This is a genomic window from Pseudoalteromonas rubra (assembly GCF_001482385.1).
Classification (GTDB): domain Bacteria; phylum Pseudomonadota; class Gammaproteobacteria; order Enterobacterales; family Alteromonadaceae; genus Pseudoalteromonas; species Pseudoalteromonas ardens.
The window spans coordinates 57672-115342 of the sequence record NZ_CP013612.1; the positions used below are offsets into that span (position 1 = coordinate 57672).

49 protein-coding genes (1 of these 49 only partly in view) are annotated in these 57671 nt (G+C 46.2%); 30 read left to right on the forward strand and 19 right to left on the reverse strand.

Translation table 11 applies throughout. The features are described from left to right. Both AT705_RS19750 and AT705_RS19755 read left to right on the forward strand, forming a co-directional pair. On the forward strand, window positions 1-925 hold the 3' portion of the coding sequence (locus tag AT705_RS19750) for a tetratricopeptide repeat protein (RefSeq protein WP_058798096.1). 155 nt of this gene lie to the left of the window's left edge; only the last 925 of its 1080 coding nucleotides appear in the window; its start codon lies beyond the left edge, outside the window; it ends in the stop codon at window positions 923-925. A 16-nt stretch (window positions 926-941) separates the two neighbouring features. After that, on the forward strand, window positions 942-1526 hold the full coding sequence (locus AT705_RS19755; protein ID WP_058798097.1) for a GNAT family N-acetyltransferase: 585 nt from the start codon (window positions 942-944) through the stop codon (window positions 1524-1526). Here the strand turns inward: AT705_RS19755 and AT705_RS19760 are convergent. After that, window positions 1523-3226: a DUF4153 domain-containing protein gene (locus AT705_RS19760; RefSeq protein ID WP_058798098.1), complete on the reverse strand. Its 1704-nt coding sequence runs from the start codon at window positions 3224-3226 to the stop codon at window positions 1523-1525. The two genes, AT705_RS19755 and AT705_RS19760, sit on opposite strands and share 4 nt — an antisense overlap. A 419-nt stretch (window positions 3227-3645) precedes the next feature. On the opposite strand from AT705_RS19760, the gene AT705_RS19765 reads away from it, so the two are divergent. The 4 genes from AT705_RS19765 to AT705_RS19775 all read left to right on the forward strand — a co-directional run bounded on the left by AT705_RS19765 (window position 3646) and on the right by AT705_RS19775 (window position 12297). Then, window positions 3646-4260 carry an OB-fold-containig protein gene (locus tag AT705_RS19765; protein WP_058798099.1) on the forward strand — a complete coding sequence of 205 codons (615 nt, stop codon included), beginning with the start codon at window positions 3646-3648 and terminating at the stop codon, window positions 4258-4260. Window positions 4261-4329: 69 nt separating this feature from the next. After that, the gene (locus AT705_RS25760; protein ID WP_237113860.1) at window positions 4330-5529 is read left to right on the forward strand and encodes a flotillin family protein; all 1200 of its coding nucleotides are present in this window, start codon (window positions 4330-4332) and stop codon (window positions 5527-5529) included. Window positions 5530-5535: 6 nt separating this feature from the next. Then, the gene (locus AT705_RS25765; RefSeq protein ID WP_237113861.1) at window positions 5536-6423 is read left to right on the forward strand and encodes a hypothetical protein; all 888 of its coding nucleotides are present in this window, start codon (window positions 5536-5538) and stop codon (window positions 6421-6423) included. Window positions 6424-6513: 90 nt separating this feature from the next. Continuing rightward, complete coding sequence (locus AT705_RS19775; protein ID WP_058798100.1) at window positions 6514-12297, forward strand: DNA repair ATPase; 5784 nt, start codon at window positions 6514-6516, stop codon at window positions 12295-12297. A 30-nt stretch (window positions 12298-12327) separates the two neighbouring features. On the opposite strand, the gene yiaA is transcribed toward AT705_RS19775, so the two are convergent. The 3 genes from yiaA to AT705_RS19790 are packed head-to-tail and all read right to left on the reverse strand — an operon-like array spanning window position 12328 to window position 13948. Then, a complete protein-coding gene (yiaA, locus tag AT705_RS19780) occupies window positions 12328-12774 on the reverse strand; it encodes an inner membrane protein YiaA (RefSeq protein WP_058798101.1) in 447 nt (148 codons plus the stop codon). Between the two features lie 11 nt (window positions 12775-12785). After that, window positions 12786-13595 carry a DUF2145 domain-containing protein gene (locus AT705_RS19785; RefSeq protein ID WP_058798102.1) on the reverse strand — a complete coding sequence of 270 codons (810 nt, stop codon included), beginning with the start codon at window positions 13593-13595 and terminating at the stop codon, window positions 12786-12788. Window positions 13596-13597: 2 nt separating this feature from the next. Further along, entirely contained in the window at window positions 13598-13948 is a 351-nt protein-coding gene (locus tag AT705_RS19790; protein WP_157576924.1) for a hypothetical protein, read from the reverse strand. Between the two features lie 133 nt (window positions 13949-14081). On the opposite strand from AT705_RS19790, the gene AT705_RS19795 reads away from it, so the two are divergent. The 9 genes from AT705_RS19795 to AT705_RS19835 all read left to right on the forward strand — a co-directional run bounded on the left by AT705_RS19795 (window position 14082) and on the right by AT705_RS19835 (window position 23746). Then, entirely contained in the window at window positions 14082-14825 is a 744-nt protein-coding gene (locus AT705_RS19795; protein ID WP_058798104.1) for a helix-turn-helix domain-containing protein, read from the forward strand. 111 nt (window positions 14826-14936) lie between these two features. Next, window positions 14937-15593 (forward strand): LysE family translocator, encoded by a 657-nt coding sequence (locus tag AT705_RS19800; RefSeq protein WP_058798105.1) that lies wholly within the window; start codon window positions 14937-14939, stop codon window positions 15591-15593. 281 nt (window positions 15594-15874) lie between these two features. Then, window positions 15875-16918 (forward strand): GGDEF domain-containing protein, encoded by a 1044-nt coding sequence (locus AT705_RS19805; RefSeq protein WP_058798106.1) that lies wholly within the window; start codon window positions 15875-15877, stop codon window positions 16916-16918. A 307-nt stretch (window positions 16919-17225) separates the two neighbouring features. Then, window positions 17226-18287 carry a hypothetical protein gene (locus AT705_RS19810; protein ID WP_058798107.1) on the forward strand — a complete coding sequence of 354 codons (1062 nt, stop codon included), beginning with the start codon at window positions 17226-17228 and terminating at the stop codon, window positions 18285-18287. A gap of 11 nt (window positions 18288-18298) precedes the next feature. Further along, a complete protein-coding gene (locus AT705_RS19815; RefSeq protein WP_157576926.1) occupies window positions 18299-19348 on the forward strand; it encodes a hypothetical protein in 1050 nt (349 codons plus the stop codon). Window positions 19349-19656: 308 nt separating this feature from the next. Continuing rightward, a complete protein-coding gene (locus tag AT705_RS19820) occupies window positions 19657-20127 on the forward strand; it encodes a GNAT family N-acetyltransferase (RefSeq protein WP_058798109.1) in 471 nt (156 codons plus the stop codon). A gap of 245 nt (window positions 20128-20372) precedes the next feature. Then, window positions 20373-21401, forward strand: coding sequence for a cytochrome-c peroxidase (locus tag AT705_RS19825; RefSeq protein ID WP_058798110.1), 1029 nt, complete (start codon window positions 20373-20375; stop codon window positions 21399-21401). Continuing rightward, entirely contained in the window at window positions 21398-23002 is a 1605-nt protein-coding gene (locus tag AT705_RS19830; protein ID WP_058798111.1) for a hybrid sensor histidine kinase/response regulator, read from the forward strand. Before AT705_RS19825 ends, AT705_RS19830 begins: the two co-directional genes overlap by 4 nt. A gap of 12 nt (window positions 23003-23014) precedes the next feature. Then, window positions 23015-23746 (forward strand): response regulator, encoded by a 732-nt coding sequence (locus AT705_RS19835; RefSeq protein WP_167552013.1) that lies wholly within the window; start codon window positions 23015-23017, stop codon window positions 23744-23746. 43 nt (window positions 23747-23789) lie between these two features. Here AT705_RS19835 and AT705_RS19840 read toward each other — a convergent pair whose 3' ends face one another. The 3 genes from AT705_RS19840 to AT705_RS19850 form a co-directional block, all read right to left on the reverse strand. After that, window positions 23790-24098, reverse strand: coding sequence for a hypothetical protein (locus AT705_RS19840; protein ID WP_058798113.1), 309 nt, complete (start codon window positions 24096-24098; stop codon window positions 23790-23792). A 391-nt stretch (window positions 24099-24489) separates the two neighbouring features. After that, window positions 24490-27420, reverse strand: coding sequence for a M14 family metallopeptidase (locus AT705_RS19845; RefSeq protein ID WP_058798114.1), 2931 nt, complete (start codon window positions 27418-27420; stop codon window positions 24490-24492). A 205-nt stretch (window positions 27421-27625) separates the two neighbouring features. Then, complete coding sequence (locus AT705_RS19850) at window positions 27626-27982, reverse strand: DUF2237 family protein (protein WP_058798115.1); 357 nt, start codon at window positions 27980-27982, stop codon at window positions 27626-27628. Window positions 27983-28231: 249 nt separating this feature from the next. On the opposite strand from AT705_RS19850, the gene AT705_RS19855 reads away from it, so the two are divergent. Together AT705_RS19855 and AT705_RS19860 are read left to right on the forward strand one after the other, a co-directional pair. Further along, window positions 28232-28444 (forward strand): hypothetical protein, encoded by a 213-nt coding sequence (locus tag AT705_RS19855; protein WP_058798116.1) that lies wholly within the window; start codon window positions 28232-28234, stop codon window positions 28442-28444. A 12-nt stretch (window positions 28445-28456) separates the two neighbouring features. Next, the gene (locus tag AT705_RS19860; protein WP_157576928.1) at window positions 28457-28849 is read left to right on the forward strand and encodes a hypothetical protein; all 393 of its coding nucleotides are present in this window, start codon (window positions 28457-28459) and stop codon (window positions 28847-28849) included. 122 nt (window positions 28850-28971) lie between these two features. Here the strand turns inward: AT705_RS19860 and AT705_RS19865 are convergent, their stop codons facing one another. After that, on the reverse strand, window positions 28972-29862 hold the full coding sequence (locus tag AT705_RS19865; protein WP_058798118.1) for a DMT family transporter: 891 nt from the start codon (window positions 29860-29862) through the stop codon (window positions 28972-28974). 279 nt (window positions 29863-30141) lie between these two features. Between AT705_RS19865 and AT705_RS19870 the strand changes: the two genes are divergently transcribed. Further along, window positions 30142-32205, forward strand: coding sequence for a hypothetical protein (locus AT705_RS19870; protein ID WP_058798119.1), 2064 nt, complete (start codon window positions 30142-30144; stop codon window positions 32203-32205). 68 nt (window positions 32206-32273) lie between these two features. Here the strand turns inward: AT705_RS19870 and AT705_RS19875 are convergent, their stop codons facing one another. Beyond that, entirely contained in the window at window positions 32274-32888 is a 615-nt protein-coding gene (locus AT705_RS19875) for a flavin reductase family protein (RefSeq protein WP_058798120.1), read from the reverse strand. A gap of 104 nt (window positions 32889-32992) precedes the next feature. Between AT705_RS19875 and AT705_RS19880 the strand changes: the two genes are divergently transcribed. From AT705_RS19880 to AT705_RS19890, 4 genes are all read left to right on the forward strand, one after another. Then, window positions 32993-33916, forward strand: a complete 924-nt coding sequence (locus tag AT705_RS19880; protein ID WP_058798121.1) for a histone deacetylase family protein — start codon at window positions 32993-32995, stop codon at window positions 33914-33916. Between the two features lie 203 nt (window positions 33917-34119). Then, window positions 34120-34404 carry a helix-turn-helix transcriptional regulator gene (locus AT705_RS19885; RefSeq protein WP_237113862.1) on the forward strand — a complete coding sequence of 95 codons (285 nt, stop codon included), beginning with the start codon at window positions 34120-34122 and terminating at the stop codon, window positions 34402-34404. A gap of 106 nt (window positions 34405-34510) precedes the next feature. After that, window positions 34511-34657 (forward strand): hypothetical protein, encoded by a 147-nt coding sequence (locus tag AT705_RS25370; RefSeq protein ID WP_155946252.1) that lies wholly within the window; start codon window positions 34511-34513, stop codon window positions 34655-34657. Between the two features lie 461 nt (window positions 34658-35118). Next, window positions 35119-35349 (forward strand): DUF6429 family protein, encoded by a 231-nt coding sequence (locus tag AT705_RS19890; protein WP_058798123.1) that lies wholly within the window; start codon window positions 35119-35121, stop codon window positions 35347-35349. 340 nt (window positions 35350-35689) lie between these two features. Here the strand turns inward: AT705_RS19890 and AT705_RS19895 are convergent, their stop codons facing one another. From AT705_RS19895 to AT705_RS19905, 3 genes are all read right to left on the reverse strand, one after another. Beyond that, a complete protein-coding gene (locus AT705_RS19895) occupies window positions 35690-36097 on the reverse strand; it encodes a VOC family protein (protein ID WP_058798124.1) in 408 nt (135 codons plus the stop codon). Between the two features lie 72 nt (window positions 36098-36169). Further along, window positions 36170-36580, reverse strand: a complete 411-nt coding sequence (locus AT705_RS19900) for a helix-turn-helix domain-containing protein (protein ID WP_058798901.1) — start codon at window positions 36578-36580, stop codon at window positions 36170-36172. 414 nt (window positions 36581-36994) lie between these two features. After that, entirely contained in the window at window positions 36995-37714 is a 720-nt protein-coding gene (locus tag AT705_RS19905) for an SDR family oxidoreductase (protein WP_058798125.1), read from the reverse strand. A gap of 269 nt (window positions 37715-37983) precedes the next feature. On the opposite strand from AT705_RS19905, the gene AT705_RS19910 reads away from it, so the two are divergent. After that, window positions 37984-38883 (forward strand): LysR family transcriptional regulator, encoded by a 900-nt coding sequence (locus AT705_RS19910; protein WP_058798126.1) that lies wholly within the window; start codon window positions 37984-37986, stop codon window positions 38881-38883. A 388-nt stretch (window positions 38884-39271) separates the two neighbouring features. On the opposite strand, the gene AT705_RS19915 is transcribed toward AT705_RS19910, so the two are convergent. Then, complete coding sequence (locus tag AT705_RS19915) at window positions 39272-40405, reverse strand: fibronectin type III domain-containing protein (RefSeq protein ID WP_058798127.1); 1134 nt, start codon at window positions 40403-40405, stop codon at window positions 39272-39274. A gap of 273 nt (window positions 40406-40678) precedes the next feature. On the opposite strand from AT705_RS19915, the gene AT705_RS19920 reads away from it, so the two are divergent. Then, complete coding sequence (locus tag AT705_RS19920; protein WP_335339076.1) at window positions 40679-41152, forward strand: GNAT family N-acetyltransferase; 474 nt, start codon at window positions 40679-40681, stop codon at window positions 41150-41152. Between the two features lie 110 nt (window positions 41153-41262). Here the strand turns inward: AT705_RS19920 and AT705_RS19925 are convergent, their stop codons facing one another. Next, window positions 41263-42384 (reverse strand): response regulator, encoded by a 1122-nt coding sequence (locus AT705_RS19925; RefSeq protein ID WP_058798128.1) that lies wholly within the window; start codon window positions 42382-42384, stop codon window positions 41263-41265. A 17-nt stretch (window positions 42385-42401) separates the two neighbouring features. Next, window positions 42402-43481: an HD-GYP domain-containing protein gene (locus AT705_RS19930; RefSeq protein ID WP_058798129.1), complete on the reverse strand. Its 1080-nt coding sequence runs from the start codon at window positions 43479-43481 to the stop codon at window positions 42402-42404. A 91-nt stretch (window positions 43482-43572) separates the two neighbouring features. Here AT705_RS19930 and AT705_RS19935 point away from each other — a divergent pair, with 91 nt between their 5' ends. The 5 genes from AT705_RS19935 (at window position 43573) to AT705_RS19955 (ending at window position 52439) form a co-directional block, all read left to right on the forward strand. Continuing rightward, on the forward strand, window positions 43573-47574 hold the full coding sequence (locus AT705_RS19935) for a hybrid sensor histidine kinase/response regulator (RefSeq protein WP_058798130.1): 4002 nt from the start codon (window positions 43573-43575) through the stop codon (window positions 47572-47574). Between the two features lie 219 nt (window positions 47575-47793). Further along, window positions 47794-49827: a S9 family peptidase gene (locus tag AT705_RS19940; protein ID WP_058798131.1), complete on the forward strand. Its 2034-nt coding sequence runs from the start codon at window positions 47794-47796 to the stop codon at window positions 49825-49827. Between the two features lie 192 nt (window positions 49828-50019). Continuing rightward, window positions 50020-51018, forward strand: coding sequence for a S41 family peptidase (locus AT705_RS19945; protein WP_058798132.1), 999 nt, complete (start codon window positions 50020-50022; stop codon window positions 51016-51018). A 289-nt stretch (window positions 51019-51307) separates the two neighbouring features. Beyond that, window positions 51308-52066: an alpha/beta hydrolase gene (locus AT705_RS19950; protein WP_058798133.1), complete on the forward strand. Its 759-nt coding sequence runs from the start codon at window positions 51308-51310 to the stop codon at window positions 52064-52066. An 82-nt stretch (window positions 52067-52148) separates the two neighbouring features. Then, window positions 52149-52439, forward strand: a complete 291-nt coding sequence (locus AT705_RS19955; RefSeq protein ID WP_058798134.1) for an energy transducer TonB — start codon at window positions 52149-52151, stop codon at window positions 52437-52439. A 430-nt stretch (window positions 52440-52869) separates the two neighbouring features. Here AT705_RS19955 and AT705_RS19965 read toward each other — a convergent pair whose 3' ends face one another. Continuing rightward, a complete protein-coding gene (locus tag AT705_RS19965) occupies window positions 52870-53223 on the reverse strand; it encodes a MerR family transcriptional regulator (protein WP_058798136.1) in 354 nt (117 codons plus the stop codon). Window positions 53224-53304: 81 nt separating this feature from the next. On the opposite strand from AT705_RS19965, the gene AT705_RS19970 reads away from it, so the two are divergent. After that, window positions 53305-54120, forward strand: a complete 816-nt coding sequence (locus AT705_RS19970) for an aminotransferase class IV family protein (protein ID WP_058798137.1) — start codon at window positions 53305-53307, stop codon at window positions 54118-54120. Between the two features lie 59 nt (window positions 54121-54179). Here the strand turns inward: AT705_RS19970 and AT705_RS19975 are convergent, their stop codons facing one another. The 3 genes from AT705_RS19975 to AT705_RS19985 all read right to left on the reverse strand — a co-directional run bounded on the left by AT705_RS19975 (window position 54180) and on the right by AT705_RS19985 (window position 57613). Continuing rightward, entirely contained in the window at window positions 54180-54782 is a 603-nt protein-coding gene (locus AT705_RS19975) for a hypothetical protein (RefSeq protein WP_058798138.1), read from the reverse strand. Beyond that, window positions 54779-55267: an RNA polymerase sigma factor gene (locus tag AT705_RS19980; protein ID WP_058798139.1), complete on the reverse strand. Its 489-nt coding sequence runs from the start codon at window positions 55265-55267 to the stop codon at window positions 54779-54781. Before AT705_RS19980 ends, AT705_RS19975 begins: the two co-directional genes overlap by 4 nt. A 183-nt stretch (window positions 55268-55450) precedes the next feature. After that, entirely contained in the window at window positions 55451-57613 is a 2163-nt protein-coding gene (locus tag AT705_RS19985) for a S9 family peptidase (protein WP_058798140.1), read from the reverse strand. Window positions 57614-57671 lie beyond the last annotated feature (58 nt).

The following is a 57671-nucleotide window of genomic DNA, read 5'->3' on the forward strand; positions in this document are numbered from 1 at the left end:
AAACCTCATCGACCGACATGCCAGTGAAACGTATGTGAAAAATGAACTGGGAATAGACGACCCCAAGTTTGCGTTGAAAAGTGCGTTTGTCTCAGCCGGGGCGATGATGGGCTTGTCTTCATTCGACCACATTTTCTATACCCATAGCCGTGAGCAAGGTGACTACTGGCTTAGTCAGTATATTTTTTCATATGACAACGGTACCTTTGCGCTGGTGGATATTACCCTTACAAAACAAGGTTATAAACTGGTTGATGTGAACAACCGAAGCTATCGCTCCAGCATAGTGCGCTTTTTTGCGCAATACGATCAGCAGATTGAAGCGGCCGGACACGAAGAGGCGGTAACGGCGATCACGGATCTTATGGAGAAAAAAGAGTCGCAGTTGGCGCTGGAAAAGTACCAACAATTGCCCTCAGAGCTAAAATCATTGCCCATTGTCCATGAAACCTTATTCCGCTCTATTGAAACCTGTGATGGTAAGCAACACCAGGCTTTATGCGAAACCTTGCTTCAGGGGAGTGAGCAGGCGTATCAGGGCTTACTTGAAGCAAACCTGTATCGCACTATGGGGCAATATGAGCAGGCACTAACTCAATTTGAACAGCTGCCTGATGATATTCGTTTTAGCCCGCCAATTTTGATGGAAAAAGCCATGGTGCTGGCTCACCTTGGACAGAAACGCGAAGCGTTTGGTATCGCTTTAGATGCTTTGTATCGCAATGCTTCAGGCGCCTATGGTTATCTGATCATGTTACAGGTTGCGTTTATTACTGGTGAATACGATGCTGCAGTTGAGCTACTGACTTTTATGAAAGACATCTTTGAGATTCAGTTTTCTGAACAAGAGCTGGCCGATATCAGTAACAGTGAGAATTTCCTAAGCTCAACGCAGTATGCGCAGTTTAAACACTCTTATCTATAACACCAGGATGTAAACTATGTGGATAAAAAATACCGTGCTGGAAGGGCTGTATATCCGGTTAGAGCCGTTGTCTATTGAGCATGTTGAGGAGTTGCAGGAAGCTGTGCAAGATGGAGAAAGCTGGAAACTCTGGTATGCCAGCGTGCCCGCTCCGGATCAAATGCAAGGGTATGTCGAAAAGGCACTGAGTAAGGTGGGTGAAGATCAGATAACTTTTGTTGTCAGGTCTATTGCCAGCGGTCATATTGTGGGAACCACACGCTACTACGACATTAAACCTGAGCATAAACGCGCTTCTATCGGGTACACCTGGTATAGCGCTGCGGTGCGTCGTACGCCGGTTAATACCGAGGCAAAACTGCTGCTAATGGAAAATTTGTTTGAGCAGTGTGGGGCGCTCTCTTTGGAATTCAAAACACACTTTTTCAATCATGCTTCAAGGCAGGCCATTGAGCGTCTTGGCGCTAAACTGGATGGGGTGCTTAGAAGCCATCAGGTTCTGCCTGATGGCTCCATCCGTGACACGGTAGTGTATTCCATTTTAGCCAGCGAATGGCCAGCAGTGCGCAATCACCTCAAAGCAAAACTCACAGCCCGTTAAAACGGGCTGTGCAGCTCCAACCTGTGCTCACCAATCTTAATGTCTTTGAACCTGGGTTCAACAATCTCAAAGTTGTCCGTTTTAAGCGCTTCCAGCAGGTCTTTTGATTGCGGTCCATAGACTTTCTGGTCCATGTAGCCAGATTGCCAGCCCTGCACGCCATCAATAACACCCAGATAAAACACCCGTAATTCCACCCGATGCTGAGTATTAGCAATAAACAGATATTCTGCCTCAGGTGTATTGTCCAGCTGAATGGGTCGTAACATAAGCTCAGTCGCGTCATCGAACAAATGCGTGTTGTGTCTGGCGAATACCTCCAGTGCAGTCACCAGCTCCTGGGGCAATGCCTGTTTTTGCGCATCTGACATGTCAATCAGGTCTAATAAGGTTTGTGTCGTCAGGGGTTTGGTTTCCAGGGTCAACGCGGTGTGGATCCGACGCTTTAGTTGCTCGTCATCGATGCTATGTTGCAGTGATTCCAGTGCCGCTAGTCCTTTTCGGCCAAGCTCGTTTACCAGGTAACGCGGGTCAAAATCAGCTGGCTGAGTGATACCTGCAGTGAGGCGATCTATCTGAGAATTAACACTCATGCCACGAAAGTCCAGTAAGGGCGTTTGGGTGGCAATTAATAGCCCAAGTAAACCTAAAGTCACCGGTCGGTTTACTGTGCTCAATCGGGTATACCAGGTGGCTTTGTGCGTGACCAACTGCCACACATAACCCGCGCAGACTGTCATGCTGACTGAGGCAATGAGTACGGCCCACAAGCGGGCCAGGCTGAGGCCATATTGCTCTATTCTGAGGTATAACCCCCAGCCGCTAAGGGCAAGATAGCAGGGGAGCAGGAGTAGCCCGAGTGCAATGAAATGGCGATACCAGGGACGCTGAGTCAATGCCTCATCCGACAGGTTCAGACACAAGACGATGGCACCAACTAACACAAAGATCAGGCTGCTGCCGCCATTTTGCCAAAGTGTATCCAGCTCGCTGAACAAAACAGCCACGAAAAACAGCATGGCCACAGCGACCAGCACGGGTAACAACAGGGTGGCAAAGTTACGGCATATGGCGAACAACTGATTTGCCAGGTTACTGCGGCTGCGAGCCTGGATCACACCAATAGCCTGGCTTAATGTGATGGCCGGGTAATAGAACCAGGGCTCAGAAAATAGGTCGGTGAAGAAACTGATTTCGATGACTTCAAACAAACTGGCCCACAGCATCAACAGCATGAGTACAGATAAAGCGAACAGCTGAGCCGCAGCAAACACCAACAGCAAACGACCCATGGCCTGGCTTAGCGCCCCATAGCTGGGTAGCCAACGTTCCCGGCTATTCTGGGTAAGCCATGGAATAAGCAGTACTGAAGCCAGGAATATGATCAGTGGATACGGCCACGCCTGTGATGGTATGGGCGCGCGCTCGGGGAGCAGCTGGCTACCCAAATAAAAGCCACACAACGTGAATAGCAGTGCATATATTCCCAGTTGAATATAAAAAGCGCTGTTGAGCTGGGTAAAGCTCGAAAAAATGAGTGTGGAAGGCAGAAAGATCACTAACGAGTAGGCGGCAAGCAGCCAGGGGGGGGATTGGCCCGGCCAAAACGCGAAGTCAACAGATTGATGCAAGATGATCAGAAAAAAGCTCTGCAGCAGAGCAACCAGTAGCAGTTTACGGCTTGTCAGTAATGGCTCCATATATATATCATAATATCAATTCCTTGTTCCTGTCATTAAAACTTAACAGTGCTGAAAAGCAAGTAAATAATGGTAAGAGTGGCGCTAAAGTCTAGTAAAGCGCAACAAAGAATTGACATAATATGTCGAGGTGTGGCAGATTGATTGTGTGGTAAAGAGGGTATAAAGCCCTTTTATAGCGTGGTTTTTGACCGCGCAATATTAACTTAAAGGGGGTGAAGAAATCTTCCCATTTTACATCGTACCCATCTCGTAATAACTCGGGCTGGGGTAAATTCAATCTCACTCGTCAGGTCCGCTGTAGGTTGTATTTACGTTTATTTACCATGCAGGCGCTCAACTTGGTGTTTGTTCATAAATACCACGCTATGCTCCTTTTGTTATTTAAAATGCAACAATCCCCCGTGTAAGGAGGAAATATGGACTTTTTAAACACGGCTTTCACTTTTCCTACGGTGATCTACTCTACACTACTGCTGATTGTGTTGCTGTTCTGGCTGATTTCTTTGGCAGGCTTTGCCGACCCCGATATGCTCGACGGCGATGCCGATATCGAAGCTGAAGGAGGCGCGGACGGCGGCTCTCTGTGGCAAATGGGCTTTGGTGGTGTGCCTTTGACTGTTTCAATCAGCTTAATCGTCGCATTGAGCTGGGTAGTCAGTTACTACGCACAAAAATTATTTGCCTACCTGCTTGGTGATGGGGTCATGTTTTACCTGATTGGCAGTGCATTTATGCTGGGTAGTCTGGTTGTGGCATTGCCTCTGGCGGCAGCGTTAGTCAGGCCGCTACGTGGGGTGTTCGATAGCCAGCAGACCAGCAGTAAAGACGCGTTAGTCGGACTGGAGTGCGTGATTGCCACCGGAAAAGTCACCACCACATTTGGCCAGGCACGCGTTTCCCATGAAGGCAGCGAGCAGTTGATCGAAGTCAGATGTGATGAAGAAAATTCGTTTACTCAGGGTGATAAAGCACTGCTGATTGAACACAACGCAACAACTCACAGTTACACAATCGTCACCAACCCCTGGTGATGGCTCAACTTTATAAATGGCGCCGGATAAGCGCCCGGGAATAACTTATAAAACTTATCAGGAAGAGATATGGAATTTTTAAATAACCTTGGACCTGTTTTGACTATCGTCGGTACAGCGATTGTCGTCATTTTTGCCGTCATTTTATTGATTGGCAAATTCTATCGTAAAGTGGAGCAAGGCCACGCGCTGATCATCAATAAAATGAAAAACGAACCTGATGTCACCACCACAGGCGGCATTGTTTACCCGGTGATCCACAAGATGGAAGTTATGGACATTTCCACCAAGCGCATGGTGCTGGAACGCCGTGACAGCAGTGGCCTGATCTGTAAAGACAACATCCGTGCCGACATTGCCATTACTTTTTATATCCGCGTGAACGAAAACAAAGAAGACATACTGCGGGTAGCGAAGCAAGTAGGGTGCGCGCGTGCGTCTGAGCCTGAAACGCTGCAAGAGCTGTTTGAAGCAAAGTTCTCTGAAGCACTGAAAACTGTGGGTAAACAGATGCACTTCGAGGAGCTGTTCACGCATCGCAATGAATTCAGGGATAAGATCAAAGAAGTGATTGGCCAGGACCTGTCGGGCTATACCTTAGAAGATGTCGCCATCGACTACCTGGAGCAAACCTCGATTCATAAGTTGGATCCTAGCAATATCCTGGACGCGGAAGGTATTCGTCGTATCACTGAAAAAACAGCAGAGCAGAATGTTGAAACCAATCAGTTAAAGTGTGACGAGCAAGCAAAAATCGAGATCCAGAATCAGGCGGCGCTGGAAAAAACGCTGGAAATAGAGCGTCAGAAAGAAGACGCCATGGCAAAGCAAAAGCGTGAGATTGAAACCGTTCAGGCACGCGAAGAAGCCGAAGCTGAGCGCGTTAAGCAAGAAGAGCGTCTGAAGTCTGAAGAAGCGCGGCTTAAAGCCGATGAGGCTATTCAGATTGCAGAGCAAAACAGGCAGCGCGAAGTCGATATCGCTGAGCAAAACCGCCTGCGCGTGTTGGCGATTGAAGAAGAAAAAGTGGCCCGTTCACGCGAAATCGAGGTGATTGAGCGCGAAAAAGAAACCGAAATTCTGCGTATTAACAAAGAAAAAGCGCTGGAAGTGGAACGCAAAGAGATTGCGGATGTGCAACGCGACCGTGTGGCAGTTGAGAAAACTGTGGCGGAAGAGCAGGAGCGTATCAAAGACGTGCAAACGCTGGCTGCCGCCGAACGTGATAAGCAGGCTATTGTGATCCGCGCCCAGGCCGAAGCTGAGTAGGCCTTAGTGAAAGACATTGAAGCCGCTAAAGCACAGGAGCAGGCCGCTGACTTTAAAGCCCGTGAAATGGAAAAAATGGCCGAAGCTGAGCTGCGCATTGCCAATCAACAGGCTGAATCGAAGAAGATCCTGGCAGAAGCAACGCAGGTTGAAGCGGCTGCCTCAGGCTTGGCAGAAGCTGACGTGATCAAGGCCAAAGCACAAGCCAATGCATTACAGGGTGAAACAGACGCTAAGGTACTACAGCAGAAGATGGAAGCAGAAGCGCACGGTAAGCGCGATATTGGCCTGGCAGATGCCGAAGTACAAACTGCCATGGCAGATGCGATGGAGAAACAGGGTGAAGCGGAAGCGATTAACCTGGAGCGCAGAATGTCAGCGGAAGCCAAAGGTCTGGAAGAGAAACTACAGGCTCTGAACGCCATGGATAAAGACGCCCGCGACTACGAAGGCTTCACACTGCAACTGAACCAGCAAAAAGAGCTGACACTGGCACAGCTGGAAGCAAACAAAGACATTGCTGCTCATCAGGCACAGGTGCTGGCTAAAGCACTGAGCGATGCGGATATCAACTTCATGGGTGGTGACGGCCAGTTCTTCAACCAGTTTATGAACGCCATCACACTGGGCAAATCCATCGATGGCCTGGTCAACGAAAGCCAGACTATGCAGACTGTGTTTAAAGATCACCTCAACGGTGAGCGCAACCTGATGGACGACCTGAAAGGTGTACTGGCGGGGGCTAATGCTTCATCGGAGACACTTAAGAACATCAATATGAGCAAGTTTTTCCAGCAGCTGAGCAACACGTCTGATGCTGAAAAACAGCAACTGCTTAGCCTGTTGGGCAATTCACTGAACGGTAATTCAGCCAAAAACACAACACAGGAATAAATCCCTGAAAAGGGGCACAGCCCCAATGTTTTTTGAGGTGCGTGACGGCAATTCGGGATCACGCACCCGATATGATTACAGGAAAGTGATATGATGGAACCAACAAGTCAGGATACTGAGTCACACAGTGCACTGGAGCAGGGCTCCTATCAGCTAATAAAGCGTCGCTTGAGCAATTTCGGCAGCGAGCTGCGCACTCAGGTTGATGCACTCAATGGTCAACGCGTTGACGCCTTTGGCAGCACTGAGCTGAAAGTACAAGGTCGAGCCCGGGTTAGAACGGAGCACAATTGCATTCCCAGAGACATAGTACTGATCGGTGATAAGCTGATCTTTGCGTACAACGTCTTTATGGGTCTGAAGCAAAGTACGCACGTCAGTGATGTATTCAGCGTACAAAAACTGGTGTTACAGGATGACCATTATGAAGTGGAGCCGTATCCGTCAGAGACCAAGTTTCTGACCGATGCCCGCTTTTTACGAGATTTTGACGAGCTTTATACTTATTACAAAGAAACTCGTTTGCAGCATCTGTTTGTGCAGGGTGGCAAGCTGTTTGCACTGTTCCAGATTGGTGACCGGCTGAGTGATGTCAGGGTATTCCGCTGGCAAATTGCCGCGGATAACACGCTGGACTACATAGATAACCGTGGTGAACGAGATATCTCAGAGCATAGCGGCTTTGATTTTGAATGGACCAGGACAGATCGTGCCCAGCATGAGGAAGGCCGACACCCGCACATTAATGTGCTCGACAAAGTGTTTGTCGAAACTGTCGGTGGCGACTTGACCATTAAGATTGAAAACAACACTGAGACTGGCGAAGGCATTTATAGCGAACCGGTAGAGGACAGCAATCAGTCATTGGCAGACTGTGAGTTGGATTACGCGCAGGTCGGTGAGCTGATCCTGCTCAGGGTTCAGCCTTATCGTGAAAAGCAGTGGCGTTACTTTGTCTACAATTGTCGCACTCAGCAGGTGCTCAGACAGGATGCCATTGGTCAGGCTTGTGTGCAGTTGCCTGAAGACCACGGCATTATTTTCCCGGGTGGCTACTATCTGCAATCCGGTCAGACGCGCTATTTTGAAGAAAAAATAGATGATTTGGAGTTTCATCGCCAGCTAAAATCGCCAAACGGTGAAGACGTGCTGTATGTGTTTTATGAGCCTACCGAAGGCCGTTATGCACTGTTCGCTTACAATATCATCGAAAAGAACCTGCAAAACCCCATTTATTGTCATGGCTATGGCATTTATGAAGATGGTTTAACGCTGACCTTTAAAGCTGAGCAGGAAGAAGCCGAGCGGGTTCACCCTATTCAGATCTGGCAAAGCCCCTTTTGTTCCGCAGAGTTTGCTGCTAATGCACCCACACCGACCAGTGTATTCGGCCGCATAGGCAATCCGGACCTAGTCAGAGCCATCTCTGATCTTTATAGCGTCTGTAAGGCCATCAGCGAGCAAAATCCCAGCGTTTTTCATTACGAAGATCTGATCTCTCATACCCGCGGGATACTTGATCGCTACCACTGGCTCGCTGAAGCTGATTTCAGCACCATTAATACGCAACTGCACGACATCTTTGAGACCTCTGAGCAGGTGCTGGATGAGTTTGAAAAGGTCAGCCAAATTCAGCAAAGTGCCCGTCAGGCGGAAGCCGATATTGAGCAGGAAAGCCATCAGGTATTGCGTGAAGTGCGCCCCGACAGTTTTAAACAGGCCAGTGAGTTTGTCGCCAGCCTGGATGCGCTGAAACTGCTCAAAGGGAAAGTGATCAGTCTGGAAGAAGTGAAATACATCAACCTTGATGTGCTCAATACTATCCAAAACAATATTGATGAGCAGACCCGGGTACTCAGCCATGCCACGGCGACTTTCTTACAGCAGGATAAAGCCCTTGCGCCTTATCATGAACAGCTCCAGGAAATTAACGAGAAAAGTGAGCAAAGCGACAGTGTCACGGAACTTAAAGGCTACCTCGGGTCACTTGAAACACTGGGCGATGAGCTGGACCTGCTGAACCACACTATGCTGGACCTGGAAATTGAAGACAGCCGGGTCAGGACGCAGATCCTTGAAGATGTCAGCGCCGTGTATGCGCTGGTTAACCGGGCAAAGGCGGCCGTTGAAATACGCCGCAAAAGCCTCGGCAGTGTTGAGGCTAAGGCGGAGTTTGCCGCGCGCTTTAAATTGTTCAGTCAGAGTATCACCAGTGCGCTGAGCGCTGCTAAAACCCCTGAGCAATGTGATGAGCAGTTGTCGCGATTGCTGATCCAGCTTGAGGAGCTGGAGTCTCAGTTTAGTGAGTACGATGAATTTCTGGGTGAGATACTGGCCAAACGAGACGACGTTTACGAAAGTTTTGAAGCGCACAAACAGCAGCTGATAGACGAGCGTCAGCGCCGGGCACTGAATCTGGCCACCGCAGCAGAGCGGATTTTACAGGGCGTGAGCCGACGTACTCAGAACTTTACTGAGCTGGATCAGATCAACGGTTATTTTGCTTCCGACCCTATGATCAGCAAGTTACGTAGCCTGACTCAGGAGCTGAAGGAACTTGGCGATGAAGTCAAAGCCGATGACATCGCTGCTAAGCTCAAGGCTTGCAAAGATCAGGGGATCCGTTCACTCAGAGACAAGCAGGATATCTATAGTGACGGTGGTAAAACGGTCAAAATTGGCAAGCATGGCTTTAGCGTGAACAAGCAGGTGCTTGACCTGACGCTCTTACCCTGCGATGACGAGTTAATGCTACACCTGACTGGGACGGAGTACTTTGATGTGATCCCTGACCCACAAGCCCGTTCACAGTTAGCTGAGGCGGCTGACTACTGGACGCAAACTTTACCCTCTGAACGACCAGAGATTTATCGCGGTGAGTTTTTGGCCGCCCAGATCTTGCGAGCGGCGCAACGGGGTGAGTCTGACTTGTCAATGGAGCAGCTACTACGTGCTCAGCAGGAGGAGTCATTGCTGAGTTTAGTTCAGGCATTTGCTGAGCCCAGATATCAGGAAGGCTATGAAAAAGGGATCCATGACTTTGACGCGACTCAGATCCTGAGCTTGCTACTGAAACAAAAAAGCGCGCTTGGATTATTGATTTATCCGGCTAGCTGCCGGGTTATGGCCCAGCTGTTTGTCGCGACACTGGATGAGGCACAGTTACAGCCGTTGCAACAACAAGCAACTCAGGCGCAACTGATGGCCACTACACTCAATGATCCGCGTTTCAACCAACTGTTAATTAGTGAGCTGAGTGAGCTGATAAGCAGTTTTGAAGTGCAACTGGGCGATTATACAGCGAGTCTGGCGCAGTACTCTGCTCCGCTGAGCGCCGAATACCTCATTCAGGTGCTGGCCCGTAGTAAAGGTCTGCCACAGTTTGAAGTGCAATCAGGAGCGCGTAAGTTAGCTGAGCAGTTTCAGAGCATGGCCAAGGCCAAAGGTTTCTGGCAGACGCTGCAAGCTACTTTTGCTGAACTAAATACTTTGTCTGATAAGTGCCGCCTGGCATCGGGTTGGCTGAGCGCTTATGGTGAACAACATGGCGCTAGTCGTGAAGGTCAGATTGAAGCGGCGAATTATTTGTTGCTTGTGGATCACAAAGGGCTCAGTTATCAGGTGCAGGATGTCCAGGCGCAGACGCAGGTATCCGGTCTGATGGGGCAGCATTCGCGTATTGAAGAGCAGACTCTGGAGTTAGACTACGCTGAGTTTTTGGCTCGCACCAGTGCGTATATTGATCAGGCTTTGCCCGCTTATCAGGGTTATCAGCAGCTGAAGGCCGATGTTTTGCAAGCGCAAAAAGCACGCCTGCAACTGGAGGAATTTAAACCCAGACCGCTGAGTTCATTTGTGCGCAACCAGCTCATTGATAAAGTGTATTTTCCGATCATCGGGGATAACCTGGCCAAGCAAATAGGTGCTTCAGGCAGTGCTAAGCGCACCGATTTAATGGGCATGTTATTACTGATCTCGCCTCCGGGATACGGTAAAACCACTTTGATTGAGTACGTGGCAAACCGCCTTGGACTGACTTTTGTTAAGGTCAACTGCCCGTCTATTGGTCACGATCAGGTTTCTTTGGATCCTTCTCAGGCGATTAATGCGACGGCCGCCAAAGAGATAGATAAGATCAACCAGAGCTTTGAAATGGGCAACAACGTAATGCTCTATCTGGATGACATTCAGCATACCAATCCGGAGTTTTTACAGAAGTTTATTTCGCTGTGTGATGGCTCACGACGGATTGACGGTGTCTGGAATGGTAAGAGTAAAACCTACGACCTTCGCGGTAAAAAGTTTGCGGTGGTCATGGCCGGTAACCCGTATACCGAATCAGGTGAAAGTTTTAAGATCCCGGATATGCTGGCAAACCGGGCAGACATATACAACCTAGGGGATACACTGGCCGGGTGTGAGCAAGAGTTTGCCATGAGTTTTGTTGAAAATGCGCTGACATCCAATGCGGTACTGGCACCACTGGCAAATCGCAATATGGCTGACTTGTACAAGCTGGTGCGTATTGCTCAGGGAGAAGACATTTCGCTTAACGAGCTGGAATATGGCTATTCTCAGGCGCAGGCCAATGAGATCAGTGCAGTACTTCAGAAACTGCTGGTTATTCGTGAGACTGTACTCAAAGTGAATGCCCAGTATATTGCCTCGGCTGCTCAGGATGATAGCTATCGCACTGAGCCGCCATTTAAGTTGCAGGGCAGTTACCGCAACATGAACAAAATGGCGGAAAAGGTCGTTGCCGCTATGAATCAGGAAGAACTGGAAAACCTGATCCAGGACCATTACCGGGGTGAAGCGCAAACACTGAGTAAAGGCAGTGAAGAAAACCTGCTTAAACTGGGTGAGCTGCGAGACACGCTCACAGCCGAGGAAAATGAACGCTGGGCTCAGATTAAGTCAGACTATGCACGACTTAATCGGGCCAATGATGCGGGAAGCCCGGCTTTGTTGGCAGTTGAGCAACTGGCTGAGGTCAGTGGTGCGTTATCACAGATAGCCTCACGTCTGGACAAACAGCAGCTGAGTCACAACTACACTGAGCAGTTTGAAGGCTTGCGTGCTGTACTTGGAGAGCAGGGCGTGACAGCGCAACTGCAACAATTGACTCGACAAGCCGAGCAGCCTGCCATACTCAAAGTGCTAGAGCAACTTGCTGAACAAAACCAGGCGCATAACCAGCAATTCCCGCACTGGCTGGACACCATAACGACGGCAATAAACTCGGCTGCTCAGAGCAGTGACACGGCGACACGTGAGGGCCAGGCAGAACTCAAAGAGGTACTTGAAGTGCTGGTGTCTTATCAGCAGTCAGGGCAAAGCGAGTTGGTGCAGGCACTGAGCGAGGCAGTTAGTCAGGCGATGGCCAGCAGTGATCAGCTTGCAGCCAATAATGTGGCAACGCTTAAGTCAGCATTGGACTCTATGCTCAGGCAGCAGCAAACCAATCAGACAGCTCAGTCTCAGGCAGTATCCAAAGCACTGGCGCAGTCTGTTGCAGGATTAGAGCTTCATCAGAGCTCGCTGGATAAGGTGTTGGCGTCACTGATCAGCCAGCAGGAATCTCAACAGGCGAAGCAAAGTGGTGCTCAGCAAGCTTTGATTAGCGAATTGACGGCACAACTGGCACGTATTCAGTCGGCCAATGTGCAGGTAGATAACTACAGTGATGATGCCAGTGCCCAGGCATTAGCTGCAATAACTGAGTTACTTGGCCAAATGCATCAGGCCTCACAACAGGGAAGTGACACCCAGCTGCGTGAGCAACTCACTACGATTATCGACAAGCTTGAAAATTTGCAGTTGGCACCGTCGGAAGGTAATGAACCGAGAGGAGAGAATCCTTATATGTTATAAGGCCGCATTGTGCGGCCTCTTAACTTCAGATCACTCCTCGCCTTCATACACTTGTGTGCTGGGTGAGGAGACTGTTTCGATTATGCTCTGGCTATCCCGGACGTTCTTCTGAACGGCAATCGCAGCATACAGACTCATCAAAAACGCGATACCATAAAAGCCTTTTTCACTGAGCAGCAACTCAGCGCGCCACAGCGCAAATACCAGTAGAATGACGGCCAATAAAGTGGAAACCAGGCTTAATAAATAGTAAATGTTTGAAGTCGGGATCTGCTCCTGACTGTCCCGTATGCATTTTTGCAAAGAGACCGCAGAAAACAGGCCATAGAGCAGGGCTATCAGATAATACCCTTTTTCATTCATAGCCATTTGCGCATTGAACAGGCCAATCAGGTAGCAGGCGATACCAATCAGCAGAGCGGCAACAGATGCCAGTTTGAATGCTTTACTTGGTGCATAAGGGGCTGGTGCAGTCATACTGTGTTCTCCTAAAGTGGGTATTTCAAATCAACCGGACCATCTGGCGTCAGTACCGTACTGTGCGCCAGCAACTGATTGTTATTCAGATATCGGACGATAGAGGTAAAGGTGGTGGTTTTGATCTTACCTTGGTGATCACTGCTGTCGACACCATCATTAAAGAGTGAGCCAAGTGCCAGTTTAAAGCGACTTACATTGAGTGCTTGCGGCTTAAAATAGGCCTGCGTATTCACTTTGAGCTGTGCCATGTCCGTGGTGTTATATAATGCAGCATTGATCACATTCAGCGTATGCTCGGTGCAATTTTGCTTCTGATTATTAAAAGGATTAGCCACCACTGAATAGCTGGGGTTATGGACTTTGGCTGGCACGCCCTGAGCAATGGCATCCAGCAGCTTTTGTTGCAATGCCCGGCTGGGTATCGCAATGGCCGCTTTGAGATCATGTACTGACCAGAAAAAGTCCGTAGGATAATCTATTATCAGCTGGCTAGTGCCCGGGTCGTCACTCAGCTGATACAAGTTATGGATGGCATAACCTTGTCTCTTCTCGCCTTCAGAGGTTGTGAGTTCAGAATACACCGCCAGCGCGACATGGGTAAATTCTATGCCCTTAGGGAGGTCATCCAGACGACGACCAACCCGACCGATAACAAATACGTGTGCACCCTGATTTGCAGCATAACGCTCAACCTGTTTGGCAAACTGAGCAATCTGATTTGGTTCAAAGCGGGTCTCGCCACTATTTTGGCTGCCTGCAAAAGTGTGTGTGCTGGCACTTAGTGCAGCGGCCATGCACAGTCCTTGTATCCACTTCATAACTATCGCTCCTCGCTAAGGGCTTGTGCCGGTGCTGGTCCTGCGATCAATACATCGTCACAAATCGGTAAGGGTTTTGGGCTGGCTGCGTCAGATAAACTGAGAGCGGCACCTGTACTAACAGCGCCAGCTGACATGGCGCTTATCCCGACCACAGCGATCGGGGCAGCTAACACCACCATAGATACCTGGGCCCCGACAACGGCGCTTTCGCCTACGCTGAGTGCACTGTACTTGCTGGCCTGACTGCCATGATGGCTGGCCTGTGACGCATGACTGTCATTTGCCATAACCTGTGTACAAAATAATCCTAATACTGCAGAACATAAAACTGAACGAAGTAAATGAGTCATATCTTTCCCTCCTGGTAAGCAAACCATGTGGCTTGCGTTGACTTGCTTTCCAATTTACCGAAGGGATTGTATTTGTATACTCATATTTGATATGTATAGTAATCAGAGACTGTAAGTATAGGAATGTAATACTTTGAGCCAAATACCAATGATAACCTCAACGCTCAAACAGCTGTTGAAACAACATAAGCTGACCTATAAGGAGGTCGCTAACGCACTGGATATGAGCGAGGCCAATGTTAAGCGGGTCTTTGCCAGTGAACAGTTTAGTTTGCAGCGTCTTGAGCAGATCTGTGATCTGATGCAGTTGTCTTTGGCAGATCTGTTTGCGTTGGGAGAGCAAAAGCAGTCTCTGATCAGCCAGCTTACCCAGGCTCAGGAGCAGGAGTTGATGGAGATTCCGAAACTGTTTTTGGTGGCTGTGTGCGTGCGTGATGGTTGGCAATTTGAAGACATTATCTCTCACTATCAAATTGATGATCTGGAGTGCATTCGTTTACTGGCACGATTAGATAGCCTGAACATGATCCAGTTGCTCCCCAATAATCGCTATAAATCTCTGGTAGCGCAAGACTTTCGCTGGATCCCCGGAGGCCCGCTCGAGCGCTTTATCGAACAGCAGGTACTGACCAGGTTTTTACAGGGCGACTTCAACCGAGAAGACAGCTTTCGATTTTATTTACGCGGTAGTTATAGCGATGCGACTATCAGTCTGGTGAGACGCAGACTGGAGCTGTTGACTAAAGAGGTTGCTCAGCTGAATCAGCAAGATGCTCGCCTGCCTTTGGATAAACGTCAGAGTGTGGGGTTGTTTTTAGCAATGCGGCCATGGCAGTTAGGTTTGTTTAATGATCTCAGGCGCGAAGAGGCGAAATAGCGTTATAGCGCAAGGTTCAAAAAACTCCCGACTGTGATTTATTTTACGTATTAAAATGGGTACACTGAGACGATGATTTGTGCGATGAAGTGACGTTAGTCCGAAGCTCTGATGATCGATATTACTCTGTTACCTCTGTTTTTTACTACTATTTTCTTTTTGGTTATCAGCCCGGGCCCGGACCTGTTGCTGTTATCCAGTTACTCCGCTACAAAGGGGTTCCGTGCCGGTGCCTTTATCGCACTGGGTATTTTACTGGCAGGTTTGGTACAGACGGCGTTAGTGGCCTTTGGCCTTGGTCAGGTGATGCAGACAATGCCGCTGGTTGCACTCATTGTCAAACTCATTGGTGCGGCCTATCTGGCCTACCTGGGCGTCAAGATGCTTCTTCACTGGTACAAACACCGTCGCATTACCCCCTCAGGAACCGAAACCGCTCCCACTGAGAGTGGTTTAAACGGTGTCGAGCTGATCAAGCGAGGATGTTTTAACAACTTACTTAACCCCAAAGCACTGTTGTTTTTTAGCTTGTTCTTACCTCAATTCACCACAGCAGAGCATGGCCTGACCGCGCAGTTAGTTGTACTTGGGCTGATGTTAAGTCTGTTTGCGTTTGGCATTAATCTGTTGTTCGCTGCTGCTTTCAGTAATCTGGCGAAAACTATCGCAACAAGAGCCAAAGGGATAAAGCGCTGGGTTGTGCATCTCGACGGTGTACTGGGGACCTTGTTTATTGCGTTATCAGCGCGCCTGGCACTGAGCAAGTGAAGTTTCATTATATGGTAATAAGCAATAATTAACATTGCGCTGAGCACTGACAGTTCTAACTTTTGTATTTATTTCATAGGTTTGAATAATTTATTTTTAGAATTTGCAGGTGGGAATATTTTATGTTTTGGGCTTGGCTGAGTGAATTTAATTGTAAATGATACGATATGATTGATTAATTTTTTCTAATTATTTAGTATTGCACGCGTTTGGCTCCAAAGGTAGAACAATAAATAAACAATAAAGCATTGCCACCGAACAATGCGACTTGATGGACCTGTATGGAATTTGATACAACACTAACTCGCTCCGCGCACTATCTGAAGCAGGCGCTTCCTATTATGATCCGCTATCGGATCCCGCTGACACCACTGAATTATTCAATTTTCTATTGCTATGTTGTGGGCTCACAACCAGAGCTGAATGTGGAGTTGGATCAGATTATTGCCCGTTATCAGGGTTGTCCGCCTCATCTTGCCAGAGAGTTATTTGATAAGTACCTGTCTCAGCATGATTTGGCCTTGTTCCATGAAATTTCTCATTCTTTTCAGGGCGCGATAGATCAGGTCCAGAATGGTATCTGTGAAACCCTGGAATCTTCCCAGGACTTCTCTGCGTTTCTTTCCGAGTGTCACTATGGTCTGCACAACCTTAAAAAACGCGGTGCGGAACAAGACCCGAGTGCTTATGATGAAGTATTGGAATATGTGTCCAGGTTGACCCGCGAAGCAGTTGCAATGCAACAGAATGCGCTGGGCTTTCAGAATAAACTGGAAGTGGCTTACGATGAAATTAAGCTACTTAAAGAGGCGCTGTTTGCGTCTCAACGAGAGGCCAACACAGATAAGCTGACGGGATTGTTGAACCGGGGCAAGTTCGATGAAGATATTGTCAGTTTCTGCACACACCCGCTGAGTAAGCAAAAGGTGTTGATATTTGTTGATATTGACCACTTCAAACGATTTAACGACGATTTTGGCCACCAAAAAGGCGATGACATTCTGCGCAAGGTGGCAGAAAAGCTGTCACACCATGCACAAGGTCGTGGCGATGCTTACCGCTATGGTGGCGAAGAGTTTTGCCTTACTTTATCAATCAGTAGTGTTAGCGAAGCGGTTAGCTTTGCCAATATGGTTCGTCATGACATTCGAAAGCTGTCGGTGAAGGATAAAAAAACTGGTGAACCTATTCGGCAGATCACGGCGAGCTTTGGTATTGCACTACACAAAGAAGGTGCACCCTGGCAAAGCCTGATTGAACTGGCAGACAGGGCGCTCTATCTGGCCAAATCACACGGACGAGATCGGGTCGAAGTCGCCGGCTAACAGTCGGCGAACGCTATGCTTGTATCTATTTTAGACGCACAGCACATCTTGAAATTTCCTCAAATACATTATTCTCCAAATTACAAACGTTAATAAAAGTTTAATTTATATTCGTTTTGTGGTTGATTTTTGATCATATACTCATTAGCTTATTATTCGTTTTAACTAAAAGGTCAGACGTCAGATGAGTGATGCTTGTATGCAGTTGCGCTTTATGTAATTTTCGCGGTATGGCGTATTACCGGATAACCGAAATCTGAAGACTGGTCACTGAACACAATGATTTAATAGGATTTAAGAGGAAGCTATGCAGCACAAAATCAAATACTTTCTACGTTTTTCCTGGCTTTTCTTGCTAGGTTCAGTCGCATTTAATTCGTTTGCAAGTGGTTATAAAGTCGTTCTTATCCACGGCCTTCAGACCAGCCAGATCACTTCAGGCTATCCAATCGATGTAATTGGTGACGGGGAGTCTTACTGGGCAGAGTTTTGGGGCCAACATGCAGATGTACGTATTGACTGGCCAGCGCTGGAGCGTATCGAAGGCAAGATAGCCAGCGACTATGTTTGGCCAAAGCTGAAGCAAATGTCGCAACAGGGAACTTGTCAGCCAGGTTGTATTCTGGTCACTCACTCTACGGGTGATCTGGTTGCGCGTTATCTGTTGGATAATCAGGCAAACTGGCTTGAGAACGCAGGCTTAGCACCGCTTAACATTGTTGCAACCTTTGATATTGCAGGTGCTGGCGGTGGCAGTGAATTGGCTGATTTGGCAGTGAGTGTTGCTCAGGGCACATCAGGTTTGAACCCTCTGCTTGAAGCCGCCATCAGAGCCTGGCTAGGGGGTTCTGTTGAGGGTCGCCTGGGTGTGTTGAATGACCTGAAAGTAAATAACGCCAGACAAATCGCCGCTCTGCCAGAAGCCAGAACACCAAGGTTGCGCTTTGTTGCTGATGGAACCTTGTTTCTGGGGGCGACTAAACTTTTCCTCAAAGGCACAGATGACAGTGTTGTCGCAACTCACTCTGCATGTGGTGCCAGCCGTGCAGACGATTTTGGTAGCTGTAGTGCAAGCGTTGCAACTAGCGGAAAGCTTGCGTCGCAAAGCGATGCTGTTAGCGGGTTTATGCCATATCATTACCCTATGCTGATGAGTGATAACTATGACCACTTTTCTGTCATTAACGATCGGGCTGAAGGCAAAGTGACTGCCGCACAAGCGAGCCGCCAGTTAGTGGACGGTCGCACCATCAACTTCAACACCTACGAAGAAGAAACGGGTGCCTGGTTCTGGAAAAGTACTTATCGCTATGTTGAAAACTCAGGAAATAACAGCCTGTCTCGTCTAATGCTTAACGCGATGCAATAAGAGAGGTCAGGATGAAGTCCCGAATGTTCATTATTCTGACGTTTTTGGCAATCGGGCTTGGTTATTGGTGGCTCAGCGGTGACGCTGAGCCCGTTCACCACGGCGCAGTTGCTAAGACACTGAATGCTGAGGTGGTTAACCATCAGCCAGAACAAGCTATAAAAAACACACCTCAGGTAAAATCAGTACAACAGTCAGAGCGTCATATTCCGATAGAAATGACTGATGCCGCGAGCAAAGTTGCTCAGCTTTATGAGCAGCAGTTGCGTTATGCCCCGTACTCTCAGCCTTTATCACTGGCAGACACTGACAGGCTGACACCCAATCATTTTTATCCGGTGACCATTCCGACACAGGATATTGAAGAGGTATTGACACTTAAAGTGAGTCAATATCGTTTTGTGTATCCAGAACCCATAGAATTAATGCTGACTGGCAGTGATATTTATGGTGCCACTGTGATGGTAAGCGAGGTAGACAGTAATAAGGTGCTGATAACACAAAGCCTGCATGAGCAAGAAGGCGGTTATATTGCCAGTATACCTGGTAAAAAAGATTTTCCCAGAGCATTGCAACTGACCGTACAAGCACATGTCAGAGGTGATGAGATCCCCTTAGTCGCACAGGTACAATATATGAAGCCCAGTGCTGAGCTGGTAAATCTAGAACAGTCTAGGGTACACGGCAGTGATCTGCTGATTGATGCCAGACTGAATGTGCAGGAAGCTGGGATTTATCGAGTCAGAGCAAATCTGTTTTTAGGCGATCAACCTTTGTCTCATGTGGTTGCCAGAAAACGCCTGAGTGAAGGTGTGCAGACATTGCCCATGAAGATCCATCAAAGTGTGTTGCCGAACCATGCATCAGGCCTGAAGCTAAAGACTTTCGTAGTAGAGCGGATGTCTGGCTCGCCGCAGGAAAAAGCACGTTTTGGCCGAAGTAAAGTCAGTGAGTTTGCACTGGATGAGGTCGATCTCTCGGATCTTCAAAGACAAGCTTACACACCTAGTGCACAAGAGCAGCAGAAACTGGCTTTTTTAAAGCGGCTGGGCAAGCAATAGCCATTACCTTAAGATTGATTAGGGCAAGCGGGGAGGCCTACACACCATCTTGAACTTTGCTTGAATTGGCTCCCCGGTATCGAACCAGGCATGCGCTTTGGGTAAAGGCGCGTGTTATTTAGCTCAATAGACGACGTTTGTTCGTTTTACACTGTGTTGACCAGAACACCTCACCTCGCTTCTCTTGATTCTCGCGTTGTTGTTCGTTACGTTGATTGTTCCTATTAGAGATCAAAACACTCATCTGGGTTCTCTCAAACACACATATTCAGTAGTTTTGGTTATGTTATAACGAATTAAGGGCGGATATGATCACAATTAAAAAGCTGAGACCTGCCGACATTGAAGCGGTTAAATCCATTCAGCTGGCCTCCGAGCAGGTTCGTTTTGCTGGCACGGCGCAAGAGTTTCTCGATGAGATCTGTGAGACCACACATCTCCATGTTATTTATTATCAGGACACTTTGGTTGGCTACTTTAAGCTGGATCTGGCGTATGCAGAAAAGTTTGCTTATTGCCCGACCGGCGCGCTTGGGATACGTGCGTTTGTGATTGGTCAGCAGTATCAGGGGAAAGGGCTGGGCAGTGCGGCAATGGTGGCTGTGTTAGGTTACCTGGTAGAACATTATCCACAATTTCGTTGGATATATCTGGGTGTTAACTGTCAAAATCCGGGGGCATATGCTTGTTATAAGAAAGCCGGGCTAACTGAATGTGAAGACAAATATGTGGGTGGTCCTGCTGGCCCTCAGCACATAATGTACAGTGAAATTAAGTGAAACTAACCGATCATGAGAAAGTTGGGAGTGGAAAAATGCCAGTCAAAATCTTTGCTTTTTAATCACAGCGTCAGTGTTGCTGGCTCATGATGAATGAGCTAATCTGACTCAGAATATCCAAGACAGTGAGCAGGCAGGTTACGGTTGTATTCATCTTACCTGGTAGTCATGGGGGTATTTGCTTTAGGTGTCTATACTTATTCTCATAATTGAGAGCTGACAGGCTCACCTGGGATATTATTTGTATGGGTATCAAGTATGTGGTGGCAGTATTTAGCGCGCTGGCAATGGTATTTTTAACGCTTGCGTTGCAGTTTTATTTTATCAAAGACAATCGCCATCATCAGCCTGTTATTAATAACAGCGCAGACTTAGTCACTTATTCCAGCCAATGGGTAGATGCCGCCATTCAACCCTTGCCGCGTCTGGAACACTATGATGTTGGCTGGGTGCAGCTTGGCAAAGCTCTGTTTAAAAGCCCATTGCTTTCGGCGGACAACACAACGTCCTGTGCTTCTTGTCATGACCTCTATAATGGCGGCGATGACGGTTTTCCCGTTTCTGTTGGTGTAAATCAGCAGCTGGGGAGTCGCAATGCCCCGAGTGTAATTAATGCGGTCTTTAACTTCAGGCAATTCTGGGATGGGCGCAGTCCCGATCTTACCAGTCAGTTGCCGTTACCCATTCATAACCCGTTAGAGATGGCCAGCAACTGGCCGCAAGTGATAGGCAAACTCAATCAACAGCCGCACTTTGTTAACAGCTTCGAAGCCTTGTCCGAAGACGGGATCACGCCTGAAAATATCACCAAGACCATAGTCGCCTTTCAGATGTCACTGGTATCCGAAAATACGCCCATTGACGCTTACCTGTTAGGTAATGAAAAGGCGTTAACTGCGCAACAGCAGCGCGGATATCGAAAGTTTGTTGAACTGGGCTGTGTGACCTGCCATCAGGGGCGTAATATCGGAGGCAATATTTACCAGAAAATGGGTCGCCTGGATCGTATGCCCAAAGCATTACTCAATGACGCCGGGCGGTATCAGATAACCCGTAACGAGCAAGACAAGTTTGTCTTTAAAGTGCCCAGTTTGCGGAACGTTGCACATACAGGACCGTATTTTCACAATGGTTCTGTGGTGCAATTGTCGGATGCGATCCGGATAATGGCGAGCGGGCAGCTAGGGTTAGAACTCAGTGAGGAGGATGTCTCTGATCTAGAAGCAGTGCTACATGCCTTTTCAGGCGAACTGCCGAGGTCATTGAAAGAATGAAATACCTTATTGAAGGAGCAATACTTGGATTGATTTGGTGGGTTGGCGCGCAAGCCATCACGCAATATCATCAGCTACAAGATACTCAGGTTGCTATGGCGCTGAAAGCGCGACTTAACAGGGCGACAACAGAATTATCGCTCGAAACCTTATCTGCAATGGATAGCAATATTTATCACTTTGACAGGCATGCACAAAAGCAGCTGGAATTCGAAAGTGCATACAATGAACTGCTCACCCGGGACTTGTTGAGCGACGAAATGAGCCTCGCTGTCACGCACTTTCATGATGCTGTTGACACATACATGCAGCTGGCTTCAATGCTCAAAACGTCCTACCGTTACATTGCAAAGCAGGAGCTGGAAAAAGAGGCTTACTCAGCGCAAGCCCAGTTAGCCGTCAGTAAAAGCGCTGCCCTGGTGTCTAATTTGCAGGTAACCAATTCACATACTGTTGTTGAAGTGGTGCGTGAGCAGCTAATGCGCTCCATGGCATCACTCGAACAGTTTGAACAAGAAAGCCGTAGTTTCAGGGTAATGCGTTTACACATAGATTTTATACTCGAGAATGCATTGCCCGCTTCAAATCTGCTGGTACCGATACAAAACAGTACGCTATCAACGGCCATTTTGAAAAAAACGCAGCACCTTAGCGAACAGGTCGACACTGTTTACTGGCAGATGACAAGGTCGATCCTCTTCCTGCTTGCGCTGGTATCTCTTCTTATTATTATCGTGTTGCTGCGGTTGATGAGCGATCTGAAGCGAGCCAATGCGCAGGCGAATCAGGCTGCCGAAACCAAGTCTTTGTTTTTATCCAATATGTCACATGAGATAAGAACGCCCATGAATGGGATCATGGGTCTGACTGATATCCTGCTGGCTACAGAGCTCACCTCAGTACAAAGAAATTACCTTGAGAAAGTGCGCTTTTCGGCAAATGCATTGACGACCATCATCTACGATATTCTCGACTTTTCAAAAATTGAATCTAAGAAGCTTAATATCGAACAAACGTCTTTTCAGTTTGAGGAGTTGATCGATAACTTGAGATCTCTGATCACGCCCATTGCCAATACCAAAGGGGTCAAGCTTATTTTCGATATTGACCCTTTGCTCAGTGACTGGTACCTCGGCGATCCCGTTCGGATCAATCAGATTATGCTAAATTTCACGTCTAATGCAGCGAAGTTCACGGAATCCGGTTCGATTACGCTTGCTGTGCATCGGGAGGCTAAAACCGAGTCGAGTGACTGGGTGGAGATTTCAGTGAGCGATACGGGGATAGGGATAGAGCAGGATAAAGTTGAGCAGCTGTTCGAGCGTTTCACACAGGCTGAAGCATCTACAACTCGTCGCTACGGTGGTACCGGACTGGGACTGACAATTTGTAAATTACTGACAGAGCTAATGGAGGGTAATATCGCGGTGGTTAGTGAAGTCGGGCAGGGTTCTACGTTTAGCGTTCGTTTACCTCTGGAAACTGTCAGTAAGGCATCATTAACTGAGCAGGAAATTTCGACTGCCAGTATTGCAGGCAAAATATTAATTGTAGAAGATGACCCAATTTACATGGAGGTCAGTGATAACATTGCCTCGTAAGTGGGGCTGAGCGTGTCGCGTGCGCAAAACGGACGGCAAGCTGAGGCTGCGTTATCAGAGAATACTTTTGACATACTACTACTTGATTGGATATTGCCCGATTGTGAAGCCAATGAGTTGTTAGAGAGACTAGAAACCTTAGCGGTGTTACCTGCAAAAGTTGTCATTTACACGGCGCACACAGAGCAAAGTATTGCGACAAAAGTGAACTACCCGATACTCTATAAGCCACTACTAAAAAAAGACCTGATCAGCATTTTTGTTAAAGATACGCCCAGCCAAACTGCTGCAAAGAATAACCCAGAACAATCAGACGAGGCAGAAGAACCTGCCTGTGCAGCAGGTGAGTTTCGGGTGCTACTCGTTGAAGACAATGAGATTAATCGCATTGTGGCGACCAAGTTATTAGATCGTTTTAACTTAGAGGTTGAGATTGCAGAAAACGGTCAACAGGCGATTGAGGCAATCAAGGCGTGCGATGGCGCATTTGACCTTGTCTTAATGGATATTCAAATGCCTGTGATGGATGGTATGGAAGCTACCCGTATCCTTCGTGAAACCTATGATAAAGAGCGACTGACTATCATCGCATTGACTGCTAACGTCATGCAAAGCGAGGTAGATAAATATCTGAGCATAGGCATGAATGCGCACCTCGGAAAGCCGTTTAAAACGGATGAGCTGGATAAGGTGCTGGAAAAGTACATTTTTAAGCGAGAGTGTTTAGCTAGTAAAGCTGAGTAGTAAAGGTAGGTAGTCTGAAAGGCTGCCTACCCTGAAGTGCACTTTATTTGTAATCCATCGCGATCAGCCTTCTTGCCTTGTGTGGATATTGAAGATTATCAATTGTGTCTGAACCATTCACCCAAACAGTACCCTGTGTCGCTTTTGCGGTGAGGAATAATGAGAGAGATACACGGTTGATGTCTGAGTCTGGTGTAAACCAGAACTTGTCGATGGCACCATTGACGTTCTTAACTGTGACTATTACCTTACCTAAAGAGGTCATGATATTTGTTACTTGACCCTGAGACTGGTAGTTCGCGTAAGACCCCGTACTAACTATCAACATAAATAAAGCGATTAGATATTTCATCGTTTTTCCCTATTTTGAAAACGGCATTTTATCTTAGAGTTTTTTATCCGGCAACAGCAAGATACCTGATTGTAACGTGTTTGTGTTCGTTGCGTTTAGAGAAAATACACCAGTTGTTTTGGCGTTTTTTATGGTTTACGTCTTAAGTGGCGCTGAGGATAATCTAAATGATAGATCTGAAATTACATCCATACAGAGCAAATTTGGCAGCAGTCGAATAAAAGTGAGTACAAAATGGGTCGGTTGTTCAGGTGACAACTTTTAATCATGAAGCAGGTGAGCCGCCTATTTGATTGAGTATGGATATGATGAAGTAAATACAAAAAGCCAACAAGGTCGAGCCTTGCTGGCTTCTAGGCTGTTATTGATAAGTATGACTCAGATACGATGATCAAATCTTTTTAATTGGTTGATTTGTACCTAGACCAGAACCGTATACGATTGCATTTAGTAGTAAACGGTTAGTTGCGAGTGTCGAGCCTCTAAATGCAGGCTGGCCTGAGAACAATATAACCTGTCCTCTACCCAGGCGCTCTCGTGTTAAGTAAGCTGAATTCGCGATTCGTTTGCTTGCTTCTGGCCATAACAGGCCACTCATACGCAGCGTCAGAGTTTGTTTTTCAGGTAACGTTGACCAGTTTATTGTGCGGTTAAGCGGTTTATCTGCTGCACTTTCCACGCGTTTTTTCCATTCTTTGTCTTCCATTTCCTGGTATGCACCAAACCTAACCGGCGCCTGCACGTCTTCTTTGGCCATCAAAACCGGGTTTTGGGCAGTCAGAACCGGGATCACTTTAGGGGCACCAAAAGTTAACCAATGTTTTTGGTCGGTACGAGCGGCAACCAGAGCGCCTGCTGGCTTAAATTGTGCGAGCCAGTCATCTTGTTTTTTCAGTTGCTTCTCGCTTGGTGTTTTTGTTTCGCTGTTCCAGGGGTAGTTGACTGACTCAGCAGCATTGTGTTGCCAGGCCAGGCTCACCTCAGGATAACCGTTTTTTTGTGCTAACCACTCTTTTTGTAAGGCAACATCATATGTGGCTATGTCTTTGAAGGTATGCTGAATTTGCCTTACCCGGCTGAATTGAGCATCTTTATCTACAAACGGAGCTACAGAGCCATCTATGGCAATGAGTGTGCCACCGTTTTTTGTCCATGCTTTTATTGCTGACAGTTCATTTTGACCCAATCGGTTGTACCAGGTCGTTGGCACGATGAACGTGTTGTAGCGTCGCAGGTCTGTGATATTAAAGCGATTTGAGTCTATATGAGAATGACGGATCCCCAGATTACTGTCGATGCTATGCCAAATTGCACCAAAATCTAATGAGCTGATGCCGGGGCCGCCAAGAATGGCGATTTTTGGTTGATTCAGTACCTTAAAGTGCTCACCACCAAAATCAGGCAAGTCGCCTTTACCCATACCACCTGTTACCGCATGTGCAGTGACAGACATTTCCTGTGCTGTTTTCTCAATTACTGCATCTAAATCGCCGGCAAAGAATTCATTGTCGTAGCGTGAGACTACAATGGTGCCTCGACTCATATTTACCCCATCCAGGGCCGTTTCTTTGTCAAGGATACGTGTTGTCACCCCTCGTTCCATTAAGCGAGCGGCAAATCCTACCGAAGCATCATTAGTGCCATTGACCACATAGCCAATGGAATTCGCTTTTTTAATTATTGCCGGACGTTTTTCAGGTGCAGAGTAAGGGCGAATGTTATCATTGATATCGCTTGGAATGGCCAGGGCTTCAACACCGTGCATCATGGTGATGTTCCATGCAGTGGCATCATACATTAAGCTGGAACCATCACGCAGTACGCGTTGACGCTCTTCAATAAGTACACTGTCGTCTATCTTGGTATCAAATTCCAGCATAGTGGAGACAAGCCGCCCCTGAGCTTGGCGATTGCGAATGATTAACGTACCTGTGGGGAGCATTTGTGAGACGGAATCTCCAAGTTGATTAGTGGCATTTTTAACAGCAATAGGTTGCGTAGTTTGATGCATCTCAAAGCCTTGCAACTGCATTAAATCAACAAACTTGGCCATACGCTGATGGTTCTCAGACGGTAAAATGGCAAAAGTTCTATCAGCATATGGGCTGTTTTTTGAAATGAGCTTACGTTTGTCGCTCACAAAGTCACGATAGATATCTTTTGAGTGCTTAATGAGTGTTTTTACATTAACCAGGCTACTGACAAGCTGTTTATCAACTCCTTCAGCATAACTCACAATACGGCCATTCGGCTGCATGACACCATCTTCTTTGATGCGCGCTTGTTCGTACAGAATGTGAATAGTGCCCCGGAACGCGGCATAACTTGAATAACCCGGGTAAAGGTTTTCTAACCATTCACCTGTGTAGTATGGCCAGTTTTGATCATCAAAAGCTTGAGCCTGATCCTGCGCAAAAATCCCCCCCCATTTCCTGCCTGATGCGGACAAGTTTTTGTTTACAGGCTCTCGCGCCAAACCAAATAAATAAGAGTCCATTGGGCCCATTTCGTGCGCATCAATCATTAATTGCGGATTCCACTCATTGATTGATTTAACAATACCGCGCGTTTCAGGGTGAACGCCCAAAATAAAGTCACGGTTTAAGTCAAACAAGTAATGGTTACTGCGGCCAGCTCTCCATGCGTCGGTGTGTAACGTCGATTGGGTGTCTACATTGGGGGCAACCCCTCGACGCTGCTGAAGCTCCTGTGTAAAGCGCGCACGACCGTCAGGGTTCATAAGAGGGTCGACAATGATAACGCTTTTTTCAAGCATATCTTGAATGTCTTTTTCTTGTGATGCTATTAATTGGTAGATTGCCGCCAGTCCCGCATCACTGCCCGACCCTTCATTGCCATGAATGGTATAGGCAAGCCAGGCGACGGCTGGCAGTCTGTTTATAATGCGCTTTTCTTCACTCTTTGAGAGGTTTTTTGGGTTTGCTAACTTGCCGATATCCGACTTGATCCGGTCGGTGTTTTTTAGGTATTCCGGAGATGAAATAACCACATAGTGTAAGGGTCTGCCTGCGTGAGAGCGCGCATATTCTACAATTTGCATTTTATCACTGACTTGTTGCCACAGTTTTAGTGCGTTGGTGATTTGTGCTGGTGTTGCCGCTTTTTGGCCAACAGGAAAGCCTAGAATACTCTCTGGGGTGGGAATACTGGCGTCTAGTTGGCCATTAATTAGCGCTTTTTGGTAATCAAGGCCTTGTAATTCAGTGGATGTCAGTTTTATTTGCGCGGTTGCTTGACTACTGATGGTCAGCGTACCTGCAAGTGCAATGGACAATACTTGAGAGTGAAATCGCATTGACATGAGGGTTCCTTATTGTTTTTGTTGATATGTTATATTGTAGCATTTTGTGGTTGGGAATAATTGTTTAGTGAGCTTGGTTTTATTGCGTGTTAACGCTTTTTCTAAGTTAAAAGTAGGGGAATCATGAAGTCAGGGGCTGACAGCTGTCGCTTTCTAGCGCAGAGTTATAATACTCTGGCTAGAAAGTGTTTTTTAACCAGTTGCTTTATTGTTGATGTGCTTTGAGGACCTCTAATGAGATGAACTCCAACGCATTTTCGTGCGTTGCTTCGAGATTGACAGGAGGAGCAACCCCGGCTTCATAGGCTTCTTTCCACCTTAGCGCGCATAAACACCACCCATCGCCTGGTTTTAAGCCCGGGAAATGATATTCCGGATGTGGCGTGGTTAAATCGTTGCCTCTGGATTGGGTAAAGGCCAAAAAAGCCTCTGTGACTGTGGCGCAAATTACGTGAGTACCAACGTCCATATGATTGGTATTGCAAAATCCATCCCTTAAAAAACCGGTCAACGGATTTGTGCAGCAAGACTGCAGCGCTCCACCTAATACATTTTTAGCCATGTTTAACTTCCATTCTTTATACAGTTAGGGCTTTGTACGTATGTGCTTGCAGTGGGGTTTACTGTGGGTGAAGTGTTTACCGGGGAGCGCGAACCGAGAGACAGAACACAGAGGCAGGTTTTACTTCTGAACAACGTAGGCTTGTTTTATGCTAGTAAGTATTGAGGCTGGTATTTTTTAACGCCTTTTCTACGTTACAATATCCATGATTTAGACAAATTATGAGTGTAATAAAAGGAATGTATCAGAATGAAAGCTAATGAATTTTATAGTCTTTCAGAAGAGCTGGGGAGCAAGTATCTATTACCTCTGGGTTTTTGGTTTAATAATGGCGGGTGGTACTTCGCCGATGACAATTACATGCTGGCTTTTGAACTGGCCAACATTTCTCATTCCCAGAGTATTTTTCTAAAATATCTGACGGTAGTTTTCTATAACTATGTTAAGCGTGAGGATTTCTGAGCGATGCAGCCGATGCAGTATGCTGATCACTATGGTCCGGTGCAGATGAACCCTATGCAGCTTCCTGAGTATGAACAATGGCAGTATACAAACGCGCACAATAGTCGTGGGGAAACATCCGCCTATTTCCCCCTCTACTACGGTGGGCTGATTGAGGCCGAGCCGATAAGGCAAGGCTTTTTTGTTAAAAAACAGTGGGAAATGCCAAAGGAGTTACTTCCTGGTTGGATCACTGAACGCGGTGCCGATATCGTTGCTGAAGATGAAGTCAGAGAGTTGCTAAAAAAGGCGATGATCAACACCGCAGAGTATGTTTTTAAATGGGCAGGTACACTGACACCCCATGAAATCATTCGCAGATCGAAGAAAACGGCGATGATTGGTTTGTCGAAAAGGAGTGGGTAAAAGCTTACAAAGCGCATCTGGCAGCACAAGTCTAAGTAAGGCAGATATGAAAGCAGGTACAATGGTGTCGTTCAGGTACTTTGTTCCTGCTTCCTTATTTATTTGTTAAGTGTTACGCAGCTTCACCCTTGCAACAGCAAAAACACCCCAAATAATGCAATTGCACCGCCGCATAGCATTGCTTTGGTGACGGTTTCTCTTCGGATCAGGCCCAGGGTCATCACCATGAGTGGGGCTGTGGCAAAAATAGTTTGCGCAATGGCTGGATCGGTGTGGTTAACAGATATGAGTTGCAACCACAAACCAATAAAGGTGCCAAAAAAGACAGCAACAAATAACCAGCGTTTACCCGACAATTGCCTTAATGTCAGTGCCTGATTGAGGCTTTGTGACTTCAAACTGGCGACCAGACAAGCAACAAACAAGGTGCCAGATGTAAGGCGGATAAATGCAGCCCATAAGCTACTGATGGTTTCACTATTTAACGCGCCTTTAGAGAGCACCATGCCGGCGGCCTGGCAGGTTGCGGCGGTGATCGCAAACGCGATGCCAAGCAGATAGTGTTTTTTATCTGTTATAGGCTGAGCTTTAGTAGGTTTAATCGCAACAATGACACCACATGTTGTTACCAGGATACCAAGCCAGGCAACCGGGCTAAGATAGACACCGAGGATCAGGATATTTAGTATGCCGGCAATAGCTGGTGCCAGGCTTTCTACGACCAAAGTGCGTGCAGGACCAATATTTCTGAGCGCAGCGAAATAGGCGCTATCTCCAATGGCAATACCTAAAACGCCACTGGCAATCAACCAGGCCCAGCTGGATGGTAATACAGGATATGCGGTATCTTGCACAATAAGCATGCACAATACCATCAGGGTTGCAGCGATCACGCCTTTGCTGACATTGAGTTCAAATGGACTAAGGTGGTGGCTAAAGCGCTTATATATCAGGGTTGAAAACGCCCAAACAAATGCAGCACTGATGGCTGCTATTTCACCTATTCCAATCATGTTATTATTCTTCTGACTAATGCAAAGCTGCTAGTATACACAAACGCTCATCGAGAAGTGAGGTGTAGAGGTGTTCTGGCTGTCACTACTTTATTTACTGTTACAGTAAGGCTTTGCCCGTTAGATCAGTTTTAAGCCCCAGTCTCACACCGTCTCAGGAATTTGTCTAAGATTGTTTAGAATGGTTAATATTGTGATACTATTATTTTGCATTTTATAGTGGTTAACCTTTCTTTTCTGCGCTTTTAAATCTTAATTAGAATAAAAATGGTGTTATCAATGAGTTCAACTGTTCTGGCATACGCATTTCTTAAAGCTGCCTTTGGGCGAGGTCTTAAAAGCCCTATCGATGCAGTCGAGCCTTTGGTCAAAAGGGCTTTATTGGATCTTAAACATGGTCAATTTGAACAAGTCAAAGTTCAGACAGCGATAAAAAAGTACTTTGGCGTTGAAATTCCGCTCAACGTTATACGCTATACGTTTAAAAATATCTCCGCAAACACTGACCTCATTTCCTTAAATAAAAAGACTTTTATTTATGAACGGACCAAAAGTGAAAAAGGCATTGAAGATGTATTAAACATGGAGCGAGAATCAAAAGCGCAGATCAACCGGATAAAAGCGATTTTATTTGATGTGATTGAAGAGTACTCCAGATTCAAATTTGAAGCAGAAGAAGTGCTTGAAGAGTGGCTGGATAAGTCTGCTATTAGCTTTCTCGGCGGTAAGGCTCAGGCCTCAAACATCAGTAATCGGGACTCTGAACTGAACAGAATTGTCGCGATAGCAATTAACGATCCGGATCATGGCAAAACCTTCATCAAGGATCTTACGGATGTCGCTCTGGGGGATGCGTTATTGAGGGCGATTACTGAAATAACTGAGTATGACAAGCATAAATCAAGTCAAGACATGGGATCTGCCATTGTCACCTTTCAGTCAAAGATGAAAGGTGTAGAGGTTTATTTCGATACTAAATTGGTGCTGCGTGTACTGGGTTACGTAAATGATGAAATGGAAAAAAGCACAAATGAGCTTATTAACTTGTGCAAATCATTAGACGCAAAAATTTGTATTTTCAGCCATACAGTCAGTGAAATTAAGAAAATTATTAATCGTGTCGCGTCTGGGTTGGTTGAGGGCAGGCAGGTTGATGGAGACTTAGCAAATCATGCGTTTCAACGAGGCATCAGCGCAGGTGAGTTGCTTGAATATGTTATCGACCTGGATGACAAGCTTAAACAGTTGGGGTTTGAGATCAAAGATGCTCCGACAGTCGAGCTGGAAAACTCGATAAATGAATCCAACCTGGACAATATGGTGGGCAGTCGATTAAACCAGGAGTCAGATGACGCGCGGATCGCTGATGTTAATTCTATATGCGCAATTTACAGGCTCAGAAAAGGAGAAGCAAAGCGCTATCTTGAGAAATGTAACGCGATCTTTATTACTCCAAATAAAGCGCTTGCGGATACCGCCACCTTATTCTTTAAAAATCACTACAGGGATGAAGCTGAACCAAACAGAGTTCAGCACTGTATGACAGATGTGGTCTTTGCAACGCGTCTTTGGACTAAGTTACCCACATCGCTCGACAAGTTACCAAAGAATCAAATCGTGGCTCATGCGATGAGTAATCTCTCGATTAATAAAGAAGTAAAAAGCCAGTTTCAGAAGCACATTGGCGAATTAATAGGCGAGGGTAAATTAACTGAGCAAGAAGGTGTTCAGGTTAAGCTCTATAATTATACTGAAAAGCTGATTTCTTTAAGCGAGTATGCTTCGACACCCAGTAAAGATGGCGCTGAGTGTATTGCAAAAGAAATTATTAACAAACAAGGAAGCTACATCAATTCAATCATCGAAGATAATGAAGAACAGAAAAAAGCGCTGGAGTCGCAGTTAAGTGATATGGAATCCAAATATGAGCGTGAGAAACAAACACTCGAAAGTGACAATGTTTATCTGACTGAATCTCTCAATAAAAAAGTAGAAGAGGGGCGAGTTAAAATTTCATATATGGAGATGAACTTGGCACGCATCGAAGCACGTTGCGGTAAGATAAGTCGAGTACTAACCAATAGCGTATTTTTAATCGCTTTTTTACTCGTGTACTATAGCTTTGTCATTAACTTGGACGTGACCCAATACTTAATGTCCCACTTTGAGATTGAGAAAAATGACACACTGGATAACGTTTTACAGTTTGTCTCAGTGATGTTTTTTACCATTATCTCGATATATGGTGTGTCTCGTACTGATTTTTACGACTATTTTTATAGTAAATTGCGAGGGGTAATCATCAGAATAGTTGTGGGTAATGAAGAAGAATTCGAAGTTTAAAAAAACCGGAAGAAATCTATTGAAGCACAACACAGCGATTGCTACGTGGTAATCGCTGTGGGCGTTCATTATTTAGGTCTGACTTTCGCAAATGGTGCGGTGATCCCTGAGTACTCTCCACTACCCAGACGTGCCAGTGGGGCGGCTTTATCGGCCAATACTTTAATGCGTTGTTTGTGGTCCAGCTCAGTTACCTTGTCGCTCAGGTACAAACTGATGATCTTCACAAACACCAGGTTTTGCGGCGTGTCGCCGATTTCCTGAAATTCATATAATTCACAGCCATAGGCGATATCACAATGCGCGATACGTGGCATGTCAAAGCCTGTGAATTCCGCTAGTTTAATGTCGTTGGCGGTTACTTCGGATTCGCCATGCGGCAGCGTTGCAGCCGTTTGCGTTACCAGTTCAGCATCATGCTCACAGGCAATGTGAATTACACATCTGCGTGTTGATTTGATGTTTTTTACTGTGTCTTTAATTTCCCCTGTCGGCTTTTTGCCGGCTGAGAACATCAGTAATGGAGGCGCACTGGATACCGCTGAAAAGTAAGAAAAGGGTGCCAGATTATAGTTGTGTTCATCGGACTCCGTTAAAACCCAGGCGATGGGCCTTGGGATCACGGTTTGAGTCATAAGGTGATATATCTGGGTTGGTGAAAAATCGGCAAAGTTCAGTTCCATAAGGTAAAATACGCAAAGTTTAGGTGTCGATATGTTGCCATACTAACCACGAGGTGGAAAGATGCGCTACACTCACGCCATCCTCGTTATATGTTGTTTTGGATATGTATATAAACCGCCAGTCACTTAATACCAGCCTACCGCTGGTGTATCACCCCAACTATTCATTCAGTTTCGATCCAAATCACCGCTTTGTGATGAGTAAGTTCGCTAATCTCTATCAGCAGGTGAGGGCAATGGGCTTGATTGGCGACAATGTATATCAACCTGAGCTGGGGTCACCGGAGCCACTGGAAACGGTGCACTGTGATACTTATTTATGGGATCTGTGGCGTAATCAACTTGATGCTAAATCGATGCGTCGTATTGGTTTGCCTTGGTCTGAGCAGCTCATGGCGCGGACCTTCACTGCACCGCTTGGCACACTCAAGACCGCAGAGTTGGCGCTGCAAAACGGTGTAGCCTGTCATCTCGCTGGTGGCACGCACCACGCTCACTATGACTTTGGCTCAGGCTATTGTATGGTCAATGATTTAGTCTTTACTTCTACAACCCTGATAGCGCAAGGTAAAGTAAACAATGTGCTGATCTTTGATCTGGATGTCCACCAGGGAGATGGTACCGCAGCCATGCTCAAACATAACCCCTATGTGTTTACCTGTTCTATTCACTGCGAAAAAAACTTTCCGTTTCGAAAACACAGCAGTGATCTGGATATTGGTCTGGCGAACAATCTGAGAGACGCGGACTACTTGCATATCGTAGAAGACACCCTGACAGGCTTGCTCGAAGACGTTAATCCAGATCTGGTATTGTACGACGCTGGGGTGGATATCTGGGAGCACGACGGCCTGGGTAAGTTAGACATCAGTTGGCGAGGTCTGGAGCAGCGCGATGCGCTGGTGCTCAAAACTTGTCAGCATGCAGGCGTACCCGTTGCAACCGTGATCGGCGGCGGTTACGACAAAGATCACCTGCGCCTGGCTCAGCGCCACGCCATTGTGGTGGAACAAGCGGCACTACTTTAAAAGGGGTCCTGCTAGCTTCATTTAAATTAAAAGTAAGTGGGAGATTTTGAGTTAAATATAGGAGGCCTAAAGCCTTGATTAAAAAGGCTTATAAATATATTCATAAAATGCCTTTTATTTGTTTCTTTTGTTAAAAATTGGTTGCTTGTGCGCGTTGTTGGGCGGTATTTGTCGCTCACAGTATAAGGAAAGGGTACAAGTGTGTGAATAACATAACAAGAAGGAACAAAACGGAAAGATTCAGACGCTACATTCAAAGCTCGGTCAGGCGCATGCGCCTGGAGCGTAAATGGTCTCAGGCCACCCTGGCTAAAAAGCTTGGCGTTGATCAGGCCACCATCAGCAATTATGAGTCCGGTAAAACCGATATGAGCAGTGTACAGCTGTTTGAGGTATTTTTAATATTTGGTAAAGATCTGACCAATGCGTTGGATTTTGCTGAGCCGAATTCAGATGAAGTTCAAGAGAACGATCAGGAGAAGGAGTAACTTATATGTTTGATATTTATACAATCGTTGATCATGCTCAGCCGCTTGTTATTGCTTGGGTGCCTGTTATTTTATGCAAAGAAGGCTGAAGCAAGGGAACTTAACTATGAAAAAACTAGATAAACAGCAAATGAGTTTGGTCATGGGAGGCGACTCCCGTTCTCCAGATTTACCAGCAAGACAAAGAGCCGAGATAATGGAAAATGAGGCGAAAAAAGGAACTACCCAATGGCTAGTTCAAAAGGAAAAATGAGGGATTGAATTATGAAAATATTAATTAGACAGCTTGCAAAGCGCATCCACGGCGGTTCACATGGGCGCTCGATTTACCGCAGCAGGCAAGAGTGATGCGACTACCTGATGATGCTGAGGTTTTGGAAAAGAAACCAGGTTGATCTAACGTTTAATAAATGGGTTTAACAAGTTCCAGTCTTTTTAAAACGAAAACTATCTGAACTTGTCACCATCTAGCACCAACACCCTTTGTCATCCCGGGCGCTTGCGACCCGGGAGCTGCTTAACACCACTCAGCTCTCTAATCAGGAGGGAGAAAGCAGGAGCGACAAGTGCACGGTTTATTCATATCCTGCGGCTAGCGTTGATACCTGCCTGGCTCCAGACTCGATCTCACTTCACCCTGAGCGCTGGTTATCAACCTGGTGTGCCAGTTCACTGCGGCTGCTAATTAATAATCAGCCCCGAATGGAGATTTCAATGAACATAGATGAGCATAAAATTGATGACGCGGCGCTGGCGATACTGTCGCTTACACTAAGCGAAGATGGCTGTGCCTGGAAACAAATTGACTGGGAAGTGATGAGTAGGCTTTACGAAAAAGGCTTAATCCATGACCCCAGAGGAAAACAAAAATCGGTTCAGTTTACAGAGCAAGGAGTGAAGTTGTCCCGGCAACTGCTTGAACAGCTTTTTACCGCGGAAAAATAGCTTTGTTTATCTATCTCACCAATAAACCGTCAAAGCTGGGTACTATGGAATTGCACAGGTGCGGCTGACAAATCTAACTGAATATTTTGTCTATACAGTGCAGATGACACTTTACACTGACTGGTAACAAGCCGATGGGCTGCTAGAGCGGCCCGCCGGCAAATTGCTATCGCGAATTAATACCAATTTTCTTAATTAAGTGGTCTATTTTGAGGCGAGAAAATAGGGTCGATAACAAGGCGAAAATTTTGCTGTTTAGTTGTTCTAAATGAGAAATTTTTAACGCTGTTAGCGTCCTATTTGCTCCTTCAAATAGACCAAGTATTAAATGAAATTGGTATTATCTTTGTACCAAACTGAACCAGTTTCCGGAGTTGTCCAGACCCATGGCTTCTACGCCATATAATTGTTCTGTTGGCGGCTGAATGAATTCGACGCCTTTGGCGACAAGCTCTTCGTATGTTTGCTGGCAATTTTCAGTTTCGAAAACGCCCGCGCCGAATGCACCTTCTGTAATTAAACTCCGGATTTTTTCGGCAGCTTCTTTGTTAAACATGGGCCCTTCTTTTGGCTCTGCTAATACCAGCTGGAGCTGTGAATTCGATTTCGGATAGACAGTTAACCACCGGAAACCACCTTCTACTTTCATATCATCACCGACTTCGAAACCAAGCTTATTTTTATAAAAATCAAGCGCCTCGTCCTGATTTAGTACATATATTGTGGCATGCGCTATAGATGTGATCATCTTCATATTCCCTGTTGTGAGTTCACCTTTATTGTATAGATAAAATCCAGCAAAGGTTTCTCCAATATTGCGCTATTTGCCTAAAAAGTGATAGGCATAACAGGCCGGTATGGCCTGAGAGGGAAAGCAAAATGGCTCAGCCGACAAGGCCCAAAGTTTGCGTCGATATAAAGTCGGTGCCATGCCTGTTTGCTTCAAAAATAAGGAGGAAAAGCTGCCAAGGCTTGAATAACCCACATGCTCACAAATCTCTGAGACACTGTGGTTTTCGGTAATCAGCAGTTTCTTTGCGTGTGTCACTCTGAGTCGGATCAAAAATTCATTGGGCGTTTCTCCATAAGTGTCCCTGAAAACCCGTAAAAAATGGTAGGGAGAGATATGCGCATGCTTTGCCATATCAGAAAGGCTCAGTGCATTGTGGAAGTTGTCGGCAATGTGATCCCTGCCCGCTTTCACTTTCTTAAATTTATAATTTGTGGCCATAACATTTAACTCTTGTTCCCTGTAAAAATAACCGGCGTACTGACACTCTGTTTGGCCTGTCAACAGCCCTGTATACGCATCATTCATTACAATAAACAAATTACCACTGCTATACCCCTTGCTCAAGCACAACCTACTCAGAGAAAGTGAGCTATCGGGTTGGTAATAGCAAATGCATGTGGCTCTGGCCAGATTGATATGTTTTTAATGATTCATCCAAATATGAGCAAAGGTCGACTCTGCTGCGGTTTGCGACAGGTCGGTGATATCTTGGCTCTGTGAGTAGGAGCGTCAGCTGTTTCTGTCTTTGGTGTTTAGGCTAAAAATTATTGAAATTCAGTTTCTGGTGTGACAAAGACACCCTGCATTGGGTGTCTTTCATATATTCCTCATATATTTTTCATATATATGTGTTTACGGCTGTTGGCGTGTTGCTGCAATTAACAGTTCCCGGATACAGACTTGCTGGGGTTGCTCTTGGATGAAAAGTGCGCTTCGCGCTATGTCATCAGCGAGCAAAGCACCTCCCATGGTTTGTTTCCAATCTTCATAACCGGCTTTTATTTCGCTTGACGTTGTGTGGTTCAGTAGTTCAGTTTCTACGGATCCGGGGCTGATATTTGTTACCCTGACACCAAAGTCTGCCACTTCTTCACGGACATTCTCCGTGATAGCAGACACCGCGAATTTGGTTCCACAATATGCTGCATGATTTGGAAAGGTCTTTCTGCCAGCAATTGAGCTAATATTAATAATCGTGCCACCGTTTCTATTTTTCATAGGTTCAAGTACAGCCTGCATCCCATTCAACAAAGCCACAACATTGACGTCGAACATTTTTTGCCACTCGTTGTTGTCTTGTGTCTCTATTTGGCCTAGCAGCATGACCCCAGCGTTGTTGATAAGGCATTCTACTGGACCAAACTCTGCTTCAGCTTTTGCGATGGCTCGTACAAAGGCCTCTTTGTTTGTGACATCGACTTGTTCGCATAAACAGTTAGGTAAGTTGAGTGCAGTCAGCTTCTCAATACGCCGTGCTATGAGTAACAGTGGGTAACCAGCTTCACTAAAGCGCTTTGCGATAGCTTCTCCTATACCAGAGCTGGCACCTGTAATAACAACTAGCTTTTTCATCAATTTTACTCCTAAAAAGGCAGCCTTTTTAAGTGAGGCTGATTAAAGTTCTTGTCTCTGACATGGTTAAGTTTGCTCAGAGCTCGAAACAAAGGATCCTCATACCACTGCAGTGCTTTACCGTATTGTTGCGGTGGCTGGTGGGAATCAAATGATGAGGCGCATTCTATGGCAATATCAGAAGGTGATATATAAGGTCAGAGTCACATCATTGTTTACAAAAACGATCTAATCTTTATTATTAATTCCTTTTGGACACAGAGATTTTGATGAGAAAAGAAGTCAGTTACTCGGATATAAATAGCTTTTTGGTACTGGTCGAGGAGGGGAGCTTTACCAGGGCGGCAGAAAAGCTCATGTGTTCACGTTCACAAGTTTCAAAACAGTTATCTCAACTAGAGTCCAGTTTGGGTATAAGCCTGTTAGTCCGAACTACGCGTACTCAGCATTTAACGCCAGCGGGCGAAGCGTTCTTCGAGCGGTGCAAGCAGGCTTATGCTGGCATAGATCAAGCGATAAGCAGGGCAATAGAAAGTGCCACTGAGCTGTCCGGGGAAATCAAAATTAATTGTGTAGGTGGATATATTGGTGAAAACATCATTGGACCGCTGGTTGCCGATTTTATGCGAATACACCCTGACATTAATATTGTGCTGGACTTCAGTAGTAAACGGGTGGACCTTGTTTCAGGCGAGTTTGATTTTGTCTTCCGGATGGGAGAGCTTGTAGACTCAGCACTGATTGCAAGGAGGTTGACAGAGCTGACTATGGGTACCTATGCAAGCCCAGATTACATCTGCAAATATGGAAAACCGGACACTCCGAAAGATTTGGATAACCATAAGTGTATTACGGGCAGCATGCGCTCGTGGACGTTTGTGCATGCCCATGATCGTAATCAACAGGAAGTCAGTGTTAACGGCGATCTGGAGTGTAAAAATGGTCGGATCATGGTGTATTCTGCATTGCGTGGTAATGGCATCATTCGGGTGCCCGAGATTTACTGTTCACAGGAGTTGAGAGAAGGCAAGCTAGTGTCAGTCTTTGAACATTGGCATCCAAAGCGCATTCCTCTCTACCTGGTTTATTTACAAGACAAACATCAACCCACAAGGATCAGCGCATTTAAAGACTTTGTGCTCAATAATTTTGCGTCATACCTTGCGTAATCGCCTCTTCTATAGCGAGTATGCTGTCAGGTTCAGCAGGAATTTCCATCAGTTATCTGCTCCCTTTAATTTCTTGTTTTCATCAACTTGCTGTTCCCTGTTTATAAAGCAAACTCAAGGTATCCATCTGGGTGTGAGTAGCACCTGGGTTGGTGGGACTGCTTGCTAATGAAGTCAATTCAGCGCAAAGTGATGTAATCAATGTGAGCAATGCTTTCAAAGTTCGTTTGCAATGCGTATTTTTACGATGCACATCTGTATGAGGTATAGAGTGCTAGATGGTTTGCGATTTTAACGTTCCTTAAGTGCGGGGCAGTCAATGACTCAATGATGACTACCAACCTTCACTTAAAGCCTGGAGGTTGGTAGTCGATATGGTTTAAAACGTTTAGTTACTTACAACGTTAGATGCAGGCGATGCGTTGTAACATATGCCACTTTGTGTACATGCTTTGACGCGATATTGCCTGTTGCCTGACCCCAGGTTTGACCACGAGATACTAGATGTGTTTGGTGCACTGTAGAACCGATAGTCAGTCCAGTTATTGTTGTTGTACTTGATTGAAAGTACATACTGATAGGCACCGGGTACATCGTTCCAATCCACAATGATGGTATTGCCACTTAATCTGGCGTAAGGCGCGTTGGGTGTATCCAAACCTGAGCTCACTGTAACCGTATTTGAGATCGGTGAAGGTTCAGAGCAGCCATAGCTATTACAGGCGACGACGCGGTAACGACGATTACCATCGTTTAAGTTTTGCCAACTCATGTATGACGCTGAAGCCGGACTTGGAATATATTGATAATCGGTCCAGCTATTGTTGTTATATTGAATGGCAACTTTATAGGTTGCACCGCTGACAGGTTCCCAGTTCACATTCACGCTGTTACCTGAAGCTGAGGCATTGATCCAGCCTGGCGCATCAGGCACACCAGGCACTTCATATTCATAATCAACGCCGAGGGTGTATTCGAAATACATATAGTCTTCACACTCAGCTGGGTTTCTATTAGCACACCGTAAACTCACGCTGTTGCTCAGCTGTGCCTTCAGGGTGAATGACAGATTATCTAAGCGAGTACCATTAAAAGGCAGGTTAACTGTTGAAGACCCTAACGAGTTTGCACCGTATGCCGACATAATGGCTTTCACTTGACCCGTTAGCGGATTAGGTAAATAGGGAGAAGATGCGCTAACTGTGAGAATATAATCGCCCAGCAGCAGGCCCCGGGTCAGTACTTGTCTATCTGCATAGGCTGTAAAACTCGCGCGAATATTGGTGATGGTTGCATTGTTTGGAACTTCACAGCTCTCAGCGCCAAAGACGGAGTATTTGGCGGTTGTCACGTAGTCATTGTTGTCCCAGCTCATAGGCGGCGCGCCCGGTTGGGTTCTGGATATTTCACAATACCCACTTTGTGTCGCTGCGGTGGCAGAGAAAGTGGGGAGAATTCCGAGTGCCAGAGTGGCGCTCACACATAGCGCTGAAGCACAGCTTGGGAATAACTTAGAGATCATACTTACTTTCCTTTTATAGTCTGTCCTAAAAAATATGAGGCAGGCACATCTTGCCAGCCATGAGAAAAGTGCACTTTTAATAACAAAGGCTACCTGATGATATATTAAAATATTCATCAGGTAATTGACTTAATCGGCATTTCAAATGCGAGTTTTCGAAGTTGGCAGACCTTGAATGTTCATTACAAACAGACAAAAGGCACGGAGTTATTTCTTTCTTGCAAGTCTGTATCAATATTGAGACAGTTGACTTATTCAACAAGCAGACAAAGAATGATGACGGTGGAATTTTGTTTTCTCGCTGAACGACCGGAGTTTAAGGCGCTGGTTGCTCACTGGTATTTCAGCGAGTGGGGCGCGCTGGCACCTGATGCTACAGTAAACTCGTTTGAAGATAAGCTCGAAGAGTATCTGCAAAAAGATGCTATCCCACTGGCGTTGCTGGCAATGCAGGCAAACAAACCTGTTGGCGTTGCTCATCTGCGCTTTCACGAAATGACCATTTACCCGGATAAAACGCATTGGCTGGGTGGTGTGTATGTCGCACCTCACGCAAGAGGGAGTCAGGTCGCTTCTGCGTTGGTACAAAGAATTGAGCAGTTGGCTAAGTCTTTTGGTGTCAAGGAATTGCATTTGCAAACCGAGCAACAAGACGGCGGGCTTTACCATCGTCTAGGCTGGCAGGCACAGGAGCGAGTGAATTATCGCGGCGTGGATGTGGTTGTAATGAGCAAGTCGCTTTTCTGATTTGAGCCCGCCGGTGTATGCGATTTCTTTGCTTAGCATGGCACTTTTTTTCAATGTAAAAACATCAAGCTGGACAAGCTAATCGATTAATACTGATTCTATCTTCAGCGTCAATCGATTAGCTTGTCCAGCTTGATAAAGAAGTCATTAAAGGTTGCCGACATGTCTTCAGAGTGCTCTTGTATTTGTTGCAGATCTTCCTTTGCCCCGTCGAGTGTTTCACGGATAGTTTGCTCCTGCGTATCACTGAATCCGAATGTTAATATGGAGTCTTCTATATCAAAGATAAGCCGTTCAATTAGTTCCTGACATGACTGATTATAGTGCTTGAAAATATAATCGATACTTTCTAAATCTTTGCTGGCAATTTGGCTTAGTTCTTGTAGCCCTCTGTTTTTAGCCTGAATAGCTTGAACATTGCTTTCCAGGCTTTTTAGCCTGGCATTCGCCCCCCTGACAACCAATGCCAGGATGTCATTGAAGCGCCCATATTTCTCTTCATCGTCTACTGGCATATTTTTAACCAGCAAGGAGCAATATGCGCTATTAAAAAAGCTCCGCTTTTCAATATTGATAACGGTTTTGCTCTCACGGCCTTTTTTTAATAACTCATGCTCTAGCGGGTTAATTACGCCAAAGTTACTAAAATCCCGAAACTCTCCCATTAACCCAATTTGTACAGACGCTTTTAGACTAAGGTTTTGACAGAGGGCCAGAATTGCATTAGAAAGCTCTGAAAGCGTATTGCATCGATAAGAATTTTCAATAAATTCAAGGCATAACCCCAGCTCGCTGCAACTTGCAATGGCAGTCATAGTGACTTCTTCAGCGGCTTCGCAATTAACTTTTAGCATATCAATTTCGTTACTGTACTTTACCAGACGCTCTATTCTGAAACTGAGCTCGGCCGCATCAAATGGTTTAGTGATGTAATCATCACCACCGGCCTTAAAGCCCTCGAGCTTGTCTTCAATACAGTCTTTAGATGACACAAATAAAACCGGGGTATCATTGTGGTTTGACGCCTTACGAATTGCCTGACAAACCTCGTAGCCATTCATGCCTGGCATGACGACGTCCAGCAAAATGGCATCATATTTTCGTTCATTAAACAACGTAAGTGCGTTTTCGCCATTTAAGGCAGAAAAGTATTTATGTGTTTCGCCTAACATGGTCCTTGCGATGTCATGATTTACCTCATCATCGTCGACTAATAAAATAGAGTAAGGCATAAGTCCCCCGTTTAGTCCTAGTCCCGGTATTGTTGAGAAATCTCAAAAAATGCGCTTTCTTGTGCCAGAAATTCATCTAATAGTTCAGGGTCGAAGTGACTACCGCGGCCTTCTTTCATAATCTCAACTGCGTCGTTGTGTTCCATGGCATCTTTATAAACCCGACGACTTATCAGCGCATCGTAGACATCGGCGATGGCCATCAGCCTGGCACTGAGTGGGATATCTTCTCCTTTGAGGCCTTCGGGATAACCAGAGCCATCCCACTTTTCATGGTGATAATGAGAAATCTCTTTTGCTGTTTGTAAAAAGCTGTCGGTCTGGCCCAGCGCTGATTCGGCCGTTTCGATCGCATTGCGGCCAAACACGGTATGGGTTTTCATAATCTCAAATTCTTCAGCTGTAAGCCGGGCTGGTTTGAGTAATACATTGTCTGGTATGCCAACTTTGCCAATATCATGCAGTGGCGCAGATTTGTAATAAATATTGATGACTTCGGGGGGCAGTATCTGCTTATACTTTTCTTTGCCACTGAGTATGGTGGCGAGCAACTTGACATAAAGCTGTGTACGGCGAATATGATTACCTGTTTCCTGATCCCGGGTTTCAGCAAGGCTTGCCATTGCCTGAATGGTAACGTCCTGCAGTCGCGACATTTGCTCGGTCCGTTTCTGGACCTCTTCTTCTAAGTAATTGTTTTTGTCTTTAAGAATGTCCTTAGATTCTTTGTTTAGCAGATGTGTATTTAGGCGAGCCAACAGGATGGGTGGGCTAATTGGCTTGTTGATATAATCGCAAGCACCCAGCATAAAGCCCTTCTCTTCATCTGAGACGCTGGTTTTTGCGGTCAGGAAAATGACCGGAATTTCGCAGTGAGACTCATGTGACTTCAGATATTTGATGACATCGTAGCCATTCATTTGTGGCATCACAACGTCCAGTAAAATAATATCTATCTGATTATTCTCAACAAGGTTAATAGCGGCTTCGCCACTTTTTACTGCCAATACACGATATTTGTCTTTGATAATCTCCGCCATGAAAGCCAGGTTCTCTTTCACATCATCTACTACCAGCACGGTCTTTAGTTCTTCCATAGTCTCTGTTATCACTATGTTGCACGATTGCACGACGTACTTAGAAATATAGGTCTATTATTAGTGAAACGCCAAGTAAGGATTGAGTGAAATGAAAAGCTTAAGAGCTAGCTTCTTTATCACTTTTTTAGTGATGCTGGTTGTAAGTTGTGGGATCGGCTTGATGTCGCATTTTGTAAGGACAGAAGTCAATACCCTATCACAGAAACAAGCACAGTTATTCCAACTTACGGAACTTGCTCATGAATTGAAACTCAGCTCGGATAACTTAACGAATTTTGCCCGGGCCTATGCGGTAACCGGCGATGAAAAATGGCAGCAGTTGTTTCAGTATGTTTTGCTTGTACGGGATGGCGAAGTGCAAGCCCAAAGTGCCAATACTTTTGATTATTGGGATAATCTTGCGTCGCCACATACCAGTTTGCCAAAGCCAGAGCGGATAGAAGACGGGCATAATATTATCGAGCGCTTTCAACAACTGGGGGCACAAGATTTTGAACTGTTGCAAATGCAAAACGCCCTGTCTACGTCGAATGGGTTAGTGGGGTTAGAAAGACAGGCGTTTAATGCCATTCAGGGGATCTACCGGGATGAGTATGGTAATTGGGTGGAAGGCGGGAAGCCCGACTTAACAAGCGCACAGAAAATTTTATTCAGTGATACATATTTAGCTGAAAAATCAAAAATTATGACCGCAATTGGTGAGGCGCACAGAGCAATTGCAACACGCCTTAATAATGAATTGCAAAGCCATCAAGACAGCCTCAACGCTGCTTATATGTTCAGGAATGTATTTAACCTGATATTACTCATCAATATCGCATTATCATTTTATCTGTTGTGGAAATTGTACATTAACCCAGTAGCCTCCATCCAAAAGCAGGTGGTCAACAATGTGGAACGAGGTAACTATAACTTTACGCTCGATGAATCCGTAAAAGGGGAGCTGTCAGGACTCTCTGTGTCTATGAATAAGTTGCTTAATGACTTGTCTGAGCAACTTGAGTTTAACACCATTATGAAGGACTTTGGTCTTGCACTACGAGGCAAGAAAAGCCCGCATGATCTTGGGGAAGAGCTGTTACAGTTTCTGGAGCAGCGGTTATCTGTGCCATTACTTGGTTTATATGTATTTGAAGATCAGAAAGCACTCAACCGAGTTGCCGGGACAGGTTATAGCAGCAGCTGCGCCACAACATATACCAATTATGACTCCATTCACTTTCATGTTCTTAGCACTCAAAAGCCCTACTCTATGAAGTTTGAAAAAGAGCAATATGCTATTGAGTTGAACGGACAAAAGCTCTCTATTAGTGAGCTATATTACTTCCCGCTGGTGGTGAGTAACGACAGTATCGGGTTATTGGAATTAGGCAGCCTGGTTGAGCTGACAGAGCAGGACTACAAGTGGGTTAAATCGGTTATTAATGATCTGGCGGTGAGTTTGCAATTGACCCAAAATATTGACCTACAGTCTAAAGCAGAAAAGCGCATTGTTGAGCAGCTTGAGTTGAATAAGAAAATTCTCAACGCCATCCCAAGCCCAATGTACTACAAAAATAGCGAAGGCCAATATTTAGGCGTAAATAGCGTTTTTAATCAATACTTTGGAACATTCGATGCCGATGTGTTGGACGCCACGGCTGAGGATATTTTCGATTATGAAATTGCTCAGGTTTTTGAGCAATCCCATCAGGATTTAATCGACAGAGAGTCAAACCACCATTATGAAATTACGATCGAGAATGCAGAAGGCGACCCCAGAAATTTCATTGTGTACGAGGCGTTATTTACCAATGCTGAAAATCGGCTGGCAGGCGTGGTTGGTTTGCTGCTTGACGTGACAGAACGCAAACAAATGGAGCAAGAATTAAGGCTGGCCAAAGATAAAGCCGATGAAATGAGTACCGCAAAAGGGGAGTTTTTGGCAAATATGAGCCACGAGATCCGAACCCCGATGAACGCCATAATCGGTATGAGCCATTTGGCGCTCAGAACTGATCTTACCCCTCAACAGATGGGCTATATCAATAAAATAGATCAAGCCGCGAAAAGTTTGCTGGGGATCATTAACGATATATTAGATTTTTCCAAAATTGAGTCAGGTAAGCTTGAAATTGAAAACATCGACTTTTCTTTGCAAGAGGTCATGGACAATGTGGTCAACATCAATGTGATTCGGGTGCAAGAGAAAGGCCTGGAGATGTTGCTAGATATCGCCCCTGATGTGCCAATTAGCCTGATTGGCGACCCTCTGCGTTTGGGGCAGATCCTGATTAATTTGTGTGGTAACGCCATTAAATTCACTGAGCAGGGTGAAATTACTATTTCGGTGACTGTCGCGGAGCAATCTGAAGACCTGGTAATCTTAAAGTTCTCGGTGAAAGATACGGGCATTGGCATGTCTCGCGAGCAGCAAAATAAGTTGTTTCAGGCTTTTTCGCAGGCAGATGGTTCAATCACACGTAAGTATGGTGGTACCGGACTTGGTCTGAGTATCTGCAAGAAACTTGTGGAGCTTATGGGGGGCTCTATTGGTGTTCACAGTGAGCAAGGGAAAGGCTCGGAGTTCTTTTTCACCATAAAGAGTAGCTTACAGTCGGCTAAGCTCACCAATGTAATCTGCCCTGACAGTCAGCTCGCGGGTAAGCAAGCGCTGGTTGTTGATGACAATGAAAGTGCACGGGCTATTTTAACTAATTTGCTTAAAGCAATGAAGTTTCAGGTGACGTGCTCTGCCAGTGGGTCAGGCGCCATTGAACTGGCGCAAGCCGGGGTTTATGACATTATTTTTATGGACTGGAAAATGCCGCATATGAGCGGTATTGATGCGATTAAACATATTCGGGCATTAGAGCTGGAAACAGAACCTAAATATGTGCTTGTCACAGCATATGGTACAGATATAGGCATGAACTCAGAGGTGCATGAACTGATTGACTCGGTCATTTTGAAGCCTGTGAATGCATCTGTGCTGCTCAATTCGATCATGGAGTCTTTTCAGTTGTCGGAGCCGCAAGGGGAGAGTGAGTCATATAGAAAGGTCGACAATACCGCGCTTTTATTTGAGCAACAGCATGTACTTTTGGTTGAAGACAACAGCACAAATCAGGAAATTGCCGCAGAAATGCTGTCCTCGTTAAACCTTCAGGTAAGTATTGCTGAGAATGGTCAGGTTGCGGTCGAAATGATTAAAGAGCAAGCGTTTGACATTGTACTGATGGACATACAAATGCCCGTTATGGACGGATATTCTGCAACAAAATACATCAGAAAGCTCAGTCAGTTTAACGCATTGCCAATTATCGCAATGACAGCAAACGTCATGAACGAAGATCTTCAAAAGTGTCAATCTGCCGGAATGAATGACCATATTGGCAAACCAATCAACTTCAATCAAATGGCAGAAACAATACGCCATCACTTGTATAAGCAATCTGAGCTTACTGATCCCGCAGTGCTGAAAAATGAAGCTGAGCTGGATAATGGAAAGGACGCGAAAAACGATGAGCAAATCGAAATAGCAGGTGTAGACGTTGAACGGGCTATCAAGCGACTGGGCGGCAATGACAAGGCGTTTTGGAGCATTATTAATAAATTTGCCAGAAACCAAATTGAGGAAACCATTAATTTGAATCAGGCGCTGGTCATAGGAGACCTGGAACATGCTGAGCGTATTGCCCATTCTCTGAAGGGGGCAAGTGCCAATTTATGCATGGATGACTTATCAAAACGCGCCGCAGAGATTGAAAAAGCGATTGGCAGCGGTGAGCAAGTCGAGTTGGAACAGGTAGAGCATCTGACTGAATTCCTGAGGAAGCTACACAAGCAGCTGAGTGAACTAAATCAGGAAGATACACCTTCAATTAAGCGAACAAATGTAGTTAGTTTAAAGGTAACGAAAGAGGACTTTACTCAGCTTGAAGCACTGCTGCTTAGTTGTGATATGCAATCAGTTGAACAGGTGCGCGAGCTTGCCGCCAGCCATAAGTTGGATGAGGCGACCAGCAAGCAGCTTATTGATCTGATTGAAGACTTTGAATTTGAAGAGGCTACCAAGGTGGTTGCCCATTTGTTAGAAAAATCAGCGTAGTGAACCCACAGTGCCATCAAGGGATATAAACAAAAGCGTATCAAGCTCAACCGATTAACAGCCAGACATAGGTTTGGCTGACTTAAGCGACATTCAATATCTGTGTGACTTTATAACACATCGGGTTTTTATTCCGTTTTATCGCGTATTGGATGACATCTGTATTCAGCTGAATAACTATGTGGCCTTTATTAAAATGATAACAATAGGAGGCTGCCCATGCCTTTTGGACTGAAACGTACTTTGCAATGTTCTTTACTGGCGTTTGCAACACTACCCGTATTGGCGCAGGCAAATGCCGGGCTACAGGCTGAAGATATTTTTGAGCTGGAGTATGCAAGCGATCCACAGATTTCGCCCAATGGTGCGCAAGTGGTGTACGTACGTAACAGCAACGACGTGATGAAGGATGCCAAAAGACAAAATTTATGGCTGGTCGATGCAAAAACGGGCGTACAGTCTCCTTTGTTCTCAGACGAAAACCGCTACTATCAGCCGCGCTGGTCACCCGATGGCAGTAAGATCGCCTTTTTGAGTGATGTGTCTGGCAGCACTCAGGTGCACGTGCATTATATTGCGCAAAACCGCACGGCTTTGCTGACTCAGTTACAGTCTGGGATAAGTGACCTGACCTGGTCGCCAGATGGTAAATGGCTGGCATTTAGCCAAAAAGTTGAGGAAAAGCCAGCGGTGATTGCCAAGATGCCGGCAAAACCAAAAGGCGCAAAATGGTCCGAGTCGGCCATTGTGATTGATAAAGCCTATTATCAGGCGGATGGGCGCGGTCTGGTTAAGCCCGGATATCGGCAAATTTTTGTGTTGCCAAGTGAGGGCGGCACGCCTCGTCAGCTGACTTCAGGTAACTATCACCACAGTGGTAAACTGGCGTGGCGCAGTGATTCAAAGGGCATTGTGTTCTCGGCAAATCGCATTGCAGACTGGGAATACAAGCGACTGGAAGGCGATCTGTTTGAGGTTGATTTTGCAGGTAAGATCACACAGTTGACCAATGCACCGGGACGTGAGCACTCGCCGAGTTTTTCGGAAAATGGCAAACAGCTGGCGTTTTTGAGTTCATCGGGCGAGCTGAACCCTTATCGCAATCACAAGCTGAACATTATGAACTGGCAAAGCAAAGAATCGCGCATGATAGCGAAGGACTTTGACCGTTCAATCCAAAGCCCAAGCTGGATAGGCAGCACTAAGCTGGCAATGGCTTACGACGACCATGGCATGCGCAAACTGGCGACGATTACGACCAAAGGCAAAATCAAAGACCTGACCAATATGCTGTCAGGCACCACGTTGGGTCGCCCTTATCTGAGCGGTCAGTTCAGCGCCAACTTTGATGGTGAGATTGCTTTTACCAAAGGCTCAAGCTCGCGTCCGGCTGATGTCGCTGTCACAACCAGTAAAGGCAAGGTAAAATCGCTAACTGCGCTGAACGAGGACTTACTGGCACACAAATCACTGGGTAAAGTGCACGAAATCACATACAAATCCTCGTTTGATGGTGAACAGATCCAGGGTTGGTACATCACGCCACCAAATTTTGATCCGAACAAGAAGTATCCATTGTTGATGGAGATCCACGGTGGTCCACATTTGGCTTATGGCCCACATTTCTCGGCTGAGTTACAACGCTATGCAGCACAGGGCTATGTGGTGTTTTACGACAACCATCGTGGCAGTAGCTCATATGGTGAGCGTTTTGCCATGTTGCTGAAATACAAGTACAGCTCAAAAGAAGACTTTGCCGATCACAACTCAGGTGTAGACGCCATGATTGCCAAGGGCTTTATTGATCAGGATAACTTGTTTATCGCGGGTGGCTCTGCGGGCGGTATCGCGACTGCCTATGCCATTGGCCTGACAGATCGCTTTAATGCTGCTGTTGTTGTTAAGCCAGTGATCAACTGGTTAAGTAAAGTACTGACCGCCGACAGTGGCTTGGTGCAGATCCCCACTCAGTTCCCGGGGATGCCATGGGAGCATGTTGACCATTACTGGGAGCGCTCACCATTATCTCTGGTTGGCAATGTTACCACGCCGACTATGCTGATGACTGGCGAAGAAGACTTGCGTACGCCAATGGCTGAAACAGAGCAGTTCTATCAGGCATTAAAACACCGTAAGATAGACTCTGTACTGGTGAAAATCCCGGGTGCACCACATGGTATTGCCGGGCGTCCTTCGCGGATGATCAGTAAGATAGAACATACGCTTGCGTGGTTCGAAAAATATAAAAAGTAACAGGAAAAGCCGCGTAATGCGGCTTTTTTAATGCCTGTTAGCACAAGACAAAATAACCCGACTGGTGCGCCTTTATTCTGCCCGAGGATCCTGTGATGCGCTGAAAAAAGCCTGAGCAACGAGAAAAAATGAACGTTTTACTGAACTGGGTATCTTAACTGCCTTCTAACTAATAATTAGAAGGAATAACAAATGAGGCTTATTCAGTACCTTGGCTTATCTCTGGTGATGCTACCTTGTATAAGCAGTGCCAATGAGGACTTTAACAAGCAGGAAGTTGTCAGCACCTTAGTGAATGAAATTGAAAACAGTTATGTTGAAACAGACAAAATTCCCGGCCTGGCAAAGAGCTTGCAGCAACTTAAAGATAACCCTGCCTTTAAGGATGCTGTTACTAAGGATGAATTTGCCGCTTTGTTGTCCGCAGAGCTGGAAAAAACCGACCCGCATTTTGGCGTACAGTGGCGCGATCCGAGCGGTGTTGTGGCACAGAAAAAATATGAACCTTGGTTCACTAAACTGGCGCGTAACAACTCTGGCTTTAACAAGGTCGAGATCTTGCCTGGCAACGTCGGTTATATTGACTTCTGGGGCTTTGATAATGTTACGGATGAATCAAAACGTACCGTGACAGGGGTGATGAAGTTTGTGGCCGATGCGGATGCATTGCTCATTGATTTGAGAAAAAATGGCGGTGGAAGCGGGGAAATGGTGCAGCTGATAAGTAGCTATTTTTTAAAGCCTGATACGCATTTAAATAGCATCTACTGGCGCACCACCAACACCGCGCGCGAATTTTATACAATAAAAGAGGTCGCAGCGAAGGCGAATTTGACCATTCCATTGTATGTGCTCACGAGCAAAGGAACCTTCTCGGCAGCCGAAGAGTTTGCCTACAATCTGAAGCACTTGAACAGAGCCACGTTGGTGGGTGAAGTTACCAAAGGGGGCGCAAATCCCTGGCAATTCTACGAGCTGGGTAACGGTTTCCGGGCTGGCATTCCTATTGCCAAGGCTATCAACCCTGTAACCAAAAGTAATTGGGAAGGCGTCGGAGTGAAACCGGACATCGTCACGACCAGTGAGGCGGCTTTCAATACGGCTTATAAACGTGCACTCAAAGACATCGCTAAGGTCGCTGATAACGAATATCAGCTGGCGGAAATAAAGGACAAAATCGATACTCTGTAACTGTTTCTACCCGCAAGTGCCTCCCTGGTCGTCATGCACGGCAAAAAGGAGAACACATGCGGTAAATTTTGCTATCAAAAAATGTAGCTTTTGACGAATGCCCCTATTTTTCGAATTCAATGCCTACAATATCGTCAAAGTATTTCGCTGGCGCTGAAGTTTGTCGATACTTGTTAAAACAGCCAGCATAAGCAAGGAACTAGGTTTTTATCTGGGTACAAAAATGTGACATTGGACGTTTTAAGGCTGCATAATACGGCAGTTTATAACGATATAGTTCAGGAGTTTTATGAAGTTTTTAAAAGGATTTGGTCTGGTAACTGCCTGCTGGTTGAGCACCGCTGCGGCCTCCGTTCAACCAGCCAGCGTTTACGATAAAGCCCGTGACAGAGCCATTCCGGTTGAGATCACTTATCCCGAATCTCAGTCACAGTGCAATGAAAAAGCCCTTTGCCCGGTGGCGTTCCTCGGCGCTGGCTACGGTATGTCGCATACTGATTATACCTTTTTAGCCAAAGTGCTGAATAAACACGGGTATCTGGTGGTTGCAATCGGACACGAATTACCGGGCGATCCGCCGCTTTCAGTCTCTGGTAATTTGTTTGAAACGCGCAGTGAAAACTGGCAGCGTGGTGCAAAGACACTGGAGTTTCTACACGGTGAATTGCAACGCAGCATAACAGGGTACGATTTTAATAATTTAACTTTGGTTGGCCACTCAAATGGCGGAGATATTGCTGCCTGGCTGGGTAATGAAGGCAAGCCCTATGTTAAACAGATCATTACCTTAGACCACCGCCGTGTGCCATTACCAAAAACTAAGGATATCAAGGTACTGTCGATACGCGCAAGCGATTTTCCGGCAGACTCGGGCGTGCTGCCCAGCGAAGCGGAGCAAGTCGAGTTTGATAGCTGTGTGGTGACCATTCCTAAAGCGCGCCATGATGATATTGCCGACTTTGGCCCTGTCTGGTTAAAAGACAAGATAGTGCAGCTTATTCGTCTGCATTTGGGCGGAAAATCTTGCAAACAGTTGCAACAAGCATAGTGGGCTGATAGAAAGACAATGACGGTGTGCGAGCCACACTGTCATATTCACCAACTAATCATAATAATAAGAGCACCCTCATATGAAATACTTACTAATTGCCCTGTTTACCCTGGTTTTTATCGGCGGCTGCTCGTCAACTTCGCAGTCAGATCCTCAGGTTAAAAACGGCTATGTTCAGATGCAATTCGATATTAACGAGCAAGGCAGGCCCGAGAACATCCGAATTATTGAGTCAAGTCACAATGGCTTATTTGACCAAGAAGCCATACGCTCACTAAAAGAATGGAAATATAACCCTAAGACAGAGAATGGCACACCCGTCAGACAGACCAACCAAAAGGTACAGCTGGAATTTGATATTAAAAATTAAGCAGGCAGTTCGTGAACAAATTTATTTCGATTTGTCCCGTTTGTGGGTAATTTGACGCGCGGTTCTTCGTTTAGTGCCTATTCTAGATTTGACTTTCATCGGGCACAACAATGCAGCAACAGCGGCCAACAGTGGAATTACTACAGCGCCCAACAAAATCATGTCGACAGACCGTATGGTAAAAGCGAAGACTGATATGAGCATTATGCTCAGGCTCATTGCGCCTGTTATCGTCCATAAAGCGCCTTTGTGAAGATAAAGTAGCGAACCACATAGTTTACAACGGACTTTTGTATCAAAGATAAGAAGCGATTTCTGCAATGGAGAAATTCCATTTTGGGCACATTCAGGGCACTTCATTCACAAATTCCATTGAGCAAGATGAGTATCATACTACTTTGATTTAACAACAATGGGTATGGGCGCTGGCTTACCCTTGCTCTATTTCCTCCAAAAACCGACTGAGTATCGCTTTACTCTCAGCCAGTCGCGCGGCTTTTTCATCAACGGCTTTGATTTCGCTATGTAACAGGTTTCTGAGCTCGTCACAGGGCTCAAAAATGGGCCTGTCGCCGCGAATACAGGGTAAAAACTGCAAAATGGTATTTAGTGTCATGCCTGCCGCGCTCAGTAACTGAATACGGGTCAGAGTCTGGATATCACTCGGTGTGTAGTGGCGATAGCCTGAGGGGGAGCGGCTGGGGTGAAGCAAGCCTTGCTCTTCGTAATACCGCAGCATGCGAATGCTGATCCCTGTTTGTTTCGATAACTCGCCGATTTTCATGATGTGCTCTTGACTCTCACAGTACTGTCAGGGTTTATAGTACTGGCTTCCAAAAAAGGTTTCAAACCGGGAGTTAATTGTATGAATGAACACATCTTTACGCCGCAAACTGTGGTCAATGGCACGCTACTTCAGAGTTCACAGATGAGCCAGCTGGCCTTCTCTGGTTTTGCACATTTTACCGCTATGCAGGTACGTGACGGCATGGCTAAAGGAATGGATCTGCATCTGGACAGGTTACGTCATGCCTCAGTCGAATTGTTTGGTCAGGCATTGTCTGATGAAGAAATTCTGACGTCTGTTCGTACTGCCATCGTTGCGGCGGGCACGGACTTGTCTTTGACGGTGACCTTGTATTCTGCTCATGGAGAGTTCACCCTGGATAGTATGGACACCCAGCCGAATATTATGGTTCGCACTGGTGTACCCGCGAATGGACCGAGCGGACCGCTGAAGCTGCTGGCTACCGAATATTGCCGACCTTTGCCTGAAATTAAACATGTTGGGGAGATCAGTAAAACTCACTACCTCCACAAGGCTGCACAGCAGGGCTATGATGATGCTGTATTTATAGATGATACCGGTTGTCTGAGTGAAGGGACCATCTGGAATCTGGCCTTTTGGGATGGTGAAACGGTGATTTGGCCACAGGCGCCAAAACTACAAGGCACTATGATGAGCATGGTTCAGCGGCAACTACGCTTACTTAATATCGAGCAGCGTACTGAGCCTGTGACATTGGCGAGTTTGCTATCGCTTCGCGGGGCTGTGGTGATGAATTCCTGGACACCAGGTGTAGAAGTGGCGGAAATTTCGGGCCACAGCCTGAAAGAGTCTGAATCCTTATCTGAGCTTTTTCATCAGGCTTATACGGCTGAGCCTATGCAGGCAATCTAGCGCGCTTAGCCCCGTTGCGTAAGCTATTCGGGGCTTGATGATGCATGGCCGTAATGTGCTTATTCATCGCTCAGTTCATTAAGTTGCTGTTCAACGCGCGCCAGCAAAGGTCCGAACCTTTTCTCGGCGGCGCGTTTATTCCAAAAGTAGATCCCCACCATACCAAGCAGCACGATCAGGTAATACAATTGCATTTGCGTATCGAGTTGAATCACCCCTTTATCATCCATGTTGGCGCCCAGCGTGATCAGCATAACACTGACAAAAATGGGCGCTATGTACCACCAGACTATACTCTCCAATAGCTGCTTTTGCTGAGCAAGCCTCTGCTGCTCCTGATGTAAATATGCCCGGATACTGTCATCTTTGCAGGGGGAAAGGCGGCGAGCTTTAAGCAATTTATAGGGGATGTACAGGCTCGTCAGGGTGGCCAGAATACAGCCTAAAGACTGGACCCAGTTAAAGCTAATGGTGAGGCCATACAGCCAGACGGGAATAAGCAACAATGAAATGGAGATTTCCATAAAATCGCGCACTTTAATATCACGCTGATATTTTTTAGTTTTGACTTTAAGCTCATCGATTTGCAACGCCAGTTTTGCTTCTGAGCTGCTCGTTTCGATTTGCTGTGCAAAGTTGTGTTTTAGATCATCCAGCTTCATGATTCATCTCCTACAAAGTTCTGTTCAAACTCACGCTTAATGCGCTTTATCCGTGAGCGCACTGCGTTGTCACTTATCCCTAATACTTGTGCAATGTCTTCCGATTTCAGGCCATCCAGATACATCATCAGGACGCCAGCATCGATATCACTGAGCTTGTCCATAAACTGATTCAGAATATCGGCCTGACAGCCAGCTTGTTCAGCGTGAGGTTGCTGTTTGCTGTGCCTCGAAACGGATTGTTTAATGTCATTGTGTTTAATTCGGGTTTTGACAAAGGTGTTGGCCGTATTCAGCGCGACTTTATACACCCAGGTGCCGATTGAGGAGTGTCCCGAAAAGCTTTCATAGCTGCGCCACAGTTGCAGCAGAATTTCCTGATACATATCGTCGCGGTCACTCGCTCCGCCATAGCGGTCGGCGATGTATCGGATCCGCCCATCGTTGTCAGCGAGCATCTGTTTGAATGCGTGTTGTGTGTTCACTGTGTCCCTGCTTGTTGTTATTGATGATACTTAGTTAGTCGGCCACAGGAGTGAAATGTGTCACAGCTTGGCAAAAAAGATAAGTGTATCTGGGTAAAAGCTGGAAATACGCAGGATTGCGGCGGGAGCATGATGATATGCCAAAGCCCCGCGGGAGGGCTTTGGCTGCAATGGAGCACGCAGTTACAGTTTGCCCTCAGCCAGGCCAATGATAAAGCCATAGCTCAGCGCGATATCATTGATGCGCTTAAAGCGACCCGATGCGCCACCGTGACCGGCAGACATATCGGTTTTTAACAACAGCGTGTTATCGTCGGTTTTGTACTCGCGCAATTTCGCAACCCATTTCGCAGGTTCAAAGTACTGTACCTGAGAGTCATGCAAGCCAGTGGTGACCAGCATGTTCGGGTAGTTTTGTGCGCTCACCTGATCATAAGGTGAGTAAGAGCGCATATAGTCAAAATAGACTTTGTCATTCGGGTTACCCCACTCATCGTACTCATTGGTTGTCAGCGGTAATGACTCATCCAGCATGGTGTTGATAACATCGACAAAGGGCACAGCTGAGTGCACACCGTGATACAGTTCAGGCTCCTGGTTGATCACCGCGCCCATCAACAGGCCGCCAGCACTGCCTCCGCGAGCATATAGACGTTTTGGATCGCCGTATCCCGACTTAGTCAGTGCCTTGGTGACGTCGATGAAGTCATTAAAGGTATTCTTCTTATTGAGCTTTTTACCATCTTCATACCAGGGTCTGCCGAGTGCCTGAGAGCCACGAATATGGGCAATGGCATAAACAAAGCCACGATCCAGTAAGCTCAAAGTACTGACTCTGAAGTAAGGGTCACGGGTTGAGCCGTAAGATCCATAACCATACTGTAAGAGTGGGTTCGTACCATCTTTTTTGAATGTTGCCTTTTTATAAACCAGGGTTACCGGCACTTTGGTGCCATCTCTGGCCTCGATAAACAGACGTTCAGAGGCATAATCATTAGCGTTAAAGTCGCCCAGTACTTTAGTTTGCTTGCGCTGGGTTTTTTCCAGAGTAGTCAGGTCAATGTCATAAATGGTTTTGGGTGTGGTGAGGCTCTGATAGCTGACCCGGACAAACTGACTATCTAGGGTTCGGTTGCCTGTCATTGACACCATATAGGCCGGATCTTTAAACGTGAGCGCCTTGTGCTGTTTGGTTTTCAGATCCAGCACGTTCAGAGTGCCTATGCCCTCAACGCGAGATTGATAAACCAGGTGCTGATTAAACAGTTCTACTTCTTCCAGCTTAGCATTGGGGTTGTGCGCAATGATGGTTTTCCATTTCCGCTTGTCAGCCATATCATTTTTGTGGGCTTTCATCAGCTTGAAATTAACGGCATTGTCATTGGTGTAAATAAAGTAGAAGTCACCTTGTTTGAGCAAGCTGTATTCATGGCCCTTGGTACGTGGCAAGAGGCGTTGTGGCTGAGCGTTAGGGTTTTTGGCATCAATGACTGATACCCCTTTGGCTTCTGTACTGTAGTGGACAATGTAAATTTCACTGCCTTCTTTGCTTTTTTCCAGGTAGGTATAATAGGTGTTGTCTTTTTCTTCGTAGACCAGTTCATCTTGTGATTGTTCTTCGCCCAGCACGTGACGATAGACCTGATAACCCAGCAACGTGACGGGGTCTTTTTTAATGTAGTAAAGGCTACGGTTGTCGTTTCCCCACTCGATGCTATCCGCTGCACCCTCAAGTTTATCTGTGTAAATTTCGCCGGTTTCAAGGTTTTTAATACTCACAGTATAAATGCGACGGCTGAGGGTATCTTCCGCAAATGCCATGAGCTTGCCATCCGGGCTGATGCTAATCGCACCCAGCGCATAATAAGATTGGCCTTCAGCTTGTTTGTTGGCGTTAAAAATCTCAGTGGCATTACTGCCGTCAGCATGTTTACTGCGATAGAAGTTACGGTATTCCTGATCGCCTTTAACTTCGCTGAAATAGTAGTAGTCGCCACGTTTATAAGGGACGCTACGGTCGTCTTTGGCGATTTTATTCTTAATTTCTTCAAACAGGGTCTCACGCAATGTCCCAATAGGCGCCAGCTTCACGTCTGCGTAGCGGTTTTCCTGCTCAAGGTGAGTAAGTACTTTTTCTGAACTTCTTGAATCATCGCGTAGCCAGTGATAGTTGTCGACCAGTTCATAACCATGGATTTGGGTGACATGGGGCACTTTTTGTGCCACAGGGGGCTGAATTTGCTGCTGCGTTGTTTGGGTGTCTGTGTTGTTATTTGATGTGATCTGGCTGCAGGCACTGGCCAGTAAAACGGCACCTGCAATGGCGCTGAATTTAATCGTTGTCATGTTTGTCCTTGTTGATTGCAGAGGGTGTGGTCTTGCATGGCTCTGAATGAAGCTGGGA

Coding starts and splice junctions, on each gene's coding strand:
- AT705_RS19940 (WP_058798131.1), top strand. CDS start 47,794: ATGCCTTTTGGACTGAAACGTACTTTGCAATGTTCTTTACTGGCGTTT.
- AT705_RS19955 (WP_058798134.1), top strand. CDS start 52,149: ATGAAATACTTACTAATTGCCCTGTTTACCCTGGTTTTTATCGGCGGC.
- AT705_RS19840 (WP_058798113.1), bottom strand. CDS start 24,098: ATGAAATATCTAATCGCTTTATTTATGTTGATAGTTAGTACGGGGTCT.
- AT705_RS19845 (WP_058798114.1), bottom strand. CDS start 27,420: ATGTCAATGCGATTTCACTCTCAAGTATTGTCCATTGCACTTGCAGGT.
- AT705_RS19830 (WP_058798111.1), top strand. CDS start 21,398: ATGAAATACCTTATTGAAGGAGCAATACTTGGATTGATTTGGTGGGTT.
- AT705_RS19890 (WP_058798123.1), top strand. CDS start 35,119: ATGAACATAGATGAGCATAAAATTGATGACGCGGCGCTGGCGATACTG.
- AT705_RS19895 (WP_058798124.1), bottom strand. CDS start 36,097: ATGATCACATCTATAGCGCATGCCACAATATATGTACTAAATCAGGAC.
- AT705_RS25760 (WP_237113860.1), top strand. CDS start 4,330: ATGGAATTTTTAAATAACCTTGGACCTGTTTTGACTATCGTCGGTACA.
- AT705_RS19875 (WP_058798120.1), bottom strand. CDS start 32,888: ATGGAACTGAACTTTGCCGATTTTTCACCAACCCAGATATATCACCTT.
- AT705_RS19910 (WP_058798126.1), top strand. CDS start 37,984: ATGAGAAAAGAAGTCAGTTACTCGGATATAAATAGCTTTTTGGTACTG.
- AT705_RS19975 (WP_058798138.1), bottom strand. CDS start 54,782: ATGAAGCTGGATGATCTAAAACACAACTTTGCACAGCAAATCGAAACG.
- AT705_RS19785 (WP_058798102.1), bottom strand. CDS start 13,595: ATGAAGTGGATACAAGGACTGTGCATGGCCGCTGCACTAAGTGCCAGC.
- AT705_RS19870 (WP_058798119.1), top strand. CDS start 30,142: ATGAGTTCAACTGTTCTGGCATACGCATTTCTTAAAGCTGCCTTTGGG.
- AT705_RS19930 (WP_058798129.1), bottom strand. CDS start 43,481: ATGGAAGAACTAAAGACCGTGCTGGTAGTAGATGATGTGAAAGAGAAC.
- AT705_RS19755 (WP_058798097.1), top strand. CDS start 942: ATGTGGATAAAAAATACCGTGCTGGAAGGGCTGTATATCCGGTTAGAG.
- AT705_RS19825 (WP_058798110.1), top strand. CDS start 20,373: ATGGGTATCAAGTATGTGGTGGCAGTATTTAGCGCGCTGGCAATGGTA.
- AT705_RS19860 (WP_157576928.1), top strand. CDS start 28,457: ATGCAGTATGCTGATCACTATGGTCCGGTGCAGATGAACCCTATGCAG.
- AT705_RS19790 (WP_157576924.1), bottom strand. CDS start 13,948: ATGACTCATTTACTTCGTTCAGTTTTATGTTCTGCAGTATTAGGATTA.
- AT705_RS19850 (WP_058798115.1), bottom strand. CDS start 27,982: ATGGCTAAAAATGTATTAGGTGGAGCGCTGCAGTCTTGCTGCACAAAT.
- AT705_RS19880 (WP_058798121.1), top strand. CDS start 32,993: ATGTATATAAACCGCCAGTCACTTAATACCAGCCTACCGCTGGTGTAT.
- AT705_RS19935 (WP_058798130.1), top strand. CDS start 43,573: ATGAAAAGCTTAAGAGCTAGCTTCTTTATCACTTTTTTAGTGATGCTG.
- AT705_RS19900 (WP_058798901.1), bottom strand. CDS start 36,580: ATGGCCACAAATTATAAATTTAAGAAAGTGAAAGCGGGCAGGGATCAC.
- AT705_RS19760 (WP_058798098.1), bottom strand. CDS start 3,226: ATGGAGCCATTACTGACAAGCCGTAAACTGCTACTGGTTGCTCTGCTG.
- AT705_RS19965 (WP_058798136.1), bottom strand. CDS start 53,223: ATGAAAATCGGCGAGTTATCGAAACAAACAGGGATCAGCATTCGCATG.
- AT705_RS25370 (WP_155946252.1), top strand. CDS start 34,511: ATGAAAAAACTAGATAAACAGCAAATGAGTTTGGTCATGGGAGGCGAC.
- AT705_RS19985 (WP_058798140.1), bottom strand. CDS start 57,613: ATGACAACGATTAAATTCAGCGCCATTGCAGGTGCCGTTTTACTGGCC.
- AT705_RS19815 (WP_157576926.1), top strand. CDS start 18,299: ATGAAGTCCCGAATGTTCATTATTCTGACGTTTTTGGCAATCGGGCTT.
- AT705_RS19970 (WP_058798137.1), top strand. CDS start 53,305: ATGAATGAACACATCTTTACGCCGCAAACTGTGGTCAATGGCACGCTA.
- AT705_RS19945 (WP_058798132.1), top strand. CDS start 50,020: ATGAGGCTTATTCAGTACCTTGGCTTATCTCTGGTGATGCTACCTTGT.
- AT705_RS19915 (WP_058798127.1), bottom strand. CDS start 40,405: ATGATCTCTAAGTTATTCCCAAGCTGTGCTTCAGCGCTATGTGTGAGC.
- AT705_RS19820 (WP_058798109.1), top strand. CDS start 19,657: ATGATCACAATTAAAAAGCTGAGACCTGCCGACATTGAAGCGGTTAAA.
- yiaA (WP_058798101.1), bottom strand. CDS start 12,774: ATGACTGCACCAGCCCCTTATGCACCAAGTAAAGCATTCAAACTGGCA.
- AT705_RS19805 (WP_058798106.1), top strand. CDS start 15,875: ATGGAATTTGATACAACACTAACTCGCTCCGCGCACTATCTGAAGCAG.
- AT705_RS19800 (WP_058798105.1), top strand. CDS start 14,937: ATGATCGATATTACTCTGTTACCTCTGTTTTTTACTACTATTTTCTTT.
- AT705_RS19865 (WP_058798118.1), bottom strand. CDS start 29,862: ATGATTGGAATAGGTGAAATAGCAGCCATCAGTGCTGCATTTGTTTGG.
- AT705_RS19905 (WP_058798125.1), bottom strand. CDS start 37,714: ATGAAAAAGCTAGTTGTTATTACAGGTGCCAGCTCTGGTATAGGAGAA.
- AT705_RS19810 (WP_058798107.1), top strand. CDS start 17,226: ATGCAGCACAAAATCAAATACTTTCTACGTTTTTCCTGGCTTTTCTTG.
- AT705_RS19765 (WP_058798099.1), top strand. CDS start 3,646: ATGGACTTTTTAAACACGGCTTTCACTTTTCCTACGGTGATCTACTCT.
- AT705_RS19775 (WP_058798100.1), top strand. CDS start 6,514: ATGATGGAACCAACAAGTCAGGATACTGAGTCACACAGTGCACTGGAG.
- AT705_RS19855 (WP_058798116.1), top strand. CDS start 28,232: ATGAAAGCTAATGAATTTTATAGTCTTTCAGAAGAGCTGGGGAGCAAG.
- AT705_RS19925 (WP_058798128.1), bottom strand. CDS start 42,384: ATGCCTTACTCTATTTTATTAGTCGACGATGATGAGGTAAATCATGAC.
- AT705_RS19920 (WP_335339076.1), top strand. CDS start 40,679: ATGATGACGGTGGAATTTTGTTTTCTCGCTGAACGACCGGAGTTTAAG.
- AT705_RS19950 (WP_058798133.1), top strand. CDS start 51,308: ATGAAGTTTTTAAAAGGATTTGGTCTGGTAACTGCCTGCTGGTTGAGC.